General features: G+C 68.7%; 54 protein-coding genes and 1 rRNA gene (1 of these 55 cut by a window edge). 26 read left to right on the forward strand and 29 right to left on the reverse strand.

Annotation, left to right across the window (positions count from 1 at the left end):
* The first annotated feature begins 153 nt into the window (after positions 1-153).
* A 5S ribosomal RNA gene (rrf, locus tag BIU94_RS03630) occupies positions 154-270 on the forward strand.
* Positions 271-378: 108 nt separating this feature from the next.
* Positions 379-1209 (forward strand): hypothetical protein, encoded by an 831-nt coding sequence (locus BIU94_RS03635; protein ID WP_071254316.1) that lies wholly within the window; start codon positions 379-381, stop codon positions 1207-1209.
* Positions 1210-1220: 11 nt separating this feature from the next.
* On the opposite strand, the gene BIU94_RS03640 is transcribed toward BIU94_RS03635, so the two are convergent.
* A complete protein-coding gene (locus tag BIU94_RS03640) occupies positions 1221-1994 on the reverse strand; it encodes an SDR family NAD(P)-dependent oxidoreductase (protein WP_071254318.1) in 774 nt (257 codons plus the stop codon).
* A gap of 110 nt (positions 1995-2104) precedes the next feature.
* Between BIU94_RS03640 and BIU94_RS03645 the strand changes: the two genes are divergently transcribed.
* The gene (locus BIU94_RS03645) at positions 2105-3052 is read left to right on the forward strand and encodes an AraC family transcriptional regulator (RefSeq protein WP_071254320.1); all 948 of its coding nucleotides are present in this window, start codon (positions 2105-2107) and stop codon (positions 3050-3052) included.
* Between the two features lie 22 nt (positions 3053-3074).
* Here the strand turns inward: BIU94_RS03645 and BIU94_RS03650 are convergent, their stop codons facing one another.
* Genes BIU94_RS03650 through BIU94_RS03665 form a run of 4 tightly spaced genes read right to left on the reverse strand, consistent with a single transcriptional unit; the run spans position 3075 to position 6602 of the window.
* Complete coding sequence (locus tag BIU94_RS03650; protein WP_071254321.1) at positions 3075-3701, reverse strand: response regulator transcription factor; 627 nt, start codon at positions 3699-3701, stop codon at positions 3075-3077.
* Positions 3698-4903 carry a sensor histidine kinase gene (locus BIU94_RS03655; protein WP_071254323.1) on the reverse strand — a complete coding sequence of 402 codons (1206 nt, stop codon included), beginning with the start codon at positions 4901-4903 and terminating at the stop codon, positions 3698-3700. The genes BIU94_RS03650 and BIU94_RS03655 overlap by 4 nt, the downstream gene beginning before the upstream one ends.
* A 53-nt stretch (positions 4904-4956) precedes the next feature.
* The gene (locus BIU94_RS03660; RefSeq protein WP_071254325.1) at positions 4957-5766 is read right to left on the reverse strand and encodes an ABC transporter permease; all 810 of its coding nucleotides are present in this window, start codon (positions 5764-5766) and stop codon (positions 4957-4959) included.
* The gene (locus BIU94_RS03665) at positions 5763-6602 is read right to left on the reverse strand and encodes an ABC transporter ATP-binding protein (RefSeq protein ID WP_071254327.1); all 840 of its coding nucleotides are present in this window, start codon (positions 6600-6602) and stop codon (positions 5763-5765) included. The genes BIU94_RS03660 and BIU94_RS03665 overlap by 4 nt, the downstream gene beginning before the upstream one ends.
* A gap of 202 nt (positions 6603-6804) precedes the next feature.
* Here BIU94_RS03665 and BIU94_RS17245 point away from each other — a divergent pair, with 202 nt between their 5' ends.
* Both BIU94_RS17245 and BIU94_RS03675 read left to right on the forward strand, forming a co-directional pair.
* Positions 6805-7005 carry a hypothetical protein gene (locus BIU94_RS17245; RefSeq protein WP_139195950.1) on the forward strand — a complete coding sequence of 67 codons (201 nt, stop codon included), beginning with the start codon at positions 6805-6807 and terminating at the stop codon, positions 7003-7005.
* A gap of 158 nt (positions 7006-7163) precedes the next feature.
* Positions 7164-8096 (forward strand): NADP-dependent oxidoreductase, encoded by a 933-nt coding sequence (locus BIU94_RS03675; RefSeq protein WP_071254331.1) that lies wholly within the window; start codon positions 7164-7166, stop codon positions 8094-8096.
* 111 nt (positions 8097-8207) lie between these two features.
* Here the strand turns inward: BIU94_RS03675 and BIU94_RS18055 are convergent, their stop codons facing one another.
* Together BIU94_RS18055 and BIU94_RS18060 are read right to left on the reverse strand one after the other, a co-directional pair.
* The gene (locus tag BIU94_RS18055; protein WP_254782937.1) at positions 8208-8936 is read right to left on the reverse strand and encodes a hypothetical protein; all 729 of its coding nucleotides are present in this window, start codon (positions 8934-8936) and stop codon (positions 8208-8210) included.
* Positions 8937-9181: 245 nt separating this feature from the next.
* The gene (locus BIU94_RS18060; RefSeq protein WP_254782936.1) at positions 9182-9412 is read right to left on the reverse strand and encodes a hypothetical protein; all 231 of its coding nucleotides are present in this window, start codon (positions 9410-9412) and stop codon (positions 9182-9184) included.
* Positions 9413-9608: 196 nt separating this feature from the next.
* Between BIU94_RS18060 and BIU94_RS03685 the strand changes: the two genes are divergently transcribed.
* The 7 genes from BIU94_RS03685 (at position 9609) to BIU94_RS16960 (ending at position 25624) form a co-directional block, all read left to right on the forward strand.
* On the forward strand, positions 9609-9929 hold the full coding sequence (locus BIU94_RS03685; protein ID WP_071254333.1) for a nucleotide pyrophosphohydrolase: 321 nt from the start codon (positions 9609-9611) through the stop codon (positions 9927-9929).
* Complete coding sequence (locus tag BIU94_RS03690) at positions 9916-11649, forward strand: DUF2075 domain-containing protein (RefSeq protein WP_071254336.1); 1734 nt, start codon at positions 9916-9918, stop codon at positions 11647-11649. The genes BIU94_RS03685 and BIU94_RS03690 overlap by 14 nt, the downstream gene beginning before the upstream one ends.
* 598 nt (positions 11650-12247) lie before the next feature.
* Complete coding sequence (locus BIU94_RS03695; protein ID WP_083404562.1) at positions 12248-16957, forward strand: sacsin N-terminal ATP-binding-like domain-containing protein; 4710 nt, start codon at positions 12248-12250, stop codon at positions 16955-16957.
* Entirely contained in the window at positions 16954-18471 is a 1518-nt protein-coding gene (locus BIU94_RS03700; protein WP_071254340.1) for an NERD domain-containing protein, read from the forward strand. The genes BIU94_RS03695 and BIU94_RS03700 overlap by 4 nt, the downstream gene beginning before the upstream one ends.
* 182 nt (positions 18472-18653) lie before the next feature.
* Entirely contained in the window at positions 18654-21662 is a 3009-nt protein-coding gene (locus BIU94_RS03705; RefSeq protein WP_217639475.1) for a helicase-related protein, read from the forward strand.
* Positions 21643-23454, forward strand: a complete 1812-nt coding sequence (gene drmB / locus BIU94_RS03710; protein ID WP_071254344.1) for a DUF1998 domain-containing protein — start codon at positions 21643-21645, stop codon at positions 23452-23454. Before BIU94_RS03705 ends, drmB begins: the two co-directional genes overlap by 20 nt.
* A gap of 637 nt (positions 23455-24091) precedes the next feature.
* On the forward strand, positions 24092-25624 hold the full coding sequence (locus BIU94_RS16960; protein WP_083404563.1) for a DNA cytosine methyltransferase: 1533 nt from the start codon (positions 24092-24094) through the stop codon (positions 25622-25624).
* Between the two features lie 448 nt (positions 25625-26072).
* Here BIU94_RS16960 and BIU94_RS17975 read toward each other — a convergent pair whose 3' ends face one another.
* From BIU94_RS17975 to BIU94_RS03735, 4 genes are all read right to left on the reverse strand, one after another.
* Positions 26073-26768: a PTS transporter subunit EIIC gene (locus BIU94_RS17975; RefSeq protein ID WP_071254346.1), complete on the reverse strand. Its 696-nt coding sequence runs from the start codon at positions 26766-26768 to the stop codon at positions 26073-26075.
* On the reverse strand, positions 26768-27571 hold the full coding sequence (locus BIU94_RS17980; protein ID WP_071254348.1) for a PTS transporter subunit EIIC: 804 nt from the start codon (positions 27569-27571) through the stop codon (positions 26768-26770). The genes BIU94_RS17975 and BIU94_RS17980 overlap by 1 nt, the downstream gene beginning before the upstream one ends.
* A 61-nt stretch (positions 27572-27632) precedes the next feature.
* Positions 27633-28556, reverse strand: a complete 924-nt coding sequence (gene murQ, locus BIU94_RS03730; RefSeq protein WP_071254350.1) for an N-acetylmuramic acid 6-phosphate etherase — start codon at positions 28554-28556, stop codon at positions 27633-27635.
* Positions 28557-28564: 8 nt separating this feature from the next.
* Entirely contained in the window at positions 28565-28954 is a 390-nt protein-coding gene (locus tag BIU94_RS03735) for a MurR/RpiR family transcriptional regulator (RefSeq protein ID WP_071254352.1), read from the reverse strand.
* 23 nt (positions 28955-28977) lie between these two features.
* Between BIU94_RS03735 and BIU94_RS03740 the strand changes: the two genes are divergently transcribed.
* The 4 genes from BIU94_RS03740 (at position 28978) to BIU94_RS18065 (ending at position 31467) form a co-directional block, all read left to right on the forward strand.
* Entirely contained in the window at positions 28978-29364 is a 387-nt protein-coding gene (locus tag BIU94_RS03740) for a hypothetical protein (protein WP_071254354.1), read from the forward strand.
* A gap of 100 nt (positions 29365-29464) precedes the next feature.
* A complete protein-coding gene (locus BIU94_RS03745; RefSeq protein ID WP_071254356.1) occupies positions 29465-29911 on the forward strand; it encodes a hypothetical protein in 447 nt (148 codons plus the stop codon).
* Between the two features lie 429 nt (positions 29912-30340).
* Positions 30341-30799, forward strand: coding sequence for a hypothetical protein (locus BIU94_RS03750; RefSeq protein WP_071254358.1), 459 nt, complete (start codon positions 30341-30343; stop codon positions 30797-30799).
* Positions 30796-31467, forward strand: coding sequence for a hypothetical protein (locus tag BIU94_RS18065; RefSeq protein WP_254782935.1), 672 nt, complete (start codon positions 30796-30798; stop codon positions 31465-31467). The genes BIU94_RS03750 and BIU94_RS18065 overlap by 4 nt, the downstream gene beginning before the upstream one ends.
* An 830-nt stretch (positions 31468-32297) precedes the next feature.
* Here the strand turns inward: BIU94_RS18065 and vsr are convergent.
* Complete coding sequence (vsr, locus tag BIU94_RS03760) at positions 32298-32765, reverse strand: DNA mismatch endonuclease Vsr (RefSeq protein ID WP_083404564.1); 468 nt, start codon at positions 32763-32765, stop codon at positions 32298-32300.
* Between the two features lie 111 nt (positions 32766-32876).
* Positions 32877-33527: an NUDIX domain-containing protein gene (locus BIU94_RS03765; RefSeq protein WP_071254370.1), complete on the reverse strand. Its 651-nt coding sequence runs from the start codon at positions 33525-33527 to the stop codon at positions 32877-32879.
* Between the two features lie 88 nt (positions 33528-33615).
* Here BIU94_RS03765 and BIU94_RS03770 point away from each other — a divergent pair, with 88 nt between their 5' ends.
* Positions 33616-34572, forward strand: coding sequence for an ADP-ribosylglycohydrolase family protein (locus tag BIU94_RS03770; protein ID WP_071254372.1), 957 nt, complete (start codon positions 33616-33618; stop codon positions 34570-34572).
* A gap of 169 nt (positions 34573-34741) precedes the next feature.
* On the opposite strand, the gene BIU94_RS03775 is transcribed toward BIU94_RS03770, so the two are convergent.
* Together BIU94_RS03775 and BIU94_RS03780 are read right to left on the reverse strand one after the other, a co-directional pair.
* Entirely contained in the window at positions 34742-35338 is a 597-nt protein-coding gene (locus tag BIU94_RS03775; protein WP_071254374.1) for a hypothetical protein, read from the reverse strand.
* 3 nt (positions 35339-35341) lie between these two features.
* Positions 35342-35908: a hypothetical protein gene (locus BIU94_RS03780; protein WP_139196273.1), complete on the reverse strand. Its 567-nt coding sequence runs from the start codon at positions 35906-35908 to the stop codon at positions 35342-35344.
* Positions 35909-35931: 23 nt separating this feature from the next.
* Here BIU94_RS03780 and BIU94_RS03785 point away from each other — a divergent pair, with 23 nt between their 5' ends.
* Positions 35932-36153, forward strand: coding sequence for a DUF1653 domain-containing protein (locus BIU94_RS03785; protein WP_071254378.1), 222 nt, complete (start codon positions 35932-35934; stop codon positions 36151-36153).
* A gap of 4 nt (positions 36154-36157) precedes the next feature.
* Here BIU94_RS03785 and BIU94_RS03790 read toward each other — a convergent pair whose 3' ends face one another.
* The 4 genes from BIU94_RS03790 to BIU94_RS03805 are packed head-to-tail and all read right to left on the reverse strand — an operon-like array spanning position 36158 to position 39004.
* Positions 36158-36637: a hypothetical protein gene (locus BIU94_RS03790; RefSeq protein ID WP_139196275.1), complete on the reverse strand. Its 480-nt coding sequence runs from the start codon at positions 36635-36637 to the stop codon at positions 36158-36160.
* Positions 36638-36660: 23 nt separating this feature from the next.
* Entirely contained in the window at positions 36661-38466 is a 1806-nt protein-coding gene (locus tag BIU94_RS03795; RefSeq protein WP_071254382.1) for an alpha/beta hydrolase, read from the reverse strand.
* Positions 38463-38738 (reverse strand): hypothetical protein, encoded by a 276-nt coding sequence (locus BIU94_RS03800; RefSeq protein ID WP_071254385.1) that lies wholly within the window; start codon positions 38736-38738, stop codon positions 38463-38465. Before BIU94_RS03800 ends, BIU94_RS03795 begins: the two co-directional genes overlap by 4 nt.
* A gap of 59 nt (positions 38739-38797) precedes the next feature.
* A complete protein-coding gene (locus BIU94_RS03805; RefSeq protein WP_071254387.1) occupies positions 38798-39004 on the reverse strand; it encodes a hypothetical protein in 207 nt (68 codons plus the stop codon).
* Between the two features lie 450 nt (positions 39005-39454).
* Here BIU94_RS03805 and BIU94_RS03810 point away from each other — a divergent pair, with 450 nt between their 5' ends.
* Both BIU94_RS03810 and BIU94_RS03815 read left to right on the forward strand, forming a co-directional pair.
* Complete coding sequence (locus BIU94_RS03810) at positions 39455-42934, forward strand: TM0106 family RecB-like putative nuclease (RefSeq protein ID WP_071254389.1); 3480 nt, start codon at positions 39455-39457, stop codon at positions 42932-42934.
* A 65-nt stretch (positions 42935-42999) separates the two neighbouring features.
* Positions 43000-43413 carry a hypothetical protein gene (locus BIU94_RS03815; protein ID WP_139196277.1) on the forward strand — a complete coding sequence of 138 codons (414 nt, stop codon included), beginning with the start codon at positions 43000-43002 and terminating at the stop codon, positions 43411-43413.
* 106 nt (positions 43414-43519) lie between these two features.
* On the opposite strand, the gene BIU94_RS03820 is transcribed toward BIU94_RS03815, so the two are convergent.
* Positions 43520-44182: a hypothetical protein gene (locus BIU94_RS03820; protein WP_139196279.1), complete on the reverse strand. Its 663-nt coding sequence runs from the start codon at positions 44180-44182 to the stop codon at positions 43520-43522.
* A 391-nt stretch (positions 44183-44573) separates the two neighbouring features.
* Here BIU94_RS03820 and BIU94_RS03825 point away from each other — a divergent pair, with 391 nt between their 5' ends.
* The gene (locus tag BIU94_RS03825) at positions 44574-44954 is read left to right on the forward strand and encodes a hypothetical protein (protein ID WP_071254395.1); all 381 of its coding nucleotides are present in this window, start codon (positions 44574-44576) and stop codon (positions 44952-44954) included.
* Positions 44955-45287: 333 nt separating this feature from the next.
* Here the strand turns inward: BIU94_RS03825 and BIU94_RS03830 are convergent, their stop codons facing one another.
* From BIU94_RS03830 to BIU94_RS03845, 4 genes are all read right to left on the reverse strand, one after another.
* Positions 45288-45938, reverse strand: a complete 651-nt coding sequence (locus BIU94_RS03830; RefSeq protein WP_071254397.1) for a GPP34 family phosphoprotein — start codon at positions 45936-45938, stop codon at positions 45288-45290.
* Positions 45939-45970: 32 nt separating this feature from the next.
* Positions 45971-46759 carry an SDR family oxidoreductase gene (locus tag BIU94_RS03835; protein WP_071254399.1) on the reverse strand — a complete coding sequence of 263 codons (789 nt, stop codon included), beginning with the start codon at positions 46757-46759 and terminating at the stop codon, positions 45971-45973.
* Between the two features lie 134 nt (positions 46760-46893).
* A complete protein-coding gene (locus BIU94_RS03840; protein ID WP_083404565.1) occupies positions 46894-47682 on the reverse strand; it encodes an HNH endonuclease family protein in 789 nt (262 codons plus the stop codon).
* 55 nt (positions 47683-47737) lie between these two features.
* Positions 47738-51208 carry a DEAD/DEAH box helicase gene (locus BIU94_RS03845; protein WP_139196281.1) on the reverse strand — a complete coding sequence of 1157 codons (3471 nt, stop codon included), beginning with the start codon at positions 51206-51208 and terminating at the stop codon, positions 47738-47740.
* 134 nt (positions 51209-51342) lie between these two features.
* Between BIU94_RS03845 and BIU94_RS03850 the strand changes: the two genes are divergently transcribed.
* Positions 51343-51540: a hypothetical protein gene (locus tag BIU94_RS03850; RefSeq protein WP_071254406.1), complete on the forward strand. Its 198-nt coding sequence runs from the start codon at positions 51343-51345 to the stop codon at positions 51538-51540.
* On the opposite strand, the gene BIU94_RS03855 is transcribed toward BIU94_RS03850, so the two are convergent.
* Positions 51537-52949, reverse strand: a complete 1413-nt coding sequence (locus BIU94_RS03855; protein WP_071256157.1) for an amino acid permease — start codon at positions 52947-52949, stop codon at positions 51537-51539. The genes BIU94_RS03850 and BIU94_RS03855 overlap by 4 nt on opposite strands.
* A 77-nt stretch (positions 52950-53026) precedes the next feature.
* Between BIU94_RS03855 and BIU94_RS03860 the strand changes: the two genes are divergently transcribed.
* Positions 53027-53524, forward strand: a complete 498-nt coding sequence (locus BIU94_RS03860) for a DUF427 domain-containing protein (RefSeq protein WP_071254411.1) — start codon at positions 53027-53029, stop codon at positions 53522-53524.
* A 27-nt stretch (positions 53525-53551) separates the two neighbouring features.
* On the opposite strand, the gene BIU94_RS03865 is transcribed toward BIU94_RS03860, so the two are convergent.
* Positions 53552-53884 (reverse strand): hypothetical protein, encoded by a 333-nt coding sequence (locus BIU94_RS03865; protein ID WP_071254413.1) that lies wholly within the window; start codon positions 53882-53884, stop codon positions 53552-53554.
* A gap of 79 nt (positions 53885-53963) precedes the next feature.
* Between BIU94_RS03865 and BIU94_RS03870 the strand changes: the two genes are divergently transcribed.
* The 3 genes from BIU94_RS03870 (at position 53964) to BIU94_RS03880 (ending at position 55302) form a co-directional block, all read left to right on the forward strand.
* Positions 53964-54344, forward strand: coding sequence for a hypothetical protein (locus tag BIU94_RS03870; protein WP_071254415.1), 381 nt, complete (start codon positions 53964-53966; stop codon positions 54342-54344).
* Positions 54317-54754, forward strand: coding sequence for a DUF6264 family protein (locus BIU94_RS03875; protein WP_254784779.1), 438 nt, complete (start codon positions 54317-54319; stop codon positions 54752-54754). Before BIU94_RS03870 ends, BIU94_RS03875 begins: the two co-directional genes overlap by 28 nt.
* Positions 54755-54861: 107 nt before the next feature.
* The gene (locus BIU94_RS03880) at positions 54862-55302 is read left to right on the forward strand and encodes a hypothetical protein (RefSeq protein WP_139196283.1); all 441 of its coding nucleotides are present in this window, start codon (positions 54862-54864) and stop codon (positions 55300-55302) included.
* Between the two features lie 4 nt (positions 55303-55306).
* On the opposite strand, the gene BIU94_RS03885 is transcribed toward BIU94_RS03880, so the two are convergent.
* From BIU94_RS03885 to BIU94_RS03890, 3 genes are all read right to left on the reverse strand, one after another.
* Positions 55307-55927, reverse strand: a complete 621-nt coding sequence (locus BIU94_RS03885) for a hypothetical protein (RefSeq protein WP_071254419.1) — start codon at positions 55925-55927, stop codon at positions 55307-55309.
* Positions 55928-56162: 235 nt separating this feature from the next.
* Entirely contained in the window at positions 56163-56297 is a 135-nt protein-coding gene (locus BIU94_RS18190; RefSeq protein WP_302846890.1) for a hypothetical protein, read from the reverse strand.
* Positions 56297-56989, reverse strand: partial view of an APC family permease gene (locus BIU94_RS03890; protein ID WP_071254421.1) — the final stretch only. 762 nt of this gene lie beyond the right edge of the window; the window shows 693 of its 1455 coding nt (coding positions 763-1455); its start codon lies off the right edge, out of view; the stop codon is at positions 56297-56299. Before BIU94_RS03890 ends, BIU94_RS18190 begins: the two co-directional genes overlap by 1 nt.

Consider the following 56989-nt stretch of genomic DNA (forward strand, 5'->3'; position numbering starts at 1 on the left):
GCCGAAGACTTGACAACACAACTATTTCCCACACTTCGGTGTGGGGCTCGCGTCCACTTTGTGGTTCCCGACAGACGATCGGGAATCGAAACTGAATAACTCAGCTACAGCTGGGACAGCTTTGAGACCAATGCATGATCTGGTCGAAGGTGTTCCGGTGGTCATAGCGAGAGGGAAACGCCCGGTCACATTCCGAACCCGGAAGCTAAGCCTCTCAGCGCCGATGGTACTGCAAGGGGGACCTTGTGGGAGAGTAGGACGCCGCCGGACTTAATTTGCAACACCAGGGAACCCCTGACCATTCGTGGTCAGGGGTTTTCTGCGTTCCCGGGGCGTTCATGCATCACACTGCTAGCGTCTGCGCCGGGGGAGGAACGCATGAACGATCGAACAAGGACGAGGGAGTCGGCCGGGACCGTCAGCTCGGACAACGACGGCGGCGCGCGGCTCCGGCGGAACCGTCTGGTCTTCGGCATCGTGGTGGCGCCGGTCGGGGTGCTGGTGGCGCTCGTGCTCGAGTTCGTGGCGCAGATCGGCACCGCCTGGCGGAGCACGAACGACGGTGGAGGAGCGGCGGTACCGCAGGTCATCGCGCTGGTGCTCGGGCTCGCTGCCACGGTGCCGGCCTTCGTGGCGGGGATCCGCGCGCTCTGTGCTCGTCGGTCCGTCGAGGTGGCGTGGGGAACCACCGTCGTGTCGGGGCTCGGGCTGCTGGCGGTGGTGCTGCTCGTCGTCGTGCCGGCGTTCGACGTGCTGCCCCGTGCCGCCGGCGATGAACGCGCGTACCGGGAGCAGCAGCGGCTCGACGAACTGGACGGCGTCGAGTACGGCGACGGCCCCGCGTCGGCGGCCGAAGCGCGGGAAGCGATCGGACCGTGGGTCGACGACGCGCTCGCGCAGTTGCACGTCAACCCGGGTGAGGCTCGGGGCCGGCGGTGGTTCACCGAGAGCACGAGTGCGGCCGGCAACCCCTGTCGGGTGTTCCACGAGCGCTTCACACTCGGCGGACGGGTCGAGCGGGAGCAGGCGGTGTCGGCGCTGCGGTCCGCCTGGAGCAGCGAGGGGTCGGGTACGAGCTTCACCGAGCGTCCGCAGTACCTCGAGCTGGCCGTGTACTCGGCCGATGCGTCGATCACGTGGAAGCGCGCCGACGACGTGCTGTTGGTCCAGAGCGACTGCATCCCGTTCGACCCGTCCGGGCCGTCCTGATCCGAGCCGCGTCAGCGCAGACGCGTCGAGGCGATCCCACCGTCGACGTCGATGGTGCCCCCGTGCACGAAGGCAGCTTCGTCGCAGACGACCCACCGCACCGCGTGGGCGACGTCGACGGGTCGTACCGGCACGCCCGCCGGCGTGCCCTGGGTCATCGCCGCCAGGGCGTCGGCGGCATCGGCGTTGCCGGGCGTCGCTGTCGCTCCGGGAGCGACCGTGACGACGCGGACGCCGCGGGGGCCGTACTCCGCCGACCAGGCTCGGGTGAGTTGCTCGAGCGCGGCCTTCGTCGCGGGGTAGAGCCCCATGAACGGGACGCCGACCCGGGCCATCCACGAGCCGATGTTGACCACGGCGCCCGTGCCGCGCTCGGCCATCGCAGGTGCAAGTGCTGCGACGAGGGCGTGCGGTGCACGGATGTTCGTCGCCAGGAGCGCGTCGACGGTGTCGTCGGACAGCGACTCGGTCGGGCCGCCTGGGTACACGCCGGCGTTGTTGACGAGGACGTCGATGCGGCCGCTGGCCAGATCGCTGGCGTGCGCGGCGAAGGCTCGGACCTCAGCGGCCGACGCGGCGAGGTCCGCGACGACGGGGACGGCTCTGCCACCGCGGTGCTCGATGGCCTCCGCGACGGCGCGGGTACGGGACGCGTCGCGTCCGTGCACGACGACGGTCAGACCGGCGGCGGCGAGCTCGTGGGCGACGGCCTCGCCGATGCCGCTCGAGGCGCCGGTGACGAGGGCGGTACGGGGAGTGGTGGGTTCGTTCGGTGCAGTGGTCATGCTTCGATGCTCGGTCCGCGTGCCATCGGCGGCCTTGCCGGATCCGGCGAGAAGGTTGCCGGATCGCGTGCGGGTCGCTGGCGAACTGCGCGGGCGCGTAGCGTGGGCTCGTGGACGACGTCACGGCGCAACACCTCGACCGGGCTGCTGGGGTCGCCTCGCGGCACGCAGCGGTCCTGGAGCGCGCGTCGACGGTCGAGGTCGTCGCCCGACCGGCGTCGGTGCACCGGGCTGAGTCGCTCGGGCTGACGATGTCACGCGTCCACGAGCCCACCGGGCTGTTCGACCGCCGGTACGTGCCGTCGCTGTCGATGGTCCTGCGCGGGCGGAAGCGCTCGATCGTCGGGGACGACGACCAGGTGTGGGGACGCGAGCGGTTCATCATCACGCCGGTGGACCTGCCGGTCGTCGCCGGGGTCGTCGACACCGCCGGTGACGAGGGCTTCGTCTCCGCGATCTGGCGGCTCGACCCACTGGTCGTGAGCGAGGTCGTCGCGTCCATGTCCTCGTCGGCGGTCCGCCCCACCGAGGAGTTGCCGCGGCTCGCCACGTGGACGTCGCCCCTCGCCGACGCAGTCGCCCGGCTCCTCGCCCTGCTCGACGCGCCCGAGGACATCCCTGTGCTGTTCCCTCTTGTGTCGCGCGAGGTCGTCCTCCGCCTGCTGCAGACCGCGCAGGCGCCGCGGATCATGGCGGCACTCGACGGCATCGGCACGTCGGTCGTCGCCGGCGCGACCGCACTGCTCACCGACCGGATGGCCGAGCCGTGGTCGATGGAGCGCCTGGCCCGGGAACTCCGGGTCAGCGAGAGCACCCTGTTCGCCCGCTTCAAGCAGGCCACCGGGATGTCGCCCGCGCAGTACCTCAAGCGCACCCGGCTCGGGGAAGCGCGGCGCCGCATGGTCCTGCACGCCGAGACCGCGGCGCGTGCCGCGGCCGCCGTCGGGTACCGCAGTGCCTCGCACTTCTCGCGCGACTACCGGGAGGCGTACGGACGGCCTCCCGCCGCCGACGCCCTGGTGGCCCGGGAACAGCTCGCGCTCGCGCCCGCGGTGTAGTCGGGCGACGCCGCGCGATGGATCAGCGGAGGAGGCCGAGTTCCATCGCGCGGGTCACCGCGCGGGTCCGGTCGTTCACCCCGAGCTTCTCGAACACGTGTCCCAGGTGCGTCTTCACCGTGGTCTCGCTGAGGAACAGCGTGCGACCGATCTGCGGGTTCGAGTTGCCCTGCGCGACGAGTTGCAGGACGTCGAGCTCGCGGGGTGAGAGCGACGGACCGGGAGCGGGCTTGCCGGCGGTCCGACGGACGAGGGCCGCGGCCGCCGCGGGGGCCAGCGCCGTGCCGCCCTGCGCGGTGGCGCGGAGGCCCGCCAGGATCTCGGATTCCGGTGCGGCCTTGAGCAGGTAGCCGGCGGCACCGGCCTCGATCGCCGCGAGGATCTGGTCGTCGGTCTCGTAGGTGGTGAGGATGAGGACCCGCACCTGCGGCTCGCGGGCGAGGATCTGCGCCGTGGCCTGGTCGCCGTTCAGGCCGGGCATGCGGAGGTCCATGAGGACGACGTCCGGTCGCTCCGCGAGGCTGAGGGACACGGCGGCGTGCCCGTCGGACGCCTGGCCGACGACCTCGACGTCGGCGGCGGTCTGCAGCAGCGCGACGATGCCGGCGCGGACGATCGGGTGGTCGTCCGCGACGACGACGCGGATCACCGCAGCACCTCTGCCGTCGCGAGCGCCACCGGGTGCACAGAGTCCGTGCCTGTCCGAGCGACGGGCAGTGTGACCTCGAGGACCGTGCCCCGCCCGGGCTCGCTCGTGACCGTGCAGGTGCCGTCGGCGAGGGCGAGCCGCTCGTGCAGACCTGGGAGCCCGTGACCAGCGCTCGGCACCGAGGGATCGAAGCCGACGCCGTCATCCGCGACCGTCAGTCGTGCCTGGGCCGCGGTGATGCGCAGCGTGACCCGCGCTGACGTCGCGCGGGCGTGCGACCGAACGTTGGCGAGTGCCTCTTGCGCGGTACGGAGCAGCACCACCTGCGCGTCGCGACCGAGCGGCTCGTCGACGGCGTCCACGACGACCGCGATGCTGGTCTCACGGGTGAACCGTTCACCGAGCCGGTGGAGGGCGGCGGCCAGTCCGTCGCTCACGATGCCGGCCGCTCCGGCCGCGACCAGGGTCCGCGATTCCTCGAGCGCGAGGCGGGCGGATTCCTCGAGGACCGCGAGCCGTTCGCCGAGCCGGTCGAGGTGTTCGGCGGCGAGGTCGCCACGGGCCCGTTCGGTGAGCATGACGATCCCGGCGAGGTCCTGCGCGACCGTGTCGTGGAGCTCGCGGGCGAGGCGCTCCCGCTCGCTCGTGACACCGGCGGCGCGGTGGGCCTCGGCGAGGGAGTCCTGCGCCGTCCGGAGTTCCTCGATGAGTCGGCGTCGGTCGTCGGAGAGCCGTGCGATGCGCGTGATCCAGAGGCCGAGGGCGCACGCACCGGCGACGCTGATGCCCTCGATGAGCAGGGTGCTGCCGAGCGCGCTCGGCCCCGATGCGATCTGCAGCCCGACCGCAGCCGCGACGCCGATCGCGAGGGAGAGGGCGATCGCGGTCCGCACCCGCTCGACCTGGCTCCACGCGACGGGGAAGAGGACGCACTGGATGAACGCCGCGCTCGGTACCACCGCGGGCAGCACGAGCGCCGACAGGACCAGCAGCGGGAGGAACCCGGCCGCGGCACGGCGGACGTCGTAGCCGCGCCAGCCGAACGCACCGTACGCGAGGGCGAGGACGACGAGCATCGCGAACGCGGGCCACCGCGTCGACCACGGGGACCAGGCGAAGGCAGCGATCGCCGCGACGACCGCGATCGTGACACCGACGGCGACGTGCAGACCCCGGTTGCGGTGCGCGGTGATCGGGTCCATGACCCCAGCATCCCATCCTCCGGAGCCGCGCAGCGGGTTCTCCACAGGGGCCGTCACGCGTCCCTGCGGATCCACCGGAACGTGAGCAGGCAGGCCACCGTGCCCAGGACCAGCCACGCTGCCAGGACGAGCGTTCCTGTGCCGAGGTGCCACGCGCCTCCCGGCTCGGCCGACGCGAACCCCGACGGCAGGAAGACGGACCGCATGCCGGATGCCATCCACCGCAGGGGGAAGACGGACGCGACGTCCTGCAGCCAGGCGGGCAGTTGCACGAAGGGCAGGTAGACACCGGAGATGAACTGGAGCACGAGGACGACGGGGACGATCGTGGCGGTGGCGCGGCGGCCCTCGCGGGGGAGCGCCGAGATCGCGACGCCGAGGACACAGCTCGTGGTGATGCCGAGGAGGACCACGCCGGCGAAGACGCCCCAGTCGCCCGCGTCGGTCGGCAGGGCGACGCCGAACACCAGGCTCGCGACGCCGAGCAGCAGGACGATCTGCGCGACCGTCGTGACGACGACCATGCCGACCTTGCCGACGAAGTAGCTGAGGACCGGCAGGGGTGTGCCGCCGAGACGCTTGAGCGTGCCGTCGCTGCGCTCCGTCGCGATGTCGACGCCCAGGGCCTGCGTGCCCGAGAGCAGGATCGCCGTCGCGACGAGCCCGGGTAGGTAGTAGGTGGCGTAGTCGACGTCGACCGGGCGGCCTTCCACCGCCACGGCGCGGATCGGGTCGGCGTCGGCGAAGGCCACCGAGAACAGCGCCAGCATGACGACCGGGAACAGGAACGTGAAGAAGACCGCGTCGGGGGAGCGGAACGAGGAACGGAGCTCGTACGCGATGCGGCTCGTCGCTGTCCTCACTTCGTGCCCACCATGTCGAGGTAGACGTCCTCGAGGGACGGGCGGATGACCTCGAGGTCGTGCATGACCGCGGTGCTGCTGCGGATGAACGCCGTCGGATCCGTCGTGCGCTCGTCGTGGTGCGCGCCGGCGTCGTCGCGCCAGCGCACCCGGGGCGTGCGGGCCGCGGCGCCGCCGAGCTCATCGATCGGTGCGACCTCGAGCAGCGTGCCGTCGGCGATCACCGCGGCGCGGTCGGCGAGGTGCGCGGCTTCGTCGAGGTAGTGCGTGGTGAGCAGGATCGTCGTGCCCTCGGCCTGCACCTGGCCCAGCAGGTCCCAGAACCGGTGGCGGGACTCCGGGTCGAAGCCCGTGGTCGGCTCGTCGAGGAACAGGACCTCGGGGCGGCCGATGATGCCGAGGGCGACGTCGACCCGGCGGAGCTGGCCTCCGGACAGTCGGCTGATGCGGGTGTTGCGCTGCGCCTCGAGTCCCGTCGCGGCGAGGAGTTCCTCGGTGTCGCGGTGCTCGGGGTAGAGCGTCGCGAAGTGCTTCAGTTGTTCGGCAACCGTGACGTTCGGGGACTCGGCGCTGGTCTGCAGGACGATGCCGATGCGGGCGTTGTGGCTGCGACTCGAACGTGCGGGGTCGTGGCCGAGGACGCGGACCTCGCCGGCGGTGCGGGACCGGTGGCCCTCGAGGATCTCCACCGTCGTGGACTTGCCGGCGCCGTTCGGGCCGAGGAGCGCGAAGGTCTCGCCGGGCTGGACCGTGAAGGAGACGTCGTCCACGGCCTGCTTGCCGGTGGGGTACTGCTTGCCGAGGTGGTGGACCTCGATGGCGGGGGAGTCGGGCATGGGTCCAGCTTTGCCGCGGGGCGGCCGTGGGGGATCGACCGGGGCGGTGGTCTCGGCATCGTCCGATCGGGGGATGGTGCTGGCGGGGGAGGTGGTTCGGTTTTCGGCCGGTGACGGTTCTGGTTCGCGATCGTCGGGGATCGTGAACCGGAACCGTCAACGTCTCAGTACTGCGTCCGAATCCCGGACCGTCGTCGGGATCATGCAGCACGCCGTCGCGTCAGGAGGCCGGCTCGGCATGCGGGCGGACGAGCGTTCAGGTCTGGGCGGCCTCGTCGATGTCGATGCGGAACTGCCTGAAGTCCTGCCATGGCTCCTGGCGGGTGCCCTCGAGGACGTCGCGAGCGGGTCGGCGGAGAGCGGTCAGCTCCTCGGCGAATCCCCGGACCGTCGGACCGGGTGAGGAGCTCGTCGGGACACTCGGAGCAGCATGGCGCACCACGTGCCGTGGACCGCACCCCCTGACGGGCGGGAGGCGCGGGGCGGGGTGGTGCAGGGCCTCCAGGCCGTGGGGGTGGTCGCGTCAGGTTGCGTCAAGCAACCGGCGCGTAGACCGGGAGGATGCAGGTCATCGGAGTCGAAACGTTCGGAGGGCCGGAGGCCCTCGCCGCCCACGAGGTGCCGGAGCCGCACGCTGGAGCCGGATCCGTGCGGATCCGGGTGCAGGCGTTCGCTGTGAACCCGACCGACACCGCAGTGCGGGCGGGCCAGCGCGACAGTTCCGAGGCCTCGCCGCCGTACGTGCCGGGCATGGACGCCGCCGGCGTCATCGACGAGGTCGGGCCCGACGTGTCCGGGTGGGAGATCGGCGACGAGGTCATGGCGATGGCGTTGCCGCTCAGTGCGCACGGCGGGGCCTACGTGCAGGAGCTCGTGGCGCCGGTGGGGTCGTTCACGCGCATCCCGCGGGGGACCTCGGTGGAGGAAGCGGCGACGGTGCCGATGAACGGGCTGACGGCGCTGCAGATCCTGTCGCACGCCTCGCTCGCGCCGGGGCAGACGCTCGCCGTGACCGGAGCCGCGGGGCTGCTCGGGAACTACGTGGTACAGCTGGCGAAGGCCGCCGGGCTGACCGTGATCGCGGACGCAGCTGAGAAGGACGAGGCGCTGGTCCGGTCGCTCGGGCCGGACCACATCGTGCCTCGCGGTGACGGGTTCGCTGCCGCGGTGCGCGAGCTCGTGCCGGACGGGGTCGATGCGCTCGCCGATGCTGCGGTGCAGCGGGACTCGGTGGTAGACGCTGTTCGCGACGGCGGCGTGTTCTTCGACGTGCGGGGCTGGGAGGGCAACGGAGCTCGGGGGATCGAGTTCGTGCAGGTGATGGTGTTCTCGGAGTACCGGTCGTTCGACAAGCTCGAGCACCTGCGGCACGCGGTCGAGAGCGGGACGGTGACGCCGCGGGTCGCCGAGGTGCTGCCAGCTGCTCGGGCTGTGGAGGCGCATGAGCGGTTGGAGGCTGGCGGGACGCGGGGGCGGTTTGTGCTCACTTGGTGAGTTGCTGACGTGGTCATGGACGGGAGGCGCGGTGCCAGGTGGTGCCGCGCCTCTCGTCCGTCAGTCGGCCGCTGCTACTGCTCGGCTCCTGTCGGGAGTTCTTTCAAGGGCTCACTCGCCGGGAGTCGAGGACTTGCGCGAGCGGAAGAGGTCAACGACCTTGCCGCCCACCGCATCGGCAGCTCCGGCCACCCGGCCGCCGACCTGCTTCGCCGCAGTGAGTGCCTGCGCTTCATCGGGCACCCCGTCGCCGTCTAGATCGACTCGCCGGAAGACTCGCGTGGCGGTGCGCGCCGCACCGGAAACATCGGTACCGACTGCTCCAGCAGCCCCGCTCACCCAACTACCGGTCGACCGGGCAGCATCTTCCAACGCCGCCAGAGCACGATTCTCGGAAGCCGCTTCTTCGGAGTCGGTATCGGCCGAGATCGTGAGGTGCTCCGGGAACGTCTCCGGCGCTTCGGGGAAAGCGGCGCGGGATGACTTCACGACGTCGCGGCCGAACACGAAACGGGCTACTCCGCCTGTCACCGCGCCGACGCCGTACTCGACTGTCGCGCGCTGCTTGCCGGTCATCCCCTCGCGGATCGGGTCGAGCTCGCCGGTCTGGATCGTGCGGACGAGGCTCTGGGCGGCGCCACCCGGCAACGCGTTGGACAGCGTCGAGGCCCAGTGGGACCAATCGTCTCGACCTGCAGCGATCGCCTGACCGGTGCCCACCGTGCCGCCCGCTGAGACCTCAGCGACGTCATTCGCCATCGCAGCAATCTGCTGCTGACTCACTCGCTCGTTGGTGAGGCCGAGGATCAGCGCCTGCGCCTGGTCCTCATCGAGGTCCATGGCGTGGAGGTCGGCAAGCGCGAGACCGAAGACTGCCGTGATCTCGAACTGCAGCTGCTGGTCTCCGGCCGGAAGTAGTCGTACGGCTGCGCGCCGGTCTGAGCGGCGTTCTTTGCGAGGTTCTTCGCGGCCACCTTCATCGCGCCCTTCGTGCCGGCCTTCGCGGCCTGCGCGCCCGCGCTCTTCGCTCCGGCGACGGCCGGGCCCGCAACAGGAATCGAGGCAATCGCGATGTCCGCCGCGATCTATCCCACCGTGATCGCGGCCCCTGCCGTCGTGATCGAGGTCGTGTAGTGGCGTTCGAGCATCTGAACGATGTCGGCGGGGGTGGCCGAAGGGTTTCGACGGCGGAGCCACTTCATGTACTGCCGGGCGAGGGCACGACGGCCGGTCACGGCCTTCGCGATGTTCCGAGTCACGTCTTCCTCGGGGACCTCGGCTTCGAGGGTCACGTCGGCAGCGTCGGGTTCGGTCATGTTCGGTTGTCCTCTTGCGTGAGCCGCGCTCGGGTACGCGGTGTTGGTCGACATCGTCGCATGAACCGCGGACCTTGCGAAACTCTTGCTTGACTCCGTGCTCTCGGCGGACGCTTGCCGCCCACGGAGCCCGGTTCACATCGCGTCAGTGGGACTTGGTTCGGGGCAATCTTCGCTGGCCTGCTAGCGTGCGGACATGGCGGATGAAGGGCTACGCGAGGAACTCCGTGAGTTCGTGGCGGACCGCGACTGGGCTCAATTCCACTCGCCGGAGAACCTGGCGAAGAGCATCTCGATCGAGGCAGGGGAACTGCTCGAGTGTTTCCAGTGGACGTCTGAGGCCGATGTGGCGCGCGTCCGTCTCGAACTCGCCGACGTCCTCACCTACTGCCACCTACTCGCCGATCGACTCGGCTCCGATCCCGCAGAGATCATTCGCGAGAAACTCGCCCTCACTCGGGACAAGTACCCAATCGATCAGGCCCGAGGACGAAGCACGAAGTATGACCAGCTTTGACATCGCACAGCTCCCGTTCAACGAGCGGCATCTGCGGCTGTGGCGCGAAGAGGACCCTCGGTTCCTGAACTGGCCCGTCGTGTACATCCTCGACGACGGCAAGCGTGTCTACGTCGGCGAGACGCTCAACATTGCCTCACGCATGCGGCAGCACCTCGATTCCGCAGAACGACGGTCGTTGAAGGCCGTGCGCCTAGTACTCGACAGCACCTTCAACAAGTCCGTGTGCCTGGACCTGGAGTCGCAGCTGATCGGACTGTTCGCTGGAGACGACAAGTACACCGTCCTCAACAGCAACAAGGGTGTCGTCAATGCGGACTACTACGACCGTGCGCGGTACCGAGAGACCTTCGAGGAGATCTTCGAAGCGCTGCGCGAGCAGAAGCTCTTCACACGCAGCATCGCCGAAATCGAGAACAGCGAGCTGTTCAAACTCTCCCCATTCAAGGCGCTCAACCGTGATCAGGCCGTCGTGATGGAGGACATCCTCGAGGGGTTGTTCGACGACCTATCAACGGGCGCCGGCAGCACGATCGTCGTGCAGGGCGACCCGGGGACAGGCAAGACGATCGTGGCCGTCTACCTGCTCAAGTTGCTCCGCGACATCGCGAACGGCGTCGGGATCGACGAGGTGGACGGGGACTCGATGTTCTCGGACTACTTCACCGAGGAGAACCGTGAGCGCCTGACTGACTTCCGCGTCGGCCTAGTCATCCCGCAGCAGGCGCTCCGCGCTTCTCTGAAGCGCGTGTTCCGCAAGACCCCTGGCCTCGAGAAGACCATGGTGCTCACCCCGTTCGAGGTGGGGAAGAGTGCTGAGAAGTGGGACCTGCTGGTTGTTGACGAGTCGCACCGTCTGAACCACCGCGCGAACCAAGCGTCGGGGCCGCAGAATAAGAGCTTCGGCGAGATCAATGAGCAGCTCTTCGGCGCTGATGCTGACCACTACACCCAGCTCGACTGGATCCGAGACCGGAGCAGACACCAGATCTTCCTGCTTGACTCAGAGCAGAGCGTACGCCCAGCGGATCTGCCGCAGGAACTGCAGGCGGGCCTCGTGAGAGAGGCGAGGCAGCACGATCGGTACTACCGGCTCTTCACCCAGATGCGCGTGCAAGGCGGGGCCGACTACGTCTCCTACGTCCGCGCTGTCATGCGAGGAGAGTCGCCGGAGCCACGGACATTTGGCGACTACGAGTTCCGTATGTTCGACGACCTGGGGGAGATGCATGATGCCATCCGGGCGCGCGACGACGAAGTGGGCCTCTCAAGGCTCGTCGCCGGGTACGCGTGGGAGTGGAAGAGCAAGCATGACAAGAGCGCCATCGACATCGAGATCGACGGTCGCGAGCTGCAGTGGAACCAGACACAGACGGACTGGATCAACTCCCCTGGTGCCGTTGATCAGGTCGGCTCGATCCACACCGTGCAGGGATACGACCTCAACTATGTCGGCGTGATCGTCGGGCCGGACTTACGGTTCGACCCCGGATCTCAGCGCATCGGTTTCGATAGGTCGCACTACTTCGACAAAAAAGGTATGGAAAATAACTTACGGTTGGGAATTGTTTATGAGGAATCCGATTTACTGAATTTTGTTTCAAACATCTACTCTGTCCTTCTGTCGCGAGGAGTTCGCGGCGCCTATCTCTACGTTTGCGATGGTCCCTTGAGGGTCGAGCTGCAGAAATTCTTCTCGGATCCAACGATTCTTGACTGACTTACTCATCGTCCGCTGACGCCTTCAAGCGGCCCCACGTTGCGCCTTGACTCGCACACCAGTGGAACGCGTTGTAGCGGACCTGGATCAGCGGATCATCTGTTTTCGGCGATACGCACATTTTGGATGGCGAGCGTTAGCTAAGTGTAGATCGTGCATCAACTGATTATGGCTAGACGGGCGCAAACTGATATCTCAAGCGATTGCACACAGCGCACGATGATGCTGCCACGTTCGCCCTGGGGTTGCTGGCGGCTCGGAGGATGGATGCCTCTCCTCCTGGGGTGGCTGGAGATCCGTGTAGAGGGCGGGCTTAGGTGGTGAAGCAGAGGCGGCCAGCGGTGTGGCATGGTCCTCGACGCATTGTGAAAGGGCGGGCCGCACTGCCGCGAGCTCTCAGGCCCCCGGATAGGGCACGTGACGCGAGGCTTCAGTCTACGTAGAGTCATCGTCACGCGAGATCTGTGTTCTTTGCAGTACGCTCCACGGACAACAGTCGAGCTTCTCGCTCGTCGAAGAACTTTCGTGACGCTGTAACTGCGTCTCGCGGAGAAACCGTTGAAGGGGCACGGTCTTGGGCTTACATTCAGGTGCGACGTTGGACCTCAAATCGTGGGAGCCGGACGCGTCGCTCGTGCGCGAGGTCGTGGACCAGTTCAGTCGGACTATCGAGTCCTACCGGGTCCATCCGCACCTGGTCTCCGAGCATGCCAACCACGAAGAGTCGATCCGTACCGGGGGCTACGCAAACCGCACGCTTCTCGAGCTCATTCAGAACGCGGCCGATGCTCTGGCAGGTGGTGCCGAAACTAGCAGGGACCACTCGGGACGGGTCGAGATAGTCCTTGACACAACCCGCGGCGTGCTGTATTGCGCGAATGCGGGAAGGCCGTTCTCCAAGAGCGGGCTGACGGCCGTCACGATGGCCTATCTGAGCGAGAAGCGCGGCGACGAAATTGGACGCTTCGGTCTCGGATTCAAGTCAGTTCTCGCGGTCTCGCAGGCGCCGCAGGTGTTGAGCCGATCCATCTCGTTCGAGTTCAACTCTCCGCAAGCTCGAACCGAGATGGCAGAGGTCACGAAGGCCAAGAGGTATCCAATCCTCCGGACCGCCACAGTTCTGGACGCAGCAACTGAGCTCGAGCGAGATCCCGTGCTCGCGGAACTCGGGTCGTGGGCCACGACGATCGTCAAACTCCCCGCGGCGACACACCTCGAGCGTCTACGCGATGAGATACGAGGGTTCACCTCCGAGTTCCTGCTGTTCGTCGACGCGGTTCGGGAAGTTCGGTTGCGTGTGATCGGAGACGAGCCGTTCGAGACAAGCCACGTGTCCCTCGATTTGGGGGACAAGAGGTTCAGGATCGAGCGCCCAGATGGCAGTGGAGACGAATGGATCGTTCAAAGCGACATGCACAAGCCATCGCCGGAGGCACGACACGAAGTTGGCGAGGCAGTGTCACGTGAAAAGGTGAAGGTCACAGTTGCCATCCCGATTCAACGCAGTCAACTTGGTCCAGGGCAGTTCTGGTCATACTTCCCGCTTCAGGACAAAACCTCGGTAGGAGCGCTGCTCAACGCACCGTGGAGCGTGAACGACGACCGCACAAATCTGCTCGAGAATCGATACAACCGCGAGATCATCAGGACTCTCGCCGGGCTCTTTACGCCGTTGCTCCCTAGGTTGCGGACCCTTGACGACCCCGCAGGACACCTGGATTACCTGCCCGCTCGCGAGCGTGACCAAGAGAGCCGTGGATTCGCCGGAGACGCCCTCCGAACACACATCCTGAGTTTGGCCGGCACGGGCCAGTACATTCCGGACAAGGCTGGTCACCTTCGAAACGGGTCGGAGCTCCGTCCGCTGGACCCGTCGATTCGCTTCGAAGCCATCGTCCACCAGGGGTGGATGGCGTCGCCCCACACTGGTGTCGATGTACCTCACTGGCACTGTTACAGGTCTTCACAGAGAGCTACGCGCCTTCGGGATCTTCTTTTGATCGCCCAAGAGCCGGACCTCGACCCCAGCGCCCGCGACGTCCGTGCAGCGATGGATCGTATGCCCAGGCGCGGCCTCCTGAGCTGGCTCCGTGAGTGGGCTGAGGGTGATGACCCCGTCTCGTCTGGAAACGCTCTCAAGACGGTCATCGGACACATCTCGCTTGAAGGAATTACGTCTGCCAAGGTCATTCCCACAAGCGATGGCATGAAATCACTCGATGACCGAAGTGTCGTGTTCCTTCATCAGGAGGAAGGACTGGTTGTCGACGGCGCAGTGTTCGTAGACCCCGCGTTCCTGGCGGAGGGCGGGGTCGAGGCGCTCCTTCGCAGCCGTGGCTTCCGGGACCTAGATCCAGAAGCGATCCTCGACGCACGGTTGGCGACGCTGCCCACCGAACCCTCCAGTGAGGACCTCGAGAGGCTCTGGGACGCGGTCCTCTCCGTCAGCCTGGGCACGGCCATCAAGTCGATGAAGGTCTCAAACGCGTCGATCAAGGTCCCGACGCGGGACGGAGGCTGGGCATGGCCACAACAGGTAGTCGACGTGGATGCGACGCTGCCCGAGCGCTTCGCCTCGCGAATGCTCGACCGGAGTCGATCAACGGCTGAGGTCGCATACAAGCTCGGGGTCGCTCGGAGCCCGATGAAAGACTTCTCCCTTGAGGACGAGGCGGAGTACCAGGCTTACCTCACCGCTACCGTGGCCGCGCTCAACAATCAGCGGGGGCCTGGTGAGCGAGCCATCGAACGAGTGGAGGTTAGTCCGGGGTCAGGGCCTGGACCATTTTCTGTGTTGCTCATGTTGCGGGACGCTGAGGCAGCGGAACAGCTGCGCGCGTCGTGGACGACTTTGCTCCTGGAGCTTCCCGAGCATGAATGGTTCGTCGAGGATCTCGACACCGGACGCACTCACGGAATATTGCCTCCGTCTCGATGGGCGGTCCAACAGGCAGGTCTTCTCCCGACATCGCGAGGGTTTCGGGTGCCGAGCGACGTTGTCGCACCTTCGCTCGTGCGCTTCGGTGCGCTCCTGCCGCTTTTCAAAGGCTCCCACCAGGTCCAGGTTGCCCTTGACCTGCCAAACGAGCTTGACGCAGTGCCGGCACACCTGCTTCGGGAAATGCTCGAGGATGATCTCTTCCCGTCCGTTAACGACTCAGTCCTGACCGAGTTCGTCCTCGCAGCCACGAAGGCCGCGTACGCCGGTGAGCAGCCGTCGACAATCCCGGCTAGGGTTAGGCGGCTCGTCGAGCCGCATGCGCCCTCGACAGTGTTCCTTGCGTCCACGGAGGAGGAAGAACAGTTCCTTCGGAGCCGGCAGCGACCGTTCCTGAGGGTTGACCCGGAGCTGGTTGACGAGTTCGTCGACCTAGTCGGATGCCGTCGGTTCGCTGACAGCTTCTCGTTCGCAATGGTTGTAGAAGGCCAGCAGGACGCCCAGCGAGTTCTTGACGTCTACACCGGGCTTCGTTCGGCTTACGGGGCCGCGCTCGCTTCGGCGAAAGTCTCTCGCGCCCTGCTCATCGCAAAGCGGGTGGTCACCGAGGATGGTGCGGAGGACCAGCCGCGAGACTGGCACCTTGATGGTCAGGACCTGATCGTCAGGAGCGATGCAGACGACCGGAGAATCCTCGATTACATCAACAACGCCTTCGATCTTCGCCTCGACAACATCCGGCTCGCTGAGATCCTTCAGGCGGGTTTGGACAATAAGCTTGAGCTCCTTCGTCAGGAGGCGCAGGCCATTGGGAGCGATGTCGAACGTCTCGACCACTACGTCGGCCCCGACGACTTGAGGGAAGCGCTTCCGACAGGGCTTTGGAGCGCGCTTGAGGCGCAGGGCCTGGTCAACGACGGGACTCCCGTCGCGGAACTATTCCTGATGGTCTACGGCTCGGACGCCCTCCGCATCCTGGCGGACAGGTTCCGAGACCTCGGGTATTCGGACGTTCCGGAGGCCTGGGGCAGCACGGGACCTGCTGTGTCCTGGGTACGGAAGATGGGGTTTAGCGCAGAGTACGCGGGTCAGCGGAACCAAAAGCAGCCCCCGGAGTTCGTCGTCCCTGGCGCGGTGGTGCTGAACCGTCTGCACACCTACCAGAAGAAGATCAGCGAGGATCTACGTACCGTCCTGACGCAACCGTCAGCTCAAGGTCCTGCGCAGAAGGCCATGGTCGAACTGCCGACGGGCGCGGGCAAGACCCGTGTCGCCTCCGAGACCGTCCTCAGGCTGTTCGTCGACGAGGTGCTCTCGGGGACGATCCTTTGGATTGCACAGTCGGAGGAGCTCTGTGAACAAGCCGTTCAGACCTTCCAAGCCGTCTGGCGCCATCTCGGCGATGAACGACCCCTGACGATTGGGCGTTTGTGGGGCTCGAACACCGTTCAAGAACCAGGAACCGAACTGTCTGTAGTTGTCGCGACCGACGCGCAGCTCGCCCAGCTCATCGGACGGGGCGACTATGAGTGGCTCAGCAAGCCGGCGGCAGTCTTCATCGACGAGGCTCATCGAGCGGGCTCGTCGGAATACACCAAGATCCTCCGGTGGCTTGGCGTCGATGGACGCCGCTGGGAGAGGCCACTAGTCGGACTATCCGCAACCCCGTTCAAAGGACGAGCGGGTGATGACAGCGGGACCAAGGAACTAAAGGCGAGATTCGGCACCAAGCTGGCACTGCCTTACCCAGAACCGTACAAAGAGCTCGTGAAGCTTGGTGTACTTGCAAGTGTGAGGCATGAGGTATTGCCGACCGGACTCGACTTTGAACTGAGTAGCGCCCCTTCTGGTGATCCTCGGTCCAACAAACTGATCGACCGAAACCTCTACGAGCGCATTGGCCGCAACGAACAACGCATGCGGATCCTTGTCGAACACATTCTCCAGACGCTCGAAGCGCACCCAGAATGGCCCGTACTGGTCTTCACCCCGAGCGTGCTCTCGGCCCAGGTCCTCTCCGCATCTCTGCGCTATCGAGGGATCGCCGCTGAATCTGTCAGCGGACAGACGAGCAAGCAACAGCGTCGAAAGGTGATTAAGCAGTTCCAGAACAATGAGATTCAGGTTCTCGCCAATTGTGACCTCCTCGTTCAGGGTTTTGACGCCCCGGGTGTTCGAGCGCTTTACATCGCGCGCCCGACCTTCAGCCCAGGCGCTTATATCCAAATGGCAGGCCGCGGCCTTCGGGGAACCGAGAATGGCGGAAAAGACGAATGTCTCATCGTCGATGTAGCCGATAATTGGGGTGCCATGAACGACTTCCTCGGATACCACGACTACGAGGCCCTCTGGGCGGAGCAGCGCGGATGATCCTTGTTCCTTCGCTGACCGATATCGAGACAGCGTCCCGCAGTGAAGCCGAGCGGCGAGTCGCCCGACTCCTTCGTGATGTCGAGGCTGACGCCGACGCAGTTGCCTTTTATTCTGTCGGTCTCCGCTCGCACGCGTACAAACAGCAGGCAGAAGCTGATTTCGTCATCCTGTGGCGGGGAACCGTCGTTGTCGTTGAGGTCAAGGGCGGTGGCGTGCGAAAGCACGACGGTATCTGGTACAGCATTGATCGCCGTGGAGACTGGCATAAGCTCGGCACGTCCCCGATGGAGCAAGCACGATCGGCGGCGTACGCGCTCCGTGACATCCTCGGTGCGCAAAGGCTCGGCTGGTACGCCCACGAGGCTGTCGTAATTACCCCAGACATCGACGCTCCACCAAACTCGGTTGACTGGAAGCCCTCGCACTGGCTGGCTCGTGACTCAATGACAGCGACAGAGCTATCTATGGCGCTTGACATGGTGGTACGGGATGCAAGGAGGGCGCCGCACGGAGAAAAGCTCGCGCGGCTGGGGGACCTGCGGGAGCGTCTCTTCGGTGAGTTCACTCGGATGCCGGTAGTAGACGCACAACGCGGTGCGGTGATCGAGGAGCAGAACCGTGCCACGGTCGGCCAGGCGCGGGTTCTCGCAGCCCTGGCGCGAAATCAGCGTGTGCTCGTCTGTGGGGGAGCAGGCACTGGGAAGTCCTTGATACTTGTCGAGGCTGCGAAACAGGAAGAGGAGCAAGGGAGGTCCGTGCTCGTGACGTTCCGCTCCCCCTCGCTCTTGCGGTACTTCGCGCCGCATCTCGGTAATCGCAACGTCGACGTGATTCCTTTCGCGGACGTCGAGAGTTCGGGTCCCTACGATGTCGTGCTCATCGACGAGGCACAGGACATGATGACCGCGGATGCGATGGACCGCCTCGATGGTGTTCTTGTCGGTGGGCGAGCGTCCGGTCGGTGGCGGATGTTTCTGGACCCCAATAACCAGGCACACGTCGACGGCGACTACGACCCGGATGTGGCGGACCTGATCGCCGCCGAGGCGATCCTCGTAGACCTATCGTTGAACGTTCGCAACACGCGTGCGATTGTGCATGTTATTCAGGAGTACCTGGGTGCTGACGTCGGCGATCCGGGGATCGTGCACGGCGAGCGCGTGCAGTGGCTGACCAGGAATGAGGTGGTTACAGTCGGCGATGGCCTGAAGATTGCGCGCGAACTCGCGGCGGATGGAGCTCGGAAGTCTGACATCTGGGTGATTGACCCGCGGTCCGTAGCGGCGCCCACTACTGTCGATGGCATCGTGGTGACGAGCCCTCGCTTCGCGAAGGGGTTGGAGGCTGAGCACGTCGTCGTGTGCGGGGTTCCTGAGGCTCTGGACGACTTCGGGACTGCAGCCTTTTACGTCGCGGTGACCCGCGCTCGTGTCTCCCTGCACGTGGTGCTCTCCAGGCAAGACAGGAGCCGACTTGAGCAAACACTAGGGCAAGGGATATCGACTCGATGACATTTACTCATGCTCAGGCGATCGTGCTTTCGCACATGCGATCGGCCTACGTCGGGCCGGACAGCGGCGACAGGGAGGTGATCTACAACCCGCCGAACAGGCAGTACGCCGTCGGAATGTTGTTCCCGCGAGACGGAGCGCCTGAGTCCGACCTTGGTGTCGTCCCGCCCGAGAGTTGCGACGTGGACAACGACCTGATGAGTGAGTTCGACGGTGAGGTAGAGGAGCAGGGAGCCGCGGTCCCAATCGCCGAGGACTGGAGGCCGTCATCGGCCGCGATCTCCTTCGTCACCGACAGCGATACCGTAGCGTGCACTGTTGCCGGCGCAACCTACGCCGTCGTCGAAGGCGACGGTCCGCCGAGCTGGCGCCGGACGCCCTTTACGATCCCGAGATTGTTCCTTGCGCCGGACCGTCGGGTACACGAGCATTCCGTTGGCGGCGTACCCATCGAAATTGGCAGTCGTTGGAGGCGCTTCGGCGATGTGCAACTGGTGACCGTGCACCTACGTGTTCTGGCTTCGTCAACCGGCGACGACCGCATTGACGCCACCAACATGCTGTACCAAGTCGCGCTCGTCGTGTCCCCCGCCGGTGGTGGAACGATCCGTGATTACGACACTCGGCGCGCCTTCGACGCCGACGACGAGTCCGCCGAGCTGCGTCTGAGGTTCAGGCGTCGTAAGATATACGCCGTCGGACACGGTATGGCTGCGGATTGGACCGTTTCCGACGGCGTGTGCACCGAGGTGCGCCTGGAGCCGGTTCCGCATTTCGTGGTCCCCGACGTCGAGACAACTGCCTTCGAGGATGAAACCCTTGAAGCGGACGCCTTGCGTCTCGAGCACCTATCGACGCTGGACAATAACGCCGATCAAGTTCTCGAGTCGCTGCGGGCATTCGTCCGTAGGTTTGGGACGTGGGTCGAGGAGCAGGAAGGGCGGATTGGGTCGTTCGGCCCGGACCGCGAGGTTGCCGGTCGAATCGTCAGCCGGTCAAGAGAAGCGTTCGTGCGAATGAGCAAGTCTGTCGACCTGCTAGGGCTGGCGGGCAACGGCACCCTTCGGGAAGCGTTCTCCCTCGCCATGGCCGCGATGCGGTTACAGATGCGGCAAGCAGTCTTCGCCCGCGACGGCGTTCGGTCCGAGCCACGCTGGCGTCCCTTCCAGCTGGGCTTCCTCCTCGTCGCCCTCGCATCAACGGTGGATGACACACACGAGGAGCGAGGGCTCGTCGACCTGATCTGGTTCCCAACCGGCGGCGGGAAAACCGAGGCTTACCTCGGGCTAGCGGCGATTGAGATCTTCCGTAGACGCCTCTCGGACGGCCCGGCAGGTGGTGGCACTGCGGTCTTGACTCGTTACACGCTGCGACTGCTTACCTCTCAGCAGTTCCAGCGAGCTGCCTCGCTCGTATGTGCCATGGAGCTGCTGCGTCGCGCGGACAAGATTGGTGACCCGCGCGCAACCCACATGGCACCGTTCTCGATCGGACTGTGGGTGGGCAACGAAGTAACTCCGGGGTCGCGCAAGGACGCGAAGTCCGCTTTGGAGCGGCTTCGGAAGGCCGCCCGGCCTGAAGAAGCAAATCAGTTCCAGGTAGAGAGTTGCCCCTGGTGCGCAACGCCACTTCTTCCCCGCTTCCGGTCTCCCCGCCCGGATGACTATGGAGTCAAGATGGTGGGTCGTGACATCGTCATCCACTGCGTGAACTCGGCTTGCGAGTTCGCCGATGATATCCCGGTGCGCGTGGTCGACGAGATGCTCTATGAGGAGCCCCCTACCATCCTGCTTGCTACGGTCGACAAATTCGCACGTCTGCAGTTTCGCCCTGAGGCCGGTCGTTTGCTCGGTCTGAACACGGCGTTCCGCCAGCCGTCAATAATCATCCAAGACGAGCTCCATTTGCTTTCTGGGCCACTTGGCACGACGGTTGCGGTGTTCGACGCTGTGATCCAGATGCTGCTCAACGCGAATGGCTCGACGCCCAAGATCGTCGCGTCGACCGCTACAATTCGGGCCTCGGATGAGCAGGTGCAGGGGCTGTATGGCAGGCCGGTCGCGCTGTACCCGCCGTCCGGTCTCGATGACGATACGACGTTCTTTTCCCGACCGGTTACGAGTGGCGAGGGTCGCCTGTACCTCGGGCTGATGCCCCAGGCCCTTTCGCAGATGTCAGCGACAGTTTCGGCGTCAGCCCCCTTGGTGGAGATCCCAGAAGTTCTTCGGCGACACCCGGACGCAGGGACGAGCCTCGACGCATATTGGACCGCGGTGATGTACCACAACAGCCTTCGGGAGCTGGGGCGCACCGGAACCCTGATGATCGACGACGTGAACGCCCGCCTGGAGCCTCGCGCCGAGCGCATGGGGCATGAACTTCGCACGGTTCGAGCCGGCCGGGTGCTGGAGCTGACAAGCCGACGCGGACCAGAGGAACTGCCGAACGACCTACGTGAACTGCGTCGAAGTGCCGACGACTCCGACCAGGCGGTCGACATTGTCCTCTCGTCGAACATGCTTTCTGTCGGTATTGACATCCCGCGACTGGCACTGATGCTGATGGTCGGCCAGCCCAAAACCACCTCCGAGTACATTCAGGCAACGAGTCGGGTCGGACGAGGCAAGGTTCATGGCGTCGTCGTCACGCTGTTCCGTTCGAACCGGGCGAGGGACCGTTCCCACTTCGAGACGTTTCGCGGCTACCACGAGGCTCTCTACCGAAGCGTCGAGCCGACGAGCGTCACTCCATGGTCGTTAGCGTCGCGCGAGCGCTCGCTCGCCGGTGCTCTAGTAGCGCTGGTTCGTCACCTCGGACCAGGGCTGTCCTCCAATGATGCAGCCAAGGACCTCGACCTAGCCGATGCTGGCCAGCGGAACTTGGTCGACCGGCTGGTCAGCGGGCTTCTCGAGCGGGTAGCAAGTGCGGACTCGGTCGAGACGTCGGACACGCGCGAGCGAATCGTCACGCTGCTCAACGAGTGGGACCGTCGAGCACGAGCCGCTCGCGAGGCTGGTGAGCGCCTTCTATACGATCGCGCGACGGCGGACGACTCCGCATTGTTCAAGAGGTTCGGGCAAGCTGGCGAAGGTTGGCTGGTTGCCGACTCGATGCGTTCGGTCGAACCCAACGTTGCGGTCGAGGTACGCGAGCCATTTGAGGAGGGGTCCATTGCAACGGATCAAGCATGACCTGAGACTGTCGGAGACAGTGTCACCCTTCGGCGTCGGGTCCGTCATCGACATTCGAGGGGAATCGCTGATCGCCCCCGACACTTCGTGGTGGGATGAGCGCTATTCGCCGGAAGTTCATTGCGAGCGGCTCGTCGAGCGGCTCGGACCCAGCGTGCTGCGAGAAGCGCCCACCCACTCAGGACGAATCGGCAAGGACAACGCGACTTTGCTGTACTGGCGGTTCCCGGCTTGGAGATTCTGCGAGCGATGCTCCAGGCTCTCCCAGAGAACTGGTAAAGACCGGGGCAAGTGGGTCAATAAGTGTGAATGCGGCGGCATGCTCGTGCCTATGAGATATGTCGCGGTTTGTAAAAAGGGTAGTCATCTCCAAGATGTCCCTTGGTTCATGTGGGCTCACCGCGGACATGACGCTGGCGTGACAGAGTCCGTGCGACACTGCCGAGCCTATAAGGAACTTCGGCTCGTTCGTTCGGCCAAGCACGGTGAGGGCCTGAAGTCTCTTCGGGTGGAATGTGGCGGCTGCAAGCGGTCCCGCCCGATGTCGGACCTTCTTAGCAAGGACGCTCTCGGTCGCGACGGTCTCCGGTGCAAGGGCACCCAGCCGTGGCAGGATCCACGGCAGGATGGGGCTTGTGAGCATGGACTTGTCGCCGTCCAGCGGGGCGCAACGGGAAACTACATAGCGGAACGGATCTCCGCTCTGGACATCCCCGAAGAGAAACCGCCGACGGTTTCGCTTAGGGACGTCATCCGAGCACACGCTGATTTCGGTCGAGTGGTCGACGACAACGGCGGGCCCAAGGCGTCGTTGATTGCGGGGTGGATCGCCGACGAGGTCGGTGCCACGGTTGACGACGTGCTAGATCTGGCTGCAGCGGGCGAGTTGCAGCAGGACGAAGTACTCGCAGACCTCAAGGATGGCGAGTGGGCAGCTTTCTTGAAGAAGCTGGCAACGTCCGGACGTGACCACAGCGAGGGCGACTTCGTAGTCGACTCGTGGCAGACCTCGGAGCTTGCAGGAATTCCTGCGACGCTGGCACAACGTCTGACCGCGGTCGGCCAGGTGCGGCGAGTGCGCGAGGTTCGGGCTCTCAAGGGCTTTCGCCGGTACTCCGCTGAGGCGGAGATGATCTCAGCCGACATGTCGCTGAAGGGCAAGCGGAAGCCAACTCTTCCAGCCGTCGAAATGTACGGGGAAGGCATTTTCCTCCAGTTCAGCGAGCAGTTTCTCACAGAATGGGAGCAGCATGCCGCGGTTCGCGCGCGGGCCCGAATTCTATTGGACCGACGGGCAAAGACGCAATGGGCGAATCGGCTGGACCTCCCCGAGGCCCGGTTCGTCGCCCTCCACACCATCGCTCATCTCCTGATTCGCCGACTTGCTCATGCGTCCGGATACTCGTCTGCTTCGCTTCAGGAAAGGATCTACGCGAGCTCCTCCCGTCCCGACCGCATGGCTGGTGTGTTGATTTACACAGCAGCGGGCGACGCGCAGGGCACCTTAGGTGGCCTCGTGCGGCTCGGTGACCCAGATAGGCTCGTTCCGATGCTTCTCGCAGCAATCGACGACGCCGATGTCTGCTCTAACGACCCAGTTTGCATTGAGAGCGACAAACAGGGTGCCTCGAGCCTCAACTTGTCGGCGTGCCATGGATGCTCCCTCGTGAGCGAGACATCATGCGAGACCGCAAACCGACTTCTGGACCGTCAAATGGTTCTCGGCGGTCGCGACACGCCAGGGTTGTTGGAGGGCGTACTCAACGAGGTTCGTTCGCTCAGCGTGCCCTAGCTGCTTACCAGCAGCGGAATGAGGTTTGGCCGGGGCTTTGACGACTGACTAGATGCGGTCGGTGACCAGCTGCTGGTCCTCGTGCTCCCCGAATCGCAGAACGTGCAACCGGCGGACCTCAGCACGTCGTTGGTCTCCTCATCTCGCACTTTGTTGCGTTGGAGCTTGGCGGCCCACCAGTCGGAGTCCGCGAGCGGCTGCGTGGCATGCTCGGGCCACCCCTGCAAGAAGCACCCGTCCATGAAGACCGCTACCTTTGCATCAGGGAGGGCGATGCTTCGCCTTGCGATTCCAGGCACCGCGCACACGACGCGGTAGCGAAGACCGCGATCGCGTGAGACCAACGCGCGTCAGCTTCCGGCTTCGTGTCTGAGCCGACGCGCAGAACCCATGCGTTGGCTCACTGCCAGGCTCGAGATCCCTGGATGAGGACCGGCGAGGGGCGTGGGAGCCACAGTAGCTCGAGTCGACACTCTTGTGGCCTCGCCGTCGCTGATCCGCCAGTACTTCAAGTCAGACGAACCGGCGTGTGGCCTTGTCGGAGGCCGTCCCCAGACGTGAAGTGCTGGCCGGACTATGGCATCGCTCCACGGCCCTCGCGCGCCGGCGCCCACGTAGCGCCGGCTAGTATTACCGGGTGACATCTGAGGGACACCGCCGCGCCCACATCACTGTTCTAGATCTGTTCGCAGGATGTGGCGGTCTGACCGAGGGGTTTCACCAGTACCGTCCTGAGGGCGTCGCGAACCCGGTGTTCCGGAGCGTCGGCGCGGTCGAGTGGGAGCCAGCGGCCGCCGCCTCTTACGCAGCGAACTTCGGCGCTGGATCGTCTCGGCTTGGTGATCATGAAGCACCGGAGATCGTCTGCCGAACCATTGTCGGTTGGGAGCCACAATGGAAGCCAGGCGAGATTGATGTTGTGGTTGGGGGACCGCCGTGCCAAGGGTTCTCCGGGCTGAACCGCCAGAAGGTGGGTCCAGAGCGAAATATGCTCTGGGAGGAGTTTATTCGAGTGGTGGTCGCTCTTCAACCGAAGGTGTTCGTGATCGAGAACGTCGACAGGTTTCTCCGGTCCGCGGAGTTCGTGGATCTCAAAAATCGGATCGGCGGAGCGGACCTAACCAACTATCGTCTTGTCGACCCCGGCTCAAAGCCGGGTGAGACAGAGCTTGACCGTGACAAGCGCTATCTGCTGAACGCAGCGAACTACGGTGCTGCGCAAGCCCGTCGACGTGCGATCGTGATCGGGGTCCGCACCGACGCTGGTCTCCCTGCAACCGCGCTGCGTTATCCCAAGCCCACGCACTCCCGGAAACTCGGCGGCGGAGCGTGGACACTGGGGGACCCCGACGGTTCACCCGGCTCGCTTGCCGCACAGAGCGCATGGGTAACCGTGGACCAGTTGTTCGAAGAAAGTGCGCAAAAAACCATCGGAGGCGACCTGCCAGCCGCGCCAAGGTCGCGAATCCCTGGAATGAAAGGCAACTTCGTCGGCCCGTTCTTGACAACGGATCTTCACATCGGAAGGAGACCAGAGCCGATCTCGATGTGGCGCTACAAAGCGATCCCGAGAGGTGGGAATCGAAAAAATCTTCGCGGTCGGTATGTTTGCCGCTTCGATGACGGAAGCGATCTTATCCTTGAAAAGGTGGGTGACTACAGGTACGACGGCGGCGGGCTGAAGGTTCTTGGTGCGCACAACGTTGTCGTTGGAGGCGCCGTTACGGAGCGCCAAGTCTCCGTACGCTCCGCTCTTTCCGTTACAGATGACAAGAGATCGGGTGGCAGCCGCAGCAAGTCAGAAATGTTCCACGTTGTTCTAAGTGAGGGCGACGTACATCGGAATGCTATCGTCGAGTACCTCTCCACCGTGGCGTGGGATTTGCATGACACCGGCTCTGGCGACGTCATGGGCCGACTTCGGAGTGGTGCGCCTGCGGTGACCGTCCGGACAGAGTTTTTCAAGCCTGAGAAGGGGCGATATCTTCACCCAACCGAGGACCGGCCGATCACTCACTTCGAGGCGGCGAGGCTTCAAGGGTTCCCGGACGACTTCAAGTGGTACGGATCCAAGCTCGAGATTGCGAAGCAGATCGGCAACGCCGTGCCCATCCCGCTCGGGCGCAAGATAGCCGAGTCGATCTACCAATATCTGCGTGGCGCCGTGTGAGCCTCGGGCCGCTCTTGAACGGGCACCGCGCAGCGATTCCGCGTGGGCACCCACCGCTGGCACCCCCGTGTGGCACTCCGACGCCCGGCCATAGCGAAAGTGGCCGTCGGCAATAGCGAAAGTGGCCGTCGGCAATAGCTGGGTGGCCAGCGAGCTTGCTGTTGAGGCGGCGACTTTGAGGTGCCTCGCGGCGAGGAGGTCGAGTTGGCAACGGGCCCGGGCCAGTGGTCAAACGTCGGAGAGAGCCAGGATGTCTGGCTGCTTTGCTCTCGGGTGGTGTAAGACTGCGCGCCGGTCTCTGACAAGTCGCGAGGGAGTGGTGACGTAGGTATTTTGCACCTTCCGTATCCGCAGCGGCTCCCGCGTTCCCACTATGAGCTCCGACAGTGAGACGACGATCACCAGCGCGAGATATACCTGAGGCATCCTTCTGACGTCGCCACGGAAGCTACTGCAAAACGGACGTCGACGCTTCCCGCGACTTCAGCGGCAACCTCGGAGCAACGGGATGGCCAGCCGGTGCCGACGACTGCTCCTCGAGATCGGCCTTCACCGACGCGGACACCCCGAACAACAGCGTCGCCACGAACCCCACGACGTACGCCACCACGAGCCCCGACCCGTACCCGAGCAACGCCCACCCGTACCCTGACAAGCCGTTCAACAGCGGAATGAGCGACAGGTCCGAGGCCCCGATGGCGATCGCCCCGACGGAGTGCCCGAGCTGGTCGAACAGTCCCACGACACCGCCACCGAACGCGCCACCGATGCACGCGGTGATGAACGGCCGACCCAGGGGGAGGGTCACGCCGTAGATCAGAGGCTCGCCGACCCCAAGGAACCCTGCTGGCAGCGCACCACGGATGGTCCGCACCAGCGAAGCGTTCGACCGGAACCGCACCCACAGCGCGATGCACGTACCGATCTGCCCGGCACCACCCATCGCCAGCACGGGCAACAGCACGGTCCACCCGGTCCGGTCGATCAGGGTGGTGTGGATCGGGATGAGCCCTTGGTGCATGCCGGTCATGACGAGCGGCAGGAAGAGGCCTCCGAGCACGAACCCGGCGAAGGCCCCACCGTTCGCGAGAAGCCAGGTCGCCGCGGCCCCGATCGCGACGGAGACGACTCCGGCGACGGACATCAGGATCCCAGCGTCACCGAGCCGGCGACGAGGACGGTGACGGTCGGGACGACGATGAGCGCGATGACGTCCGGAGTCACGCGCCGTATGAAGCGTTCGACGTAGGCGGCAAGGATGCCGCCGGCCAACGCCCCGAGCACGCCGCCCTGCCCGGGAGCCAGGGTCTCGCCGAACACCGTGACGTTCGCGACGCTGGCCGCGACGATGATGCCGCCCACCGCACCGCCGAGGATGGGCGTGCCGCCGAACTCCTTCGCGGCGTTCATCCCGACGAACACGGCGAGCAGCGACAGGAACCCGGACGAGAGCACCCCGAGGAACGGCGTCACACCGGGCACCCATCCCAGGTTCGTCAGGATGCCGTTGATCCCGGCGATCAGCCCGCAGGCGATCAGTGCGGGGATGAGCGGGATGAAGATCGCGGAGATCTTCCGGATCGCGCGCATGGTGCGGCCGTCGGAGCGGGACCGCGCGGAGGCCTTGATCGACGCGCCGCGAGCGGCGAGCTCCTCGGGCGACGCACCGGGCCCACCAGCCGCAGCAGACGGGGCGGCCGCGCGCAGGGCCTCCACGTCGTCGGCCACGCGGTCGACGAGACCCGGGCCGAGCACGATCTGCAGGTTCGAGCCAGCCGCGATGGCGGCCATGACGCCGTCGGTGGCCTGGAGCGCCGGCAGGTCGACCGACGCGGGAGACGAAACCTCGACCCGGAGTCGGGTCATGCAGTTCTCGACGTCGGCGATGTTCGCGGAGCCTCCGACGGAGTCGAGGATCTGCTGGGCGAGTTGCTGTGCATCGGGCATTGCTGTGCTCCTCGGGGGAAGGAATCGAGCGGAAGGAAAGTGGACAAGGGGAGAGCGGGGTCTACAGCACGGCGCGCAACGAGCCGGATGCAGCATCGAGACGCGAACGCACGTCGCTCGCGGAGGCACCGGTCAGGATCACCGCGATGGCGGTCTTCACCTCGCCATCGGCTTCGGACAACGCGGACGAAACGATCGAGTCGGGAGCGCCGGTGACGTCCTGCACGAGCGAGAACGCCCGGGCGACGAGCTTCGCGTTCGTGGCCCGCACGTCGACCATGCGGTTGCCGTAGGTCTTGTGGCTGCGCACCATCGCGAGCGTGGTGAGCATGTTGAGCACGAGCTTCTGCGCGGTCCCTGCCTTCAGGCGGGTCGAGCCGGCGATGCACTCGGGACCGACGACGACGTCGATGGCGATGTCCGCCTCCCGCCCCGCGGCCGAGTCCGGGTTGCACGCGACGGCGACCGACAGGGCGGAGCGGCGCCGGGCCTCCAGGATGGCTGCGATCACGTAAGGCGTCCTGCCGGACGCGCTGATCCCGACGACCACGTCGTCGGCCGTCAGGCCGAGCGCGTCGAGGTCGCGGACGGCGGCGGCTTCGTCGTCCTCCGCGCCCTCCACCGCGGTGGTCAGGGCGGGGTCGCCGCCGGCGATCACGCCGACCACCTGGCTCGGGTCAGTACCGAAGGTGGGCGGGCACTCGCTGGCGTCGAGGACGCCGAGCCGGCCCGGCGTGCCGGCGCCGACGTAGACGAGTCGGCCGCCTCGCGCGAACGCCGCGGCGATCGAGTCTGCCGCCAGGGCGATGGCCGGGAGGCACGGCTCCAGTGCCGCAGGCACGCTGCGGTCTCCGGCGTTCATGCGCTGGGCGGCTTCCAGCGTGGAGATCGTGTCGATGTCGTCCAGTGAGTGGTCGGTCGCCTCGGTGGTGAGGGCCGCGAGTTCGTCGCGGAGGGCGTCGTGGGTTTCGTGCGTCTGGTTCATGGTGGTGCTCAGTTCCGGTGATGGGTGCGGACGGCGTCGCGGCTGCGGGCGAGGAGCGGCTGGGACCGCTCGTCGGTGCGCTGCGCGACGACGATGAACAGGGCGTCGACGATGGCCAGTTGGCTCATGCGGCTGCCCATGGCGGCGGGGCGGAGGTCGTTCTCGGCGCCGACTACACCCAGCAGCACGTGGTCGGCGTGGCGGGTCAGCGGAGAGGTGGCGTATCCGGTGATCGCGACGACGGTGGCGCCGCTTTCGTGCGCGACGGCGGCGACCTCGAGCGCCTCGACGGTGGTGCCCGAGTGGCTCGTGATGACGAGGACGTCCTTCGGGCCGAGGGCGCTCGCGAGGGTCAGGGCGTTGTGTGGGCCGTCCGCTGCTGAACGCCACGCTGTCATCGTGCGTGCACCAACGATCACCTGTGCCGATCGGTGAGGTGTTCGCGAGCCAGGGCGCGAAGGACGGGTGGGCGGTCACCGGGCAGAACCTGTTCGGCCGGAAGGACCCGACCGAATCGTCCTGGGGCGCCCACGACTTCAGTTCCGAAACGCAAGGGACTGGTGCCGACAAGCTGCACGGTGTCACGCATCACGGCCCCTACGACGGTCAAGCGGGCAACAACGATGGTCGGTACTCGTACTTCGACAACGGCACGACCGCGCAGTACAACTCCGCCAAAGCTGCGATGGGACTGGGCAACACGATCCCTGAAGACGACGGCCCGTTCGATCGGATGCGGCAGCAGACGAAGGACAATTGGTTCATGTTCGAATGGCAGACAGGACTGACCGGTGATCCGACGTTGTAGCCGACGCCTCGGCGCGATCGTCGTCTCAGTCGTCGTCATCACGGTTGTCGCAGCATGTAGTGCGGCCAGCCCGCACGATCCCGATGGTGAGGACGCAACGATGAACATCGAGCAAGCCCATCAAGACGTCCTCGACATCGTCGCTGCGGTGCAGAGCGTCGTCGGCACGGACGGGTGGGGCGACGACGATGCAGGCTGGAACATCTGCAGCAGCGGCGGGAACGCCGCCGCGCAGTACTCGTACGCGACCACGCGCAAGCTCCCTCTGCCTGGTTCTCCAGACGACGTCGCAGGGAAGGTCGCGCAAGCACTCGACGCGATCGGATACGAAGGAGCGCGTGTGCAGCACGACACGACGCTGACGCCGAAACGTACGGTGATCGGGTATCCGAACGGGTACAACGGTGGTACCGCACCGGACAAGTTCGGTATCCAGTTCCAGGTGAACGACGGATACGCTGACCTCTCGGTCTACGGACATTGCGTGCCCGGGGAGGTGCCGAAGCTCGGCACCTCCTTGAACCCGCGCCCCACCGATCTGTCGTAGTGCGGCTCGCCGCCGCAAGCGCTCCGCGGACGGACAGGACCAGCGTTCTGGACGTCTGCAGACGCGAGGCACCGGTGAGCTGTCATTCGCTACGCGGCCCTCTCGCTTTGGTGATGATCGGCTGTGCCGGATCGGATTCCTCCAACGCAGGGATTGCGGAGTCGAAGACGACCCCTGCTCTGGCTCATCGGGACAGCATGGACGTGCTCGACACGATCAAGAGCGTGAGGGGAAGCCAGGTCCCCCTCGGTCGGAAGCGGCAGCAGACGAAGCACGATTGGTTCATGTTCGAGTGGCAGACAAGATCGACCGGTGATGCGACGCTGTGACCGATGGGTCACCGCGGGTGCGTTGTGTGCACTCGCGGCGTCCCTCGTATCCGGCTGCTCGGACACCGGACCTCACGCGCCAGCGACCAAGGATGCAACCATGACGCTGCAGGAGTCACGTCAGGACGTGCTCGACACGTTCACCGCAATCACGTCCGTCGTCGGGGAGGACGGATGGGCTGCGGGGACGGAGTCGGAATGGAACGGCTGCGACTCGCACGGCGAAGCGGGCGCGCAGTTCATGCTCGCTGCGATCCGGAACCAGCCTCTCGCCGGCACGCCGGATGACGTGACGAAGCGGGTCGCAAATGCGCTCGAGTCGAAGCTGGGTATGGAGGGCCTCCGTGTGCAGCACGACGAGACGTTGTCGCCTCGCCGGACGGTCGTCGGTTACCCGAACGGCTACAACGGCGGCACCGCCGCCGACGGCTACGGCTTGCAGTTCCAGACCGACCCCGGCTTCGTCGGCGTCATCATTTACGGGCACTGCGTGGCCGGAGAACCGCCCGAGCTCGGCACGCCGTTGAACCCGCGCCCCTCTGAATCGTCGGAGCGGTGAAGCAATTGAGAACCGGAAACGATCGAGGAGACGCCGGTGATCACTCCTCCAACCTCTCAGCGGCCCCGACCAACGTACGCAGCGCTGACGGACGGGACGCATCGGTGATCCGGCACGCTCGGCGGGGCGCGCTCGGGATCGCCATCGCGATCTCGGCCGCGCTTGCTGTGACCGGCTGTGCGGGCGCGAGCCCCTCGGATGGAGCAACCAAGGACGCGAGGATGCCCCCGGAACAGGCCCGTCAGGACGTGATCGACGTGTTCGACGCGATCAAGAGCGTGGTGGGTGAGGACGGATGGAACGACGACTTCGAGTCGTCGTGGGATTCCTGCCCGTCGGCGTCGGGCGCCTCCCAGTTCAGCTTGTACGCAGCCCGTCGTCTACCACTGAGCGAATCGCCGGATACGCTGACGAAGCGGATCGCCGCAGCGCTCGAGGCCGCTGGCTACGAGAAGGTGCGGGTTCAGCACGACGACACGTTGCAGCCACCGCGGACCGTGATCGGGTATCCGAACGGCTACAACGGCGGCACTGCGGACGACGGGTTCGGCATCCAGTTCCAGTCCGGCACGGACTACGCCGCCACGATCATCTCCGGTCACTGCGTCCCTGGTGAGCCGCCGAAGCTCGGGACCCCGCTGAACCCGGAACCCACGGATGGTCCTTAGCGCAGCTCCCCGCGGTGAGCCGTCGGGATGACCCACGGGCCGCCCGCAAGGCGGTGACGTTGCAGGCGCCACATCACGGGTGCTCGACACCTCCAGCGTAACCGCGCCGTAGGTTCGCCAGGGCGGACGAGATGAGGGGATCAGCCTGGAAGGAACGCTGCAGACGCATCACGCAGGTGGCCGTATCGATCGCCGCCGCGGTGCTCCGGCACTTGTGCGCAGGCTCCTGCCGTGAAGGACTCCTCGATGACGCCCGAACAGTCCCACGAGAACGTGATGAAGATCTTTCGATCGGTGCAGTCCGTCGTGGGAGCGGACGGCTGGGACGAGGGACAGTGTCGGGGCGGAACGACTGTTCATCCAACGGCGACGGTGCTCAGTTCACGTTGACCGCCATCCGGAAGCATCCGCTACCTGCAGCACCTGACGAGGTCACTCGAGGTGTCGCGAAGGCGTTGGAGACCGACGTCGAGCTGGACGGTGTCCCGGTGCAGCACGACAACACCCTGCGTCCACCGCGGACGGTCGTCTCGTACCTCAACGGCTCCAACTGTGGGACCGCGGCGGACGGGTTTCGGCGTGGAGTTCCAGTCCGGTACGGACTTCGCCAGCCTCCTCGTGTGCGGACACTGCGTGCCAGGCGATGTGCCGAAGTTCGGAACACCGATGAACCCGCGTCCCACCGATCCGCCGTAGCCCGGCTCGCCGACGAGGGCGGACCAGCGCCGCGCCTCCAGACTGGCGGCGACGACGGAAGCCGCCGCCGTCCGCGATCTGGCTCACGCAGCCATCTGCGCCGGGCGGAGGTCACGCTCGGCACCGCCCATCCCTCACCGAACGGAGGCGCTCCGGGCAGCTCGACCTGCTGCTGACCGACCGGCGATCGCACCCCACCGATCGAGCTCCACCTCGACCCGGTCCGCCACGCCGGCCATGTCCTCGTGCTCCCAGAAGCGCAGCACCCGCCAGCCCTCGGACACCAGGACCGCCTCGTTCCGCAGGTCTCGTCGCCGGTTCCCCTGGAGCTTCGTCCGCCACAGCTCGGCGTTGGCCTTCGGCAGGTGCGCGTGCTCGTCGCAGTAGTGCCAGAAGCAGCCGTCCACGAACACCGCGACCCTGGCCCGTGGGAAGACGAGGTCCGGACGCACCCGGCATCGGCGGCTGACTGCCCGGTCGACGAAGAACCGCCGTCCGCGCCGGTGCAGCTCGCGGCGGAGTGCGAGTTCGGGTGCCGTGTCCCGCCTGCCGAACCGAGCCATGTGCCGGCGTCGCGCATCATCGGCTTCCCACCGTTCCATCCAGCGATGGTCGCGCGGGTGCCGCCTCCGAGCAGGTCCGCCCTGCATGTCCGGGGAGGAGCGCCGAGTCGGCCCCGTTGTGGAGGACCAGACACAGACGAGAACCCGCGGTCACGCCCGCCGGTACCGCGCCGCCGGCTTCCCCGGCCCCGACGCGGCGCGTTCCCCGGTGTCGACGAGCATCGGCACCATCGCCCTCCGGAACGAGTCCGGCAGCAGCCGCTCGCCGAGCACCGCCTCGTGCACGGCCCGCAGCTCGGACATCGTGAAGGGCTCCGCGAGCAGTCCGTGCGGGTCCGGCGCGCCCGCGTAGGTCGTCCGCAACCGTGCCACCGCGAACGCCAGGATGTCGTCGTGCCCGTGCACCATCCCGGTGGCGTCATCGACCGGCACGAGCTGCGCGCCGGCGCGGTCGAGTCCTGGCGCCAGGGCCGCGAACGGCACGACGTCGAGGTGCGCCACCGACAGCACCCACCCGCGGCTGTCCCGCGAGGGCTCGTCGAACACGTGCAACTGCGTCGGCGCCAGACCGGCGACGCCGGCCTTCTCGGACAGTGAGCGCAGGACGGCGGCGGCGAGCCGCTCGCCCTCGTGCACGAAGGTCCCGGGCAGCCGCCAGTCGCCGGCTTCGGCGTCGCGCACCTGGACGACGGACAGCGGGCCGCTGGGTGGCACGGTGAGCACCGCGGTGTCGACGGCGACGGAGGGCCGCGGGTAGTCGATCAGCCGCTTGCCGCTCGCGTCGCGGTACTCGTTCTCCATGACGGCGAGTTTACGCACACTTGCGCAAACTGCGTGGAGCGTGCAGACTCGGTTTTACGCGATTCTGCGCAAACCGAAGGAGGCGGCCATGCTGACCACCGAACAGACCGACCGGGCGATCGGTGCCGTCCTCGGCTCCGCCGCAGGCGACGCCCTGGGTGCCGGCTACGAGTTCCGGCCGGCGGTGCCGGAACCGACTCCGATCCGGATGGCCGGCGGCGGCTCCTTCGGCTGGGCGCCGGGGGAGTGGACGGACGACACGAGCATGGCCGTCCCGATCCTCCGCACCCTCGCACGTGGAGGCGACCCCGCCGGCGGGTCCGCTCTCGACGGCCTGGTGGCCGCCTGGGCGGACTGGGCACGGACCGCGCCCGACGTCGGCATCCAGACGCGCAACGTGCTGACCGGTCTGGAGGCACGGGGCGCCTCCGCAGCGCGCGCCGCGGCCCGGCAGGAGCACGACTACAAGGGGCAGTCGGCCGGGAACGGCTCGCTCATGCGGACGGCGCCGCTGGTGCTCGGGTACCTGACGGGTGCGGTCGACGAGGAGCTCCGGCTGGCCGAGGCGGCGCGGGCGATCAGCGACCTGACGCACTACGAGTCGGACGCGGGGGATGCGTGCGTGCTGTGGTGCGTGGCGATCCGGAAGGCGGTCCTGACCGGCGAGCTCGACGTCATGGCGGGGCTCGACCTGCTCGACCTCGACAAGCGGCGGGTGTGGGTGGACCGCATCGTGACGGCGGAGCACTCGGAACCGGTCGACTTCACGGACTCGAACGGCTGGGTGGTGTCGGCGTTCCAGGCCGCCTACGCGGCGGTCAGGCGGAGTTCGAGCCTCGAGGACGCCCTCGTCCGAGCGGTCCGGACCGGCAACGACACGGACACGGTCGCGGCGATCGCGGGCGGCCTGGCGGGAGCGGTGTACGGGGCGGGTGCGCTCCCGACGGAGTGGCGGGAGCTGCTGCACGGATGGCCGGCCCTCCGCGCGGACGACCTGGTCGCGCTGAGTGAGCAGGCGCTCGCCGTCCGCGCAGCGGCGGTCTGACCGCGCGCACGCCGCAGGCTGGCGGGGCGGCCGGTGTCGGAGGGTGCTGTGGGGGGACTCTCCGGCACCGCCCGTCCGTGGCGGAGGTGATCCGAGCCTCCCGGCCGGTCCGGCGACCACGTCGGGTGTGACGCCCGCGCGCTCGATCGCCTCCGGCGAGACGGAGCGGTCACTCGTGCCAGGCGGTGGCGACGTAGCGGCGGACGTTGCGGATCCGGTGGCGCATGAACACGGTCATGACGACCGCGACCACCAGGATCGCGACGAGGAAGACCCGCGCGAAGCCGGGGTACCAGTCGTTGCCGTGCAGCAGCGACGATGCCTGGCTGCCCGCGACGCTCGCGGAGAGGAACAGGAACTGCCCGAGTGCGATCGGCAACGCGACCGACGTGACACGTGCCCAGTCGATGGCTCGGTGTGCGAGCGCGGAGTCCGGCGGCTCGATCGGTCGGGAGGAGAAGACGGCCCGGCGGATCGTCCGCCGCCCGGCCCGTTCGAGTCCACGGACCGAGTCCTGCGTGGCAGGCGTGAGTGCGAGGGTGGCGGCGATGAGGGAGGCCGCTCCGCCGAGTCCGCCGAACGTCAGCGCTGACCCGATCACGGCGAGGACACGAGTGGCGCCGTCGGCGTCCGGATCGAGTCCACCGCAGGCCACGCCGACGATCAGCCCGACCACGAGGCCCGCCGCGGCGATCCAGGCGGTCCGACGCCAGGCACGTCGTGCGGTGTCCTCGAGGTCTCCCGTGCTGCCGACCCTGCTGGGCACCGTTCAGCCCTCCGCGGTGGCGGCGAGGTACCGCCGCGTGCCACGGATGTTGCGGCCGGAGGAGATCGCAGCGGCGATGCCGACCACGACGAGTGCGGTGACGAACACGCGGCTGAAGCCGGCGCTCCACGCGTCGTCGCGGATCACGTTCGGCAGCTGCGGGCCGCCGATGCCGGCGAAGAGGAGCAGGAACTGCGCTCGGGCATGCGGCAGCGAGGCCACGGCGCCGCGGGCCCACTCGGCAGCTCGGACGGCGAGGGCCGAGTCGGACGGCTCGATCGGCCGGCCGGCGTACACGGCTCGCTGGACGGCGCGACGATCGGCTGCGTCGAGGTCGCGCACCGGCAGCTGCATCGACGGGGCGAGCCGGAACGTGGCTGGCAGGAGTGAGACGGCGCCGCTCAGCCCGCCGAGGGCGAGGGCGAAGCCGAGGACGGTCAGGACCCGTTCGAGTGCCGACGCGTCGTCCGTGAACAGCACCCCGACCACGGCACCGACGACGAGCGCGACGATCGCGATCGGCACGGTCCGGCGGCGGGCGCGGGCGGCGATGGCCTGTGGTTCCCCCATGCGGTCCACCCTACGATCGGGACGTGACCGACACCGTGACGCCAGGCCGCTACCGACACTTCAAGGGGAACGACTACCGGGTCGTGCTCGTCGCGCGGGACGTCGAGACCGAGGAGCCGGTGGTCGTCTACCAGGCGCTGTACGGGGAGCACGGGCACTGGGTGCGGTCGCTCGCGGACTTCACGGCGCACGTGGTGCGGGACGGGTACGACGGGCCGCGGTTCGTGCGGGTCGAGGGCGACTGAGCGCTCAGCCGGCCTCGGCGTCGGGTGCTGCGACGCAGATCGACTCGACGGTGACGGTGGTCGTCCGGCTGTTGGCGGTGACGACGACCAGGGGTTGCCCGTCGTCGTCGGCGGTCGCCTGGTGCAGCGTGCCGTACTTCCCGACGTCGGCGGAGCGGACGGACACCGTGCGGTCCTGCCCGCGGAGCGTCTGCACCACCGTCTCGATCCAGTGCTCCGGGTCGGCCGGTGCCGAGCCGGCGGCGTTCCAGTGGTACTGCCGACCGGCGTGCGGGTCGCCGTCGATGGTGCACTCGGCGTGCGCCGGCTCCTGCTCCCGGCTCGCCGCGGACCACGTCGAGCCCTCGATCCCGAACACGGTCGCGAGTGCCTGCTCGGCCTGCTGCTTGCCCTGGTCGCTCTGCACGGGGTCCTCCTGCTTCTGATCCGCTGCGCACCCCGTGACCATCCCTGCCAGGCAGGCGGTCAGGAGGGCGGCGGTCACGGTCGATTTCTTGCGCATCATCATCACCACGGAGCCAGGGTCGCGACGCCCGTGTTGAACACGGACGACGTCTTGCGGTCGAGGTAACCGTACGGGTCCCCGGCGTCGACGTGCTTGAGCGGGTCGTGCACGGTGACGCCCTTCTCGGACCCCGACGATCCGAGCCCTGGCACGTTCACGTCGTCGCTGCCCGTGCCGAGCGGCTCTGCTCCGAAGTCCGCGTCGCTCGGGTCGGTCCGGCGGCTACCCCACCGACCGAGCGGTGCGACACTCTCGTCGCCGGTCCCCGCGTAGACGTGCTCGGCGTGGATGTCGTCCGCCGAGTGGATCGACGTCGGGATGCCTGCGGAGCCCAGGCTGACGAAGCTCTGCACGTGCAGGTCGGCGTCGTCCGACAGGGCGATCGACGCAGTGGTCGTGCCGTAGGAGTGTCCGACCACGTTGAGCACCGGGCTGTCGCCTCGACTGGCCCGGAACCCGCTGAGGTCGTCGACGAGTCGCTCCGCTCCCGCTTCGGCCTTCTTGTTCGACAAGACCTCGAACGGGTCGACAGTGGCCATGACCGGGGTGTCGTAGTTCACCCAGGCGACGACCGCGGTCTCCGACGGGTCGCCGGTGATCCCGTCCTGCACTTCCTTGATGTTCCGCGCTGCGCGTTGCAGGACCGTCGAGTCGCCCATCGTCGTCCCCATGCCGGGCACGACGTAGCTCACGTTGTCGACGGTGTCGAGGTTGCCCAGCGAGATCGCCCCGAGCGGCGGCTTCCCCGCGGTGAAGGACACCACCTGCACGCGGACGTTCTGCCACTCCGGCCCGTTCGGCAGCTGACTGCCCCGGGCGGCGCTGGCGAAGTTCTCGAGCTGCTTGTTGAGTTGTCGTTCGTCCTCGAGCTTCGACGCGAGGTCGTACGGGCGCAGGTTCTTCGCGACGGCGTCCGCCACGGCGGCTTCGAGGTCGGCGAGGCGCTTGTCGGAGGCCGCCTTCTGTCGCTGCAGTTCCGTGCGGTTCGCGGTGTCGCGCGCCCAGTAGGCCACGCCGTTCAGGTTCCCCATCGCGGCGGGGAACGCCGCGAGCAGCGCGTCCTGCGCCGCGGAGTGCTCGTCGTAGGAGCCCTTGCCCTGTTCGCCACCGAGGTCCGACCACCACTTCGCGACCGCATCCGGGTCGTCCAGCGCAGCGAGCTTGTCGGCGATCGCGGTGTTGCCGGCGAGGGCGGCGAGCTCCTCGGGGTGCAGGCCCTTGAGGTAGGCGAGGAGTTCAGGACCGCTCATCGCGTTGACCGCGGCGGTCGAGGGCGGGATGACACCGACGACGTCGGTGGTGCCGAGGGCCGACACGGCCTGCGCATCGGCTGCCTTCCGCTGCGAGACCAGGTCGTCCCAGGAGCGTTCGAGGGCAGCCTTGGTGGTCTGCAGGACCGCCTGCTGCCCGGCGAGGGCACCGAGTTGGACGGCGTCCGTGACGTCGTCCGAGCCGGCCAGCTTGTCGGCGCGCTTCGCGTTCAGGGAGAGCTGGTCGGCGGTGTGCTGCTGCTGTGCAGCGATGACCGCGGCGTCGCGCTGGATCTGCTCGATGCGGGTCGCGTAGGCGAGGAGCGCCGACACCGCGTTGTCCACGTGCGTCGCCGTGCGTTCGGCGCTCGCCGCGACGTCTCCGGCGGTCGAGACGAACGAGCCCTTGGCCGCGCCGGTCCAGTCCGCGTCGGAGACCGAGCCGGCTTCGGCGCTCGTCCGGGACGACGCCGAACGGATGGCCGTCGCGTCCTGCTGCAGCGCGGTGGCGAGCGAGCGGATGCCTGCGGGGCTGCCAGCGGTCGGATCGGCGGTCACTTGCCCGCCTTCGCTGCGTTCGCCGCGTCCCACTCCTCGTAGGCGGTGATCGCAGCGCGTGCTCGTTCCGCGAGGGCGGCGGTGTTCGCCTGGACGCCGTCGATCATCGCGCCCTGCACGCGGGTCGCCGTCGCGAAGGCGGCCTCGACGTCAGCGGACCCGAACGCCCCACCCGCGCCCTTGGTGCTGATCGAGCCGAGTGCAGCTGCGTCCTTGTCGATGCTGCTCGCGACGGAACGGACTGCACCCTTGTCGAGAACGATCTTGTCCACGGACCCCACCTTCCCCTTCCCCCGTGTTGCGGTCGACAGCCTAGCGGCTGGGGGTCCGATCAGTCAGGGCTGACGGTCGATCCGTGCTGGGTAGCGGCCGTGCAGACGGACTCCATGTCGATCGAGGTGTGGTTGTCGTTCACAGCGACGACGACGGCCGACACCAGGCCCTTCGACCCGACGACCTGGTACGAGGTGCCGTAGTCCTCGAGCGTCATCGACCGGGTCGTCACCTTCCAGCCGTGGTCGCAGCGTCGACCCGACACGGGCGACGTACTCCTCGCCGTCGGGGAGACGCGGCCCCTCGACGAGCCACTGCAGGACCAGCGAACCGTCGTCCGAGCCGATCGTGCACGGGGACGACTGCGGCTCGGCGACGGGGTGCCAAGCGGGACCGGGGACGGCCTGCACGAGACGCAGTGCGGAGTCTCCCTGCGCGCGCGCCGCAGCGGCGTCGGCCGTTCGTGACGTGGTGGCGCGGTCCTCCGGAACACGCTGTGCGCACCCGCCCAGTCCGCACCCGCCCAGAGCGAGCAGCACGAGGGCGGCGACGAGCGGCTTGCCGACGTGTCGTGCACGCGCTCGGCGACCGAGCGCTCCCTCGATGACGCTCCCGATCACCGGCCCCACCTCCCCGTCGGCAGCCTACCGACGCCGACCGCGCTGTCACCGGCCGCCCCTAGGCTCGTCCCGCACCGGAACACGAGGGGGAGCGCATGCAGATCACCACCGAGGGCGCCCTGCTCAGCCCGAGCGACCTCAGCACGTGGTCGGCCTGCGAGTGGGCGTTCCTGCGCCGCCTCGACGTCAAGCTCGGCCGCGGCGAGCCCCTGCCCGACGAGCACGACGACATGCTCGAGCGCACGGCCCGTCTCGGGGACCAGCACGAGCTCGACCACCTCGACGTCCTGCGCGAGACCCGGCAGGTCGTCGAGTTCGAGCGGCCCGCACCACCCGACTACGCCCGCGCCGCGGCCGAGGCGCGACAGGCCTTCCGCGACGGCGCCGACGTGCTGTACCAGCCGACGTTCCACGAAGCGCCGACCCCGGAGCGACCGGGGTTCATCGGCTTCGCCGACTTCATCGTCCGGAACGAGCACGGCGAGTACGAGGTCTACGACACGAAGCTCGCGCGGCACGCCAAGATCAGCGCGCTGCTGCAGCTCGCCGCCTACGCCGAGCAGATGCAGGCGCACGGCATCCCCACCGGGCAGCAGGTCCACCTCGTGCTCGGGGACCGGACGACGACCACGCACGAGCTCGCCGACATCGCCCCGGTGTACCGGACCCAGCGCGCCGAGCTCGAGCGCGTGATCGCCGAGCGCACCGCGGCGTCGGAGCCGCTGCAGTGGGGCGACCCGCGGTACGCGAGCTGCGGCCGCTGCTCGGTGTGCACCACTCAGGTGGCCGAGCACCGCGACCTCGTGCTCGTCGCCGGCATGCGACTCGACCAGCGCACGAAGCTCATCCGGCAGGGGGTGCGGACGATCGACGACCTGGCGGACCGCACCACGGCCGTACCCGGTCTGTCCCGCGGAACGCAGGACAGGCTGGTGCGTCAGGCGCGCCTCCAGGTCGACAGCGAGGACGCGACGCGCGACGCGCGACGGACGGGCGCCGCCGCCGTCCCGCGCTTCGAGGTCCTGGACCCGCGCGCGCTCGACGCGATCCCGGCGCCGGACGCAGGCGACGTGTTCTTCGACTTCGAGGGCGACCCGCTGCACACCGAGGACGGCGTGCACTGGGGTCTCGACTACCTGTTCGGACTCGTCGACGACCAGGCGGCGTTCACCGCCTTCTGGGCGCACACGATCCGCGACGAGCGGCAGGCGCTGGTCGACTTCCTCGCGTTCGTCGAGGCCCGCCGCGAGCAGTACCCCGGCATGCACGTCTACCACTACGCGGCGTACGAGCGGACGCACCTGCTGTCCCTCGCCGCCCGGCACGGCGTCGGGGAGGAAGCCGTCGACGACCTGCTCCGCGCCGGCGTGCTCGTCGACCTGTACCCGGTCGTCCGCAAGGCCCTGGTCGTCGGCAGCCGCAGCTACTCGATCAAGAAGCTCGAGCCGCTCTACATGGGGTCGGACCTGCGCGAGAGCGACGTCACGAACGCCGTGGACAGCATCACCGCGTACGTCGACGCGATCGAGGAACTCCGCACCGGCGACGCCGCCGCGGGCCAGCGCATGCTCGACCAGGTCGCCGACTACAACGCGTACGACTGCCGCTCGACGCTGCGGCTGCGGGACTGGCTGCTCTCGCTGCGCACGGAGCCGCCCGCCGCACCGCCGGCGGACGAGCTGCTGCCGCCGATCCCCGTCGAGCGCGAGCCGAACCCCGTGTACACGGCGCTCGCGGCGGAGCTCGCCGACGTCGACGCGCTCGACCGCACGCCCGACCAGACCGCGCTGGCGCTCGCCGCGGCAGCGATCGACTACCACCGCCGCGAGGCGAAGACCTTCTGGCAGGACCACTTCGACCGCCTGCGCAACCCCGTCGACGACTGGGCCGACACGCGTGACGTGCTCGTCGTCGAGCGCGCGTCGGTCGAGCGCGACTGGGGCACGCTGCCGCGTGCCCGGTCGCAGTCGCGAGAGATCCGGTTGTCGGGGACGCTCGCGCCCGGCTCGCGGCTCCGGCCGGGAGGCACGCCCCACCTCGTCTACGACGACCCGCTCCCGCCGTCGGTCGCCGCTCCGGGCCCCGGGTCGAAGGGCGCGTCGGCCCGCGCGGTCCTGCTGGACGTGCAGGATGACGGCGACGCCGTCGAGGTGCTCGTGAAGGAGAACCTGCCGGTCGGCGCTCCGACCCACGAGGACTTCCCGGTCGCGCTCGCCCCGTCCGCCCCACCGCGGGCGAAGCCGCAGCCCGAGGCGATCGCCGAGTGGGGGCAGGAGGTCCTCGACGCGCTGCCGTCGATGCTGCCCGACCCCGCGCTCGACCTGCTCCGTCGGGTCCCGCCGCGCGGCGCGATCGTGCCGGTGCAGGGTGACGACACGGTGTCGGCCGTCGTCGCGACCGTGCTCGGACTCGACCGCTCGTACCTGGCGATCCAGGGCCCTCCCGGCACGGGCAAGACCTACGTCGGGTCGAACGTCGTCGCCCGCCTGGTGCGGGAGCACGGCTGGCGGGTCGGAGTCGTCGGGCAGTCGCACGCCACCTCCGAGAACTTCCTGGCCGCGGTCGTCGCCGCCGGCGTGCCGTCCGACCGGGTGGTGAAGGTGCCGAAGGCCGGGGCCACCGAGGACGAGCTCGACGCCGCCCCCTGGACTCCGGTGAAGAACGGGGCCGCGGTGGCCGCGTTCCTGTCCTCGTGCGGGTCGACCGGCACCGGCGGTGTCGTCGGCGGCACCGCGTGGACCTTCGCGAACGAGGCGACGATCGAACGCCGGTCCCTCGACCTGCTCGTCGTCGACGAGGCCGGGCAGTTCTCCCTCGCACCGACGATCGCTTCGTCGGTCGCGGCCACCCGGCTCCTGCTCCTCGGCGACCCGCAGCAGCTGCCGCAGGTGTCGCAGGGGTCGCACCCGGAGCCGGTCGACGAGTCCGCACTCGGCTGGCTGGCGGACGGGCAGCACGTGCTCCCGCCGGAGTTCGGCTACTTCCTCGCCCGAACCCGGCGCATGGAGCCGGCGCTGACCGCATCGGTCTCGGCGCTGTCGTACGACGGGCAGCTCGCCTCGATGGCGTCCGGCCGGCACCTCGACGGCATCGAGGCCGGGGTGCACCCGGAGCCGGTGGTGCACGCGGGGAACACGACGTCCTCGCCGGAGGAAGCCGCCCGCGTCGTCGCGCTCGTCGGCGACGTCGTCGGCCGGACCTGGACCGACGGCGACGAGACCCGGAGGCTCACCGACGAGGACGTCATCGTCGTCGCGCCGTACAACGCGCAGGGGGCGCTCATCCGCCAGGAGCTCGACCGCGCCGGCTTCGGCGGGACCCAGGTCGGCACGGTGGACCTGTTCCAGGGCCGCGAGGCGGTCGTCTCCGTGGTGTCGCTCGGCGCGTCGAGCGCGGCGGACATCCCGCGCGGGCTCGACTTCCTGCTCATGCCGAACCGGTTGAACGTCGCGATCTCGCGCGCGAAGTGGGCGGCGTACCTGGTGCACTCGCCGGCGCTCACCACCGGGTTGCCGCCGTCGATCGCCGGGCTGTCGCTGCTGTCGCGGTTCATCGAGCTCGTCGACGCGCGCTGACCGGGCGGTACCCTGGGTGCGGCCGAGGGGGGCCGGGGAACGGGGGGACGACCATGTCAGCAGGAGTGCCAGGACCGGATCCGAGCACGGTGCAGCCGTCGGCGGGTGTGCCGGACCGGCGCGGGCCGCACCGATCGGGCGGTGGCTTCACAGCCGACCTCGTCGTCTCGGTCGTGCTCTTCGTCCTGACCGCCCTGCTGGGCGGGATCATCGTTGTCGTCAGCTACCTCGTCGGAGCGGTGTCGCAGTACGGCTGCGGCTGGGAGTCCTCGACGCGGGCGTGCAACGACGCGGCGGGCCCGCAGACCGCGATCGTCGAGGCCGTGGTGGTCGTCAGCATCTGCGTCGCCGGCGCGCTGCTCGCCGCGCGGGTGCGTCGGACCCGGCCACTCGGCTGGGCGGTGGCGCTCGGGACGGCCGCTGCGGTGGTGCTCGCGTTCGTGATCACCTGGAGCGTGCTCGGCAGCCTGGCCTCGTGACCCTCGTGCCGAGCAGCGGCGCGTGCCGGGAGCCAGGTGGATGGCGTTCCCGTCGAGCGGCTGACGGCCGTGGTTCGCGCAGGCCCGGTGTCACCGACCGGAACCGTCAGCCAGCCTGGACCGTGCCCACCGCCGAACTGTAGGTGGCGACGGCGCCGAACTGACCGCCGACGACCGTCACCGTCCACGACGAGCCGTCCGGCGACGCCGAGTACAGCACACGCGCGCCGACCGGGATCGGTGCCAGTGACGTCCCGTCCAGCAGCATGACGCGTTCGGGCGTCGTCCGGTCCACGGCGACCTGCGCCGGGAACGGTCCGACACCGAACCGCTGCTGCATGACGTACGCGAGCGTGCCGGCGCTCTGCACCACGGCGGACCGTTCCTGTTCCACGGTCACGGGGACCCGGTCGAACGCTGACTCCGGCGAGGCCGGCGTCGTCTCGGCCGGCGTCGGAGTCGCGGCGTGTTGCATCGGTGCGGCGGTCGGGGCCGGCCCGGCGAGGACGGCGTCACCGGGGGTCCCGGCGGGGAGCGCGAGAGCCGGCAGGCGCACACCGGAGGGGAGCAGGGCGAACGCGATCAGTGCGTAGAGCATGAGGGCCGTCCCGACCCCGCCGAGGATCGCGCCACCGCGACCGAAGGCGCGCGTGCCCGTTGCGCCCCAGGGCGCGACCTTCACCGCGTGGCCGCCGGTGACGATCGCGGTGATGCCGATCGACGAGGCGATGAAGCCGGTCTGGACACCTGCGTCGTGCGGAGCGGCCACGGCCAGGACCACACTCCCGAGACCGAACAGCATGGAGAGTGCGGCGGAGACGCCTGGCCGGGTACGGCGACGCGGCCGCACGGCGAGCAGCGGTGGCGGGACGTCGAGGCGCCCGGCACGTCGTCCGCCCCGGGGCGAAGCGGATCGCATGTACTCCGGAGGAGTCCAATCACGTGGTCCTGGTCCACCCAGCGGCATCGTCGTCCCGTCCCCTCGTACCCGACCTCACGATCCTGCCGGTGCGGTCGGGACCGGGCGATCCCCAGAACTGGGTGCTTCTCACGAACGCCGAAGGACGAGCAGCGCAATCCGGTCACCGGTGTCGGTGCCGGCGGATACGCTCCCCGCCGCGGTGCCGGTAGGGTGCTGACGGCCGACGGAAGGGGGACGCGTGCTGGAGGAGTGGGCGAGTCGACCGTCGCCGTGGCGCTCACGGTCGTCGAAGCTCGACCTCGCGGTGACGATCGTGCTCTTCGTGCTGCTCGCCGTGGCGGCGTGCGTCGCGTTCTTCCTGCAGGCGGCCATCGCTGCGGCCTCGCAGTACGGCTGCGACTGGGAGACCTCGACGCGGGTGTGCCGCCCGTGGGTGGGCTGGGCGCCGAGCCTCGGAGAGGGGGTGCTGCTGCTGGTCGTCTTCGTCGGCGGGGTGGCCGCCGCTCGGTGGGTGCGCCTCCGGAGCCCGCGGGGATGGGCGGTGGCGCTGGTGACGGCGCTCGTGATGGGGATGGTCGCACTCGGCACATCGGCGGTGGTGGCCCCGGTGGTCGGCTGACGCGCGACGGGACGTGTGCGACGTCCGCGATCAGCCGGCGGCGGACGTCACTGCTCCGGCGGTCATCAGGGGTGGCGGGGCCTCCGACTGCAACCTGGCACGGGCACCGCGAGGTGCGGACGACCCGGTGGGCCCCGGTCGGATCGATCCCAGGACTGGGTGGGGCGGCCGGTCGGACGGGCGCGCCGGTCGGGCGGGGCAGTCGTGCCGCGCGGACGTGCTGCCGGTCGTGGTTCGCTCTGGCCGGGGATCGGGCACCGGAACCGTCGGCCGCTCGGGCGAGGGCCTCCCGTCACGCGGTCGCCGGGCGGAGCGACGCCGTGCTCGGGCCGCCTAGCTCGTCGCGGACGCCACCGCGCCGGCGCCGGCGATGCCGCCCGCGGTCTGCTGCGACTGCAGCACCGACTTCACCGCCGGGGCGACCCAGTCGCCGGCGGTGATGCTGGCGACGAGTCGACGGTCGACCTTGCCGAACTGCGGCTTGAGGGTGCCGGTGGCGTTGAGGAGTCCGATGAGCGCCGCGGTGAACGGCGTCGGCAGCACCGCGCCGCCGAGGACGTCGGCGATCGCTCCCCGCAGGAGCTTCTCGGGGCCGCCGTCGCGCTCCGGGTAGGCGACGGAGGGGAAGAGCCCGAGGACCCGACGCTCCTGGCGACCGAGGATGCCGGCCTGCACGAGTTGCTCGAGCACGCCCTCGCGGAGCGCCTTGGTGCCGAACCGGCCGACCCAGGCTGCTGCCCGCCGCGGCTTCGTCGCCGACAGCAGGTCGTCGAAGACGCGGTCGAGCACCGGGTCGCCGGTGAAGGGCGCCTTGTGCGGCAGGACGCGGGGGTGCTCGTAGGTGACGAGGCGCCGGATCTCGAGGTCCGCGAGCACCGCGCCGCCCAGGCCGACGGTCAGCCCCTGTGACACCATGCCGAACCTGCCGTCGGAGCGGAGGAGCAGGAGTGCGAACGCCTGGGGGACGGTGAGCTGCGCTGCCATGTCGGCATGGTGTCACACGGACGGGTCGTCCGTCAGTAGGCGGCGGACTGTCCGCCGTCGATCGGGACGACGGTCGCGTTGACGTAGGACGCGTCGTCGGAGAGCAGGAACGCGACGACCGAGGCGATCTCGGGGGCCTCGCCGTAGCGCTTCGACGGGTTGACCTGGATGAACTCCTCGGCAGCCTTGCGCGGGTCCACCGGGTCGAGCTGCTTCATCGAGTTCTCGACCATCGGCGTCCAGATGGCACCGGGGGCGATGGCGTTGATGCGGATGCCGTACCGGCCGTACTCGACGGCGGAGTTGCGGGTGAGACCGACGACCCCGTGCTTGGCGGCGGCGTAGCCGGACTGGTTGCCGATGCCGCGGATGCCGCCGACGCTCGCGGTGTTGACGACCATGCCGGAGCCCTGCTCGCGCATGATGCCGAGGACCTTCTCGAGGCCGAGGAACACACCGCGGAGGTTGATCGAGACGACCTTGTCGAACTCGGCTGCGGTGAAGGACTCGGTCGGGTTCTGCTTGCCCTCGATGCCGGCGTTGTTGAAGAAGCCGTCGATGCGGCCGAAGCGCTCGGTGGTCGCGGTGACGTAGGCGTCGACCTGGGCCTCGTCGGAGACGTCGGCGACGGTGGTGAGGACCTGCGCCTCGGGAGCGGCGTCGAGCACGGCGGTCTTCGTGGCCTCGAGGCCCTCGGCGGAGACATCGACGAGCGACAGCGCCGCGCCCTCGGTGGCGAGGCGGACGGCGGTCGCGCGGCCGAGGCCGGAGCCGCCACCGGTGATGAGGACGACGCGGTCGGTGAAACGAGCAGTGGACATGGATGGCCTCCTGAGGTCTTCGACGGTGAAGGGCTCGGGGTCCGCGCAGCGGGATCGGCGGCGCGGGGCAGCGAGTCCGAACGATGCGTTCGCATCGATAAGGTAAGACTACACCTGTTGTCCAACGTCCGCGATCAGCAGCGCTGCAGGACCCGCTCCATCGCGTCGTGCTCCGCCGGTGCGACCCACAGCCGGTACGCCGACTTCACCTCGACCTGGTGCGCGACGTACGTGCAGCGGAACGCCCGGTCCGCCGGCAGCCAGGTCGCGGTGTCGCCCGAGCCCTTCTGCGCGTTCGACCGTCCGTCGACTGCGAACAGGTTCCGCGGGTCGTTGGCCAGGGCCTCGCGTTCGTCCTGGGAGAGCTGCTGCGCCCCGGTGCGCCAGGCGTTCTCGAGCGCGACGACGTGGTCGATCTGCACGAGCGTCGAGGTCGTGTTCCCCCGCACGAAGTCGATCGTCGCCCCCGTGTACGGCGACACGAGCGTGCCGGTCAGGACCGTGCAGGGGCCGTCGCGCACGATGTCGCTGAGGTCGCGGGCGAGCACGTCGTTCCGGGTGTCGCACCCGTTGCGGTCGACGTCGAGCCAGGCGGAGCCGAACTCGCCGGTGCGGTCGTACCCGGTGCCGGCGGCCTTGCCCTTGACCGGCAGCGCCGCGAGCAGGGCGCGCGCCCGGGTCACCTCGGCGCCGGTCGCCGTGTCGACGGTCGGACGGGAGGCCCGGCTCGGCTCCGCCACGCCGGGTCCCGTCGCCGTCGGAGCCGTCGGGGCAGTCGCCACGGCCGTGGACCGGTCCGCAGCGTCGGCGTCCGGCCCGAGGACGCCGGTGGCGTCGAGCGCCCACCCGCCCGCCGCGAGGGCGAGGACGACGAGGAACGAGGTGAGGGCGGTGCGGGAACGGCGGCGTCGGCGGGACGTCATGCGGGTGGGACTCCAGTGGTGCGGTGGTGCGGCGGATCGGTGGTGCGGCAGCGCGTCAGTCGAGCAGCGAGCGGATGTCGTCGGCGGTCAGGTCCTCGGCGAACAGGGCGTCGTCGTCGATCATCGTGGCGAAGAGTTCGGCCTTGCGGGCGGCCAGCGCCAGGACCTTCTCCTCGATGGTGTCCTCGGCGATGAACCGCTGGACGCTCACCGAGCGGGTCTGCCCGATGCGGTGCGTCCGGTCGACGGCCTGCGACTCGGCGGCGGGGTTCCACCACGGATCGAGCACGAACACCGTGTCCGCCTCGGTCAGGGTGAGGCCGAAGCCGCCCGCCTTCAGCGAGATGAGGAACGCCGGGGCGGTGCCCTGCCGGAAGCGTTCGATGACCTCCGGGCGCTTCCTGGTCGAGCCGTCGAGGTACTCGTGGCCGATCCCGCGGGCGTCGAGGGCGTCGGACACCATCCGCAGGAACGAGGTGAACTGGCTGAACACCAGGGCGCGTCGCCCTTCGGCAGCGAGCTGTTCGAGTTCGTCGAGCAGCAGGTCGAGCTTCGCGGACGGGATCGGCTGGTCGGGCGCGCTGTCGACGAGCGCCGGGGACAGGGCGAGCATCCGCAGCAGGGTCAGCGACCGGAACACGATCATCCGGTTCTTCGCCAGGTCGTCGATGAGGTCGAGCACCTTGAGGCGCTCCCGGTTGAGCGTACGTTCGTAGAGTGCCCGGTGCGCGGGGTCGAGCGTGACCCGGACGACCTGCTCCTGCTTCGGCGGCAGGTCGGCGGCGACGGCCTGCTTCGTGCGGCGGAGCATGAGCGGACGGATCCGGCGCCGCAGCCGGGCGGTGAGTTCCTGCCGGGCCTCGCCGCGCAGGTCGGGCGAGGCCAGCGGCTTCCCGAAGTCGTCGCCGAACCGGGTCCACGTGGACAGCAGTCCGGGGGCGACGATGTGGAACAGCGCCCACAGGTCGGTGAGCCCGTTCTCGAGCGGGGTGCCGGTGATCGCGAACTTCACGGGTGCCCGGAGCTCCGTGGCCACCCGGTGGGTCTGGGATGCGGGGTTCTTGACGAACTGCGCCTCGTCGAGGACGAGGGCCGACCACGGCAGGTCGGTCCAGGCGGGGGCGTCGAGCCGCAGCAGTGCGTACGACGTCACGACGACGTCGGCCTGCGCCGCGGTCCGGGCGACGAGCCCCGGGTCCTTCAGCGACGTCGAGGTCACCGTGGCGACGCGCAGCGACGGGGTGAAGGTCGCCGCCTCGGCCGCCCAGTTGCCGACGACCGAGGTCGGCGCCACGACGAGGAACGGCGGGGCGTCGGGTTCGGCCGCGCGTCGGGCGGCGATCATCGTGAGCACCTGCAGCGTCTTGCCGAGGCCCATGTCGTCGGCGAGCACGCCGCCGATGCCGTGCGACACCAGGAACGACAGCCAGGCGTACCCGGCGTGCTGGTAGGGCCGCAGCTCGGCGTGCACGGTGTCCGGCACGGGGACGTCACCCGGGGGAGTCGCGCCGGACAGGCCCGCGACGATCGTCCGCCAGCGTTCGTCGTGCGCGGTCTCGTCGGCGAGCAGGTCGAACTCCGACCAGAGGCCGGCCTGCAGCGGTGTGACCGTGATCGGCTGGTCGGGCTCCCACTCGTCGAGGTCGCGGGCCTCGTCGATGAGCTCCTTCAGCCGGTCGAAGGCCGGGTCGGCGAGCGACAGGTACGAGTTGTCGATGAGCTTGAGGCGGCGCTGCCGGCTCGCGAGCGCGGTGAGCAGCGGCGTGAACGGGATCTGCTTGCCGTTGACGCTCACGATGATGCCGAGGTCGAACCAGTCGTGCTTGTCCGAGGGCATCGTCGTCACGCGGATGTGCGGGCGGCCGCTCAGCCGCTCGTAGTCGACGCGCTCGCCCTGCACGACCGTGCGGACGCCGAGCGACGGCAGCTCGGGCAGGAACTCGTTCGCGAACACCGCGACGTCGGCCCCGTCGACGGTGCCGTCCTGGAACCAGTCCAGTCCGCCACCCGGTCCGGCGGCGCGGACGGGAGGCCCGGCCGTCGCTGCGTCGTCGGCCGGCGGCTGCGGGGTGGCCAGGCCCGGTGCCGTGGTCGGCCCCGTCGCACCCGTTGCGTCCGCCGCGTCCGCCGCGTCCGCCGCGTCCGCCGACGCTGCCGGCCCGGACTCGTCCGTCACCGGCCCGGCCGCGTCCGGCACGTCGGTCGGGTCGTCGGCGGCGCGGAGCCGGGACAGGTCGGGGAGCGGCCCGTGCAGGGACACCGGGTCCTTCCGGCCGTCGACGTGCCAGCGCCAGTGCAGGTGCACGCGGTCGTCGGTCCGTGGCGCCCGGGCCGGCTCGAACGTCGCGGTGAGCACGAGCTCGGGCGGGGTGCGCTCCGGCAGTTCGATCGAGCCGTCGGAGCTGACCAGGCCGAGCGCACCGCGGAGCCGCGGCGACCAGTCCGCCAGGAACTCGTCGACCTCGGCGTCCGGCACCGTGATGCGGGTGCCCTCGACGAGCATGCGGCGCTGGTCGTCGGGTACGGGCGCCGGGGTCGGGGCGAACGCGACCGTGGACTCGGGGCCGTCGCGGAAGACGTAGACGCCGTGGTCGCCGATCGTCCGCGCGGCGCCGGCGACGATCGGCCGGCCGTCGAGGACCGCGCTCGCGCCGATCACCACGGCGCCGCCGTGCCGGGCGACGTCGAGCAGGACCTGTGCCTGCGTGCCGAGGACCGCGCCGCCCTCGCGCTTGCCGGTGACGAACGCGATGTCGAGCGCCGCGGCCTGCCGCAGGAGCGGCCAGAGCAGGGGGCTGCGGAAGTCGTCGAGGTGCAGCCAGTCGCTCTCACCCGGCAGCCCGGCAAGCTGCCCGGCGCGGTGCAGGGCGGCGAGCTGCAGGAACCAGGCGTGCTGCTCGGCGCCGATGCCGAGCCGGTTCTGCGAGTAGGGCAGCGTGCCCCAGGTGAGCTGCCCGCGCACCCAGTTGCCGGCGTCGCTGCGGGTGACCGGACGGACGCCGAGCCGCACGCTCCGCGACGGCGCCGGCAGGGCACGACCGGCGGCCCGGGCCCGCGAGGCGAGCTTCGCGGGGACCGCGTCACGCAACTCGAACTGCAGACCCATCCGCGTGCCCTGCGGGGCGACCGCCCGCTCGTCGTCACCGGCGAGGCGGGCGAGCTCGTGCCTCCAGTCCGAGGGCGGCGGAGCCGGCGCTTCCGGACGCGGGCCGGCGTTCGCGGCGAGGGCACGCGCGTTGATGGTGAGCAGCGCGGCCGCGACGTGCTTGCAGTCGCCCCCGAGTGGACAGGTGCAGCTGCTGCGCACCGGGCGGACGAACTCGCCGCGTGCCGGGGTGGTGTCGACGCGGACGTCGTAGGGGGTGTCGGCGGTACCGCTGACCGTCGCCGTGACGGTGCCGGTGTCGTCCTGCCAGGCGGCGTCGTCGACGAGACCGGCGCGGACGACGTCGCGGGCGCGACCGAAGGTCTGCGGCCCGACGAAGCGGATGACGTCGACGGCGTCGATCATCGGGGCTGCTGGCACGGCACCATCGTGCCAGCTGCCACCGACGCCGTCGTGCACCCCGGTTCCTGAGGGGTCAGCGAGGTGCGGGGCTACTGTCTCGGGGAGAGCGAGCGCGGTGGTGCGTTCCTCATCCGCCCCGATTGGACACGCCGATGCCGGACCGCTTGCGCTGGGTGCACGACTCCGACGACCACTGGAACGTGCTCCTCGGTTCCGAGATCGTCTGCGACGTCACCCGTGCCGACCAGTTCTGCGTCGACTCGCCGGACCACTCGCTCGTCGGGGCGCACTCGTCGTTCGAGAGCGCTGCCGCACAGGTGCAGGGCTGGGTGCGCTGGACCGGCCGCTAGCCGTCCTGCCGCTCCGCGAGCCGGCTGTGCCCGCGTGAGTAGCCGAAGTACACGCCGAGCCCGATGGCGAACCACACCGCGAACCGCACCCACGTCTCCCACTGCAGGAACGTCACGAGCCACAGCGACGCGATGACGCCGATGATCGGGATGACCGGCATGAACGGCAGTCGGAACTGGCGGTCCAGGTCGGGCTGCCGGTAGCGGAGCACGATCACGGCCGAGCAGACCACCACGAACGCCAGCAGGATGCCGATGTTCGTGAGCTCCGCGACCACGCCGATCGGCAGGACGCCCGCCAGGACCGCGGACGCGATGCCGAGGATCCAGGTGACCCGCGTCGGGACGTGCCGCTTCGGGTCGGTCTTCGCGAACCACTTCGGCATGAGGCCGTCGCGGCTCATCGAGAACCAGACGCGGCTCGCGCCGAGCATGAACGTGACGAGCACCGTGACGATGCCGACGATGGCACCGATCGCGATGACGTTCGCCACGCCGCCGAGGCCGACCGACGCGAACGCCGACGAGAAGCCCGACGCCGGGTCGATGTCGGTGTACCGCTGCATCCCGGTCAGCACGAGCGTCGCCAGCACGTACAGGACCATCGAGATGCCGAGGGACAGCAGGATCGCCTTCGGCATGTGCTTGCGGGCGTCGGTGGACTCCTCGGCGGCGGTGGACATCGCGTCGTAGCCGAACACGGCGAAGAACACCGTCGCCGCACCGGTCATCACACCGCCGAAGCCGAACGGGAAGTACGGGGAGTAGTTCGCGCTGTTGATGTGGAACACCCCGAGCACGACGATGAGCACGACGAGCGCGACCTTGATGCCGACGGCGACGAACTCGAACCGGGCGGCGCTCCGGATGCCGCGGGTGAGCACGAACGCGGTGAGCAGGCACAGCAGGACGGCGAACACGTCGATGACGTGACCGTCGCCGGTGCCGGGCGCGCCGAGCATCCAGGCGGGCAGGTCGATGCCGAACTGGCCGACCAGGAACCCGACGTAGCCGGAGATGCCGATCGCGACCACGGCGACGATCGCCGTGTACTCGAGCAGCAGGTCCCAGCCGATGAACCACCCGACGATCTCGCCGAGCACCGCGTAGCCGTACGTGTAGGCGCTGCCGGCCTTCGGGATGAGGCCGGCGAACTCGGCGTAGGACAGGGCCGCGGCGGCGCTCGCCACCCCGGCGACGAGGAAGCTGATGAGGACCGCCGGCCCGGCGACGCCGTGCGCGACGGTGCCGGCGAGGGTGAAGATGCCCGCACCGATGATCCCGCCGATGCCGATCGCGGTGAGCTGCCAGAGGCCGAGGTGCCGTTTCAGGCCGCCCTCGCCACCGGACTCGTCGTCGATGGTCTCGATGGGCTTCCGGCGGAAGAGGGTGCGTGTCGTCGTCGTCACCCGCCCATGGTGCACCCTGCGGGAGTCGCTGTCCCGCGCCCGGCCGACCCGCAGCCGTGCGGCGTACACCGGGAGCCATGCGCCACCCGAACCGGATCGAGCCCGCCCCCGGCCAGGAGTCCGTCTGGGACTACCCACGCCCTCCCGCCGTCGACCCCGTCAGCGCCCGCGTCGTCGTCCGGCTCGGCGGGGTCGTCGTCGCGGACACCACGGCTGCCGTCCGGGTGCTCGAGACGTCGCACCCGCCGGTCTACTACCTGCCGATCGCCGACCTGGCGCCGGGCGCGCTCGTGCCGGCCGAGGGCGCGAGCATGTGCGAGTTCAAGGGCCTGGCGCGGTACTTCGACGTCGTCGGCGGCGACGCGGTCGCACCCCGGGCGGCGTGGAACTACCCGACGCCGGAACCCGGGTACGAGTCCCTGCGCGAGCGCGTGGCGATCTACCCCTCGGCGATGGACTCCTGCGAGGTCGGCGGCGAGGTCGTCCAGGCGCAGGAGGGCGACTTCTACGGCGGCTGGATCACGAAGGACGTCGTCGGGCCGTTCAAGGGCGGAGCGGGCACCTTCGGCTGGTGACCCGCGGCGCCGGCGTGCGCTTCCGCGTCAGCGGTTCGCGTACGGCGACCAGAACGGCGACGGGAACGCCCCGCCGGTCACGATGACCAGGACCTGCCAGACGAGCATCACCAGTCCGGCCGCGCCGAGGACCATGCCGATCCACGACCACACGCGCACGCCGACCCTGCGGCCCGCGATGCGGAGCGCCCGCCACCCGCACAGCAAGCAGAGGACCCCGAACACCGCACCGAGCAGCACGTGGCGGATGGTCGACTGCGCGGGGACGATGATCCCGAGGTAGAAGGCCACCGGGCCGAGCAGCACGGCGAAGGTCGCCGGGGCTGCTGGCGGCTCGTGGTCCGGGGCGACGGCTCCCATGGAACCGAATGTAGCGAGTCGGGGCCCGCTCGCGCGCGTCCGGCGGTCACGGCCCGTCGGGAGCGGGCACGATGGACCCATGCGTTCCTTCCTCCGTGTCCTGCTCGGCCTGGCCCTCGTGTTCGCCGGGACGAGCCACCTGACGTTCGCCCGCAAGGAGTTCACGGCCCAGGTGCCCGACTTCGTGCCCCTCGACGAGGACACGACGGTGCTCGCCTCGGGCGTCGCCGAGATCGGGCTCGGTTCGGCGCTGCTGCTCGCCCCGGCGGGTGCCCGCCGCACGGTCGGCAAGGTCGCTGCCCTGTTCTTCACGGTCATCTTCCCGGGCAACCTGTCGCAGTGGGTGAACCGACGCGACGCCTTCGGACTGGACAGCGACGAGAAGCGCATCGCCCGCCTGTTCGGGCAGCCCCTGCTCATCGCCGCCGCGCTCTGGTCGACGCGCGGTCGGCGTCGCTGATGGCCGGGCCCGACCCGGTCGGGTCGGCTCCGGCCGCACCCGGTCGGGAGGCCCGGCACCCCCTGGTCGGCGGCCGTCGCGTCGCCGACGTGGTCGCCTCGACGGTGCTGCTCGCGGTGCTCACGCTGGGCTCGCTGGTCGCGGCCTGGGGCATCGTGTTCATGCGCCTGGCGTTCAGCTCGTGCGCGGCGCCGGGCAACTCGTGCAACGAGGCGCTCGGCGGCACGGCGGTGTTCATCGGCCCGGTGCTCGTCGCACTCGTCGCCGTCGTGGCGATCGTGGTGACCGTGGTCCGGCTGGTGCGACGGCGGTGGGCCTGGCCGGTGCCGCTCGTCGCGATCGTGGCCGTGGTCGCGGTGTTCGCCGTGGTGCAGCTGCTCGTCGGCAGCTCGGTGACGCGCGGCTTCTGACACCGTCGATGGGGGACTGGTCCTCCACATGTGGCTGTGCGGCGCCGTCGTCCACAGATGCGCCGTCGGGCCCCGGGTGCCGCACGGGTGGCGGACACGCTGGAGGCATGCCAGAGAGAGACATGCTCGACCGCCTCATCCGTACCCCCGTCCGCACCGACGACGACGTCGTCCAGCTCGTCGCCGCGGTCGTCGACGGTCCGGTCACCCGGCAGTGCTGGGTGCTGTTCTTCGACGACCGGGCCGTCCCCGTCCCGTTCCTCATCCCGATCGCCGACCTGCCGTACGAACCGGACGAGCACGTGGACGACTTCGCCTCGCTCGTGCGGGACATCGTCGAGCAGATCGGCGCGGCAGAGGTCGTCCTCGTCTGGGAACGCCCCGGCGCCGACCGGCTGTTCCCCGCCGACTGGGAATGGGTCGACGCCTGCGCCTGCTCCTTCGAGGACCACCGGGTCCGTCTGCGCGGTCAGGTCGTCGTGCACGCGCTCGGCGCGGCGATGGTCGAGCTCGAGGACCTCGACCGGCCCGAGGCGGTGGCGTCGTGACGGGTCAGGACGTCGGCGCGGTGTCCGGCACGGTCTCGCCCGTCAACCCCTCGACGACGGCCTTCGCCTCCGGCCAGAACTTCGCGTAGTGCTCCGGGTCCGAGTTGACCTGCACGGCGTGCGCCATCTGCGTCGGGGTCATCGTCTTCCAGCCCGGCACCTTCACGAGCTTCGCGTAGAACATCGACGCCGCGGTGTACGGGTCCATCCGCTGCTCGTACGTGCCCCACGCGCCGTTGTCGCGCTGCTGGAACAGGCCGCGGCTGTCCGGCCCCGCCGCGTCGCCGTGGTCGAGGTTGACCAGGCTCGACTCGCCGATGGCGGTCATCACACCGACGGCCTGCGTGTGCGGCCCGATGCCGAGCGTCCGCGCTGCCTGGATCACCGCGGCGGCGTTGACGAGCCGGTCCTGGCAGAAGCCCGCGACGGGACCGGCCGGAACGACGAGCCCGCCGACCGTCTTCGAGGCGACCTGCGGGCAGACCGGCTTCGACTCGGCGGCGCTCGACCCGGCGATGCCGGCGATCGAGTTGACCGCGATCACCACGAGCACGACCACGCCGATGCCGACCACCACGATGCCGGCGCCCAACACCGACGCCAGGGTGATGCCGACTCGGCGCATGGCAGGACCTCTCGACGGGCGGGACCGGGCAGGAAGAGCACGACGAGCGTACGGGCGCCGCCTGGGAACCGCACCCGCCCGATCGGGGGACCCGCCCGCGCGGGTGGGGCTCGGTCAGCATGCAGCGGTCAGCATGCAGCGGTCAGCGGTCAGCGGTCAGCGGTCAGAGGTCAGCGTCCAGTGCTCAGCGGTCGATGGTCGGTCCGCGCTCGGGCAGTGGTGTGCCGGCGATCGGTCAACGGTCGGTCCTGGCGGGCCCGTCGTCGTGGTGGTCGCGGCGCGTTCGGCGGAGGCGCCAGCCTCCGGCGGACAACGACAGGACGGCGATCGCCGCGATCACGACGGTCCAGATGACGTTCGTGGTGTCCATCACGAGTCACGGTCGCCGTGCGGCGGCCGCTGCACCTTCGTGGGTTCCGTCACGAGTCCGGTCGGGGCCTTCTCGGCCTGCTTCCGCCCGTGGGTGAACCACGTCACGATCCAGAGCACGACGCCCAGTGCCAGCAGGGCGCCGGCGATCTGGTACTGCTGCGGGTCGCGGCCGGACGAGAACGGCAGGACGAGCCACAGGCAGGTCACGATGCCGATCGCGGGGATGACGACGCCGGCACGGAAATGCCGGTGGTCGACCTTGTCCCGCCGGAGCACCAGGACCGTGACGTTCACGATCGCGAAGACCGAGAGCAGCAGGAGCGAGGTGGTGCCGCCGAGGACGACCACGATGGGCGAGTCGGGGTCGAGCGACACCCAGCCGATCAGCGCGAGCGAGATGAGCGTCGTGAAGACGATCGCGGTCGACGGCGTGCGGCGGGTGGGGGAGACGCGGGCCAGGAAGCCGGGCAGCACGCCCTGCTTGCTCATGCCGTACAGCAGACGGGAAGCCATCATCATGTTGATCAGCGCGGTGTTCGCGACGGCGAACATCGAGATGAACGGCAGCAGGTCGGCGATCGGGAAGTCCGGCGCCGCGGTCTGCACGACCGTCACGAGCGGGGTCTCGTTGCCGGCCAGTTCGCCGATCGGCACGACCGCGACGGCGCAGATGGACACGAGCACGTAGAT

Origin of the sequence: Curtobacterium sp. MMLR14_006, from assembly GCF_001864985.1 — a bacterium.
Lineage (GTDB): Bacteria > Actinomycetota > Actinomycetes > Actinomycetales > Microbacteriaceae > Curtobacterium.

Excerpts from the sequence above, each read along its gene's own strand:
- BIU94_RS03635 (WP_071254316.1), top strand. The coding sequence starts at position 379 with ATGAACGATCGAACAAGGACGAGGGAGTCGGCCGGGACCGTCAGCTCG.
- BIU94_RS03640 (WP_071254318.1), bottom strand. The coding sequence starts at position 1,994 with ATGACCACTGCACCGAACGAACCCACCACTCCCCGTACCGCCCTCGTC.
- BIU94_RS03655 (WP_071254323.1), bottom strand. The coding sequence starts at position 4,903 with ATGGACCCGATCACCGCGCACCGCAACCGGGGTCTGCACGTCGCCGTC.
- BIU94_RS03665 (WP_071254327.1), bottom strand. The coding sequence starts at position 6,602 with ATGCCCGACTCCCCCGCCATCGAGGTCCACCACCTCGGCAAGCAGTAC.
- BIU94_RS17245 (WP_139195950.1), top strand. The coding sequence starts at position 6,805 with ATGCAGCACGCCGTCGCGTCAGGAGGCCGGCTCGGCATGCGGGCGGAC.
- BIU94_RS03675 (WP_071254331.1), top strand. The coding sequence starts at position 7,164 with ATGCAGGTCATCGGAGTCGAAACGTTCGGAGGGCCGGAGGCCCTCGCC.
- BIU94_RS18055 (WP_254782937.1), bottom strand. The coding sequence starts at position 8,936 with ATGGACCTCGATGAGGACCAGGCGCAGGCGCTGATCCTCGGCCTCACC.
- BIU94_RS18060 (WP_254782936.1), bottom strand. The coding sequence starts at position 9,412 with ATGACCGAACCCGACGCTGCCGACGTGACCCTCGAAGCCGAGGTCCCC.
- BIU94_RS03685 (WP_071254333.1), top strand. The coding sequence starts at position 9,609 with ATGGCGGATGAAGGGCTACGCGAGGAACTCCGTGAGTTCGTGGCGGAC.
- BIU94_RS03690 (WP_071254336.1), top strand. The coding sequence starts at position 9,916 with ATGACCAGCTTTGACATCGCACAGCTCCCGTTCAACGAGCGGCATCTG.
- BIU94_RS03700 (WP_071254340.1), top strand. The coding sequence starts at position 16,954 with ATGATCCTTGTTCCTTCGCTGACCGATATCGAGACAGCGTCCCGCAGT.
- BIU94_RS17975 (WP_071254346.1), bottom strand. The coding sequence starts at position 26,768 with ATGTCCGTCGCCGGAGTCGTCTCCGTCGCGATCGGGGCCGCGGCGACC.
- BIU94_RS17980 (WP_071254348.1), bottom strand. The coding sequence starts at position 27,571 with ATGCCCGATGCACAGCAACTCGCCCAGCAGATCCTCGACTCCGTCGGA.
- murQ (WP_071254350.1), bottom strand. The coding sequence starts at position 28,556 with ATGAACCAGACGCACGAAACCCACGACGCCCTCCGCGACGAACTCGCG.
- BIU94_RS03735 (WP_071254352.1), bottom strand. The coding sequence starts at position 28,954 with ATGACAGCGTGGCGTTCAGCAGCGGACGGCCCACACAACGCCCTGACC.
- BIU94_RS03745 (WP_071254356.1), top strand. The coding sequence starts at position 29,465 with ATGAACATCGAGCAAGCCCATCAAGACGTCCTCGACATCGTCGCTGCG.
- BIU94_RS03750 (WP_071254358.1), top strand. The coding sequence starts at position 30,341 with ATGACGCTGCAGGAGTCACGTCAGGACGTGCTCGACACGTTCACCGCA.
- vsr (WP_083404564.1), bottom strand. The coding sequence starts at position 32,765 with ATGGAACGGTGGGAAGCCGATGATGCGCGACGCCGGCACATGGCTCGG.
- BIU94_RS03765 (WP_071254370.1), bottom strand. The coding sequence starts at position 33,527 with ATGGAGAACGAGTACCGCGACGCGAGCGGCAAGCGGCTGATCGACTAC.
- BIU94_RS03770 (WP_071254372.1), top strand. The coding sequence starts at position 33,616 with ATGCTGACCACCGAACAGACCGACCGGGCGATCGGTGCCGTCCTCGGC.
- BIU94_RS03780 (WP_139196273.1), bottom strand. The coding sequence starts at position 35,908 with ATGGGGGAACCACAGGCCATCGCCGCCCGCGCCCGCCGCCGGACCGTG.
- BIU94_RS03810 (WP_071254389.1), top strand. The coding sequence starts at position 39,455 with ATGCAGATCACCACCGAGGGCGCCCTGCTCAGCCCGAGCGACCTCAGC.
- BIU94_RS03830 (WP_071254397.1), bottom strand. The coding sequence starts at position 45,938 with ATGGCAGCGCAGCTCACCGTCCCCCAGGCGTTCGCACTCCTGCTCCTC.
- BIU94_RS03835 (WP_071254399.1), bottom strand. The coding sequence starts at position 46,759 with ATGTCCACTGCTCGTTTCACCGACCGCGTCGTCCTCATCACCGGTGGC.
- BIU94_RS03840 (WP_083404565.1), bottom strand. The coding sequence starts at position 47,682 with ATGACGTCCCGCCGACGCCGCCGTTCCCGCACCGCCCTCACCTCGTTC.
- BIU94_RS03850 (WP_071254406.1), top strand. The coding sequence starts at position 51,343 with ATGCCGGACCGCTTGCGCTGGGTGCACGACTCCGACGACCACTGGAAC.
- BIU94_RS03860 (WP_071254411.1), top strand. The coding sequence starts at position 53,027 with ATGCGCCACCCGAACCGGATCGAGCCCGCCCCCGGCCAGGAGTCCGTC.
- BIU94_RS03865 (WP_071254413.1), bottom strand. The coding sequence starts at position 53,884 with ATGGGAGCCGTCGCCCCGGACCACGAGCCGCCAGCAGCCCCGGCGACC.
- BIU94_RS03870 (WP_071254415.1), top strand. The coding sequence starts at position 53,964 with ATGCGTTCCTTCCTCCGTGTCCTGCTCGGCCTGGCCCTCGTGTTCGCC.
- BIU94_RS03880 (WP_139196283.1), top strand. The coding sequence starts at position 54,862 with ATGCCAGAGAGAGACATGCTCGACCGCCTCATCCGTACCCCCGTCCGC.
- BIU94_RS03885 (WP_071254419.1), bottom strand. The coding sequence starts at position 55,927 with ATGCGCCGAGTCGGCATCACCCTGGCGTCGGTGTTGGGCGCCGGCATC.
- BIU94_RS18190 (WP_302846890.1), bottom strand. The coding sequence starts at position 56,297 with ATGGACACCACGAACGTCATCTGGACCGTCGTGATCGCGGCGATCGCC.